We start from the raw sequence: 55,994 nt of genomic DNA, 5'->3' as shown, positions 1-55,994 counted from the left end.
AGCGTTGGCCGCCCCGCTGGAGGGCATCGTATAGCGTGTTGCGTGGCTGCCGACGAGGGCGGTCGAACGGACCGAAGCGCCGGCCTCAAACAGCGCCGATTTGATCGTATCGAGGCTGGTGTCTCCCGTGACGGACACCAGCAGCGCAGCGCCGTCGAAGGCGGTATCGGGCACGGCAACGATCTCGGCGAGCGGCGACAGCGCACGGGCGGTATCGGCATTCCAGCCGGACACGCGCACGCTCCAGGTCTCTACTTCGGTGACCCGCGCATTGTCGGCGACCCGCGAGATGACGAACACCGGCAGCGCCGCCGGGTGGTCGGCGCGCTCGATGAAGGGCAGGCGGGCGATGATTTTCGGCGCGCCGTCGGCTTCAAGCGCGAGCCACCATGGCGCGCGGCTCGAGGTCGCCGAGACCAGGGCAAGATCGCCTTTCGAATTCGCCACCGCTTCCACGGCCGCCTGCGCATTGAAATGCGGCACGAAGGGGACCGTGAAGCCAAAGTGGAAGCGTGCGGAATCCCGCATCGCGGATTCGCCGAGCGACAGATCGGCATGCAGCGAAAAAGGCGCCTGCACGTAGGTGAAGGTCGAGATGATGACGCGCCAGATGCTCTCGACGGTGTCGAGCGGCAGGATGCCGCGATGACGCTGCGCCAGACGGCGCATCATGTCGGCTTCTCGCGCCGGTCGAAATGCGGATCCGATTTCCTGGGTCTGCTTCACCGAGATCAGGCGGTCGATGATGTCGCCGCGCCGCATCAGCAGGCTGTGCACCTCCTCGTCGATGGCGTCGATCTCTTTGCGCAGTTCCTGCAGGGATGATGGCGCGGGGGGGACTTTGGTCATGGATGCAACTCGTCGGCCGGGCGAACGGGGCGGCGGCTAGAGCATGATCCCGAAAAGTGGAAACCGGTTTTCGGATAAGATCATGCTCAATCAAAAGGGTAACGCTAGATTCTGATTTAACGCAGTTGAATCAGAATCTAGCGGTCCGGTTCTGCCATTCCCATCCCGTTTCAGGGAGCGCCTTTTGCGAATGTCAGCGCAAAAGGACATTTGCGTCGGGGTCTTCGGCAAATAACGGGTCGCGAATGGTAAATTAATTCCACCAGCGGCCGCATTGATAGGAAAGTAGGCGCATGAAAGCAAAGAAAACATTGCCCGCCATGGCTTGTCTTAACGAAATGGCTTGTCTTGACGAAAACCGCCTGCGGGATTAGGTTTCGGTTATTCCGTGGTCATTTGAGCCGGCCGGCTTGCAGCCACGTTAAACAACTCGCTAAACAGGCCGGGGACAGCGAAATCCTGATCCCGGCCGAACCCATGTTCAGGCCGGTTTTTTATGGCCTGTGATCCGCGGTTTCTTCGAAGCCCCGGAGGAGGCCAGTGTCAGGATGGTAAACGTGCAATCGGTACCGACCCCGGCTCACGCCGAGTATCGAGCCCAGGAAGCAGACCATCCCACCTCGCAGGTCGCGTTGTTCAGCGGCGATCAACCGCTGTCGCTCGATTGCGGAATCGATCTCGCGCCTTTCCAGATCGCCTATCAGACCTACGGCGAACTCAACGCCGGAAAGTCCAACGCCATCCTGGTCTGCCATGCGCTGACCGGGGATCAGCATGTTGCCAACGTCCATCCGGTCACCGGCAAGCCCGGCTGGTGGGTGACCCTGGTGGGGCCTGGCAAGCCGCTCGACACCGACAGGTATTTCGTCATCTGCACCAACGTGATCGGCGGCTGCATGGGTTCGACCGGTCCCGCCTCGATCAATCCTGCGACCGGCGCGGTATGGGGGCTGGATTTTCCGGTCATCACCATTCCCGACATGGTGCGCGCGCAGGCCATGCTGATCGATCGCCTGAGCATCGACACGCTGTTTTCGGTGGTCGGCGGCTCCATGGGCGGCATGCAGGTGTTGCAGTGGTGCACGGCCTATCCGCAACGCGTGTTTTCAGCGCTGCCGATCGCATGCAGTACGCGCCACTCCGCGCAGAACATCGCGTTTCACGAGTTGGGACGGCAGGCGGTGATGGCCGACCCCGACTGGCGCGACGGCCGCTATGTCGAGCAGGGCACCCATCCGCACCGGGGTCTCGGCGTGGCGCGGATGGCCGCGCATATTACCTATCTGTCTGACGCGGCGCTGCATCGCAAGTTCGGACGACGGATGCAGGACCGCGAACTGCCGACATTTTCCTTCGATGCGGATTTTCAGGTGGAGAGCTATCTGCGCCACCAGGGATCGTCGTTCGTCGAGCGTTTTGACGCCAACTGCTATCTCTATCTGACGCGGGCGATGGATTATTTCGACATCGCGGCCGATCACAACGGCGTGCTGGCCGCCGCGTTTCGCCATACGCGGACCCGGTTCTGCGTGGTGTCGTTCACGAGTGACTGGTTGTTCCCGACCTCTGAATCGCGCGCAACCGTACATGCGCTCAATGCCGGCGGTGCGCGGGTCTCGTTCGCGGAGATCGAGACCGATCGCGGCCACGACGCCTTCCTGCTCGATGTTCCCGAATTTTTCGACATCGCGCACGCGTTCCTGGAATCGGCGGGAAAGGCCCGCGGTCTGGCAGCCGCAGGTGAGTGACATGAGCGTAGAGCAACCGACCCTGCCGCTGAATGACGTCGCGCCGCCGGCGGGTGGCCGCTATCGCAGCGATCATCTCCTGCTGGCCGAGATGATCGAGCCCAATTCGAAGGTCCTGGACGTCGGCTGCGGCGACGGTGACCTCTTGCAACTGCTCGAGACGCGCGGCATCGACGGCCGCGGCATCGAACTGTCGCGCGAGGGCGTCAATCATTGCGTCGCCAAAGGCTTAGCGGTGGTGCAGGGCGACGCCGACACCGACCTGGTCAACTATCCCGACGACGCCTTTGATTACGTGATCCTGTCGCAGACCCTGCAGGCGACGCGGCAACCGAAGGCCGTGCTGGAAAATCTGCTGCGGATCGGCCACGGCGCCATCGTATCATTCCCGAATTTCGGCTACTGGAAGATGCGGGTTCAGCTTCTGGTCGGCGGCCACATGCCGCGCACGGATAACCTGCCGGCGACTTGGTACGACACGCCGAATATCCATTTTTGCACCATCAAGGATTTCGTCCAGCTCTGCGACGAGATCAATGTCAAGATGGAGCGTGCGGTCGCGCTCGATCTTTACGGACGGCCGCTGCGATTCAACGCGCCGTGGTGGTTCTGGAACATGTTCGGGGAGCAGGGCGTGTTTCTGCTCAGCCGGGCGGAGAAGAACAAGTAGCCAACATCGATCGGGTCCCCGATCTCGAACGCCATCCGGCGGGCCGGTCGGTGGCCATAGCCGTTCGCGAAGTCGGCGCGGTCTTGGTCTTGAGATGATCGCGGATTGCGACCGCATCGTCGCGGAAGTCCTCGTAGCAGGAACTGTCCGATGCCGGACTTATCCGATGGCGTGTAACCGCGCCGGGCCTGTGATGCTGCGGTGTAAGTAGCGCATTTGCGGCTCCCGGCTTGCGCGGGCCGATATGTTGGAAGCCCGCAGAGAATTCATGCACGAACAGGATCGGCCTGCCGCTGCCGGCTTCCTCGAGAGGCGCACGTTGTCTTTGGTCGCGGCGTTACGGCATGTCGATTCCACTAAGAAGATTGTTTGCTGATGGGTTTGTCGTAGACACGAGAAGTAAAACAACGACAGACGAAAACCTGCGCGGATATGTTCTGCGTTTAGTGCCGTTCAACCATGTTTTCGTGCGTCGATATTTCTGTATCAATACAACGCGCAACTTTTGTTGACATTAAATTATCCTATAGTTGCCATGTTTTAGACATATTTAACCTTTTTAGGCGGGTGCGGTGATTCTTTGTTAAGGATTGCGCGACACCGGAGGGTGTCACAACGACTCGACACCGGAGGGTGTCACAGGGGTGCATGTATGTTTCAGTTAGTTGCGTTTCGCCGGCTGCCGCGTATCCTGGCACTGGCGGTGTGTTCGTTGGCGGTCGTCGCATTCGCGGCGCCGGCCTCGGCAAGGCCTCATCATCGTGCGGGACATCACGCGCACGTTCATCACCACAAACACCATCATCACGTTCGCCGGCACCACCGGTATCGCCATCATCAGCATAGGCGCCGTCACACGCGGGCGTTGCGCTCGAATGCGGACGAAACCGGATTTTCGGATGGGGGCTTCGTGTCGAATATCGTCGCCGAAGCACGCCGCTACATCGGTGGCAATCCCACCGGCCGCAGCCGGCTCTGGTGCGCGCGCTTCATGAATATGGTTCTGAAGCGCTCCGGGCATAAGGGAACTGGTTCTGACATGGCGAGTTCATTCGCGCATTACGGGCGGCGGGTCTCCGGCCCACAGGTCGGCGCCATCGCTGTCATGAGCCGACGCGGCGGCGGCCATGTCGGCGTCGTCAGCGGCATCGATCGGCGCGGCAACCCCATTGTCGTGTCGGGCAATCACGGCCATCGCGTCGCGGAGTCGGTCTATCCGCGCGGGCGCATCTATGCCTATGTGGTGCCGAACTGAGGTGTGTGGTGCCGTTTTCGCCCTCTCCCTTTGAGAGAGGGTACCTCGGTGAACCAGGGCGGGCGGGGCAAGTTTCGACAAGCCCCGCTTTTCCCCCATGGATGCCGTCCGTGCTTGCCTCCCGCGGAGCATGGGAGAGAAGGAAGAACCGCGGTCGCCCGTTTACGCGAGGGTTTCTCCAAGCGTTTCGACCTTGTCGTCGATCCTGATCGTGCCGCCGGTGACGACTTCCGCATAGACCCCGCAATCGCAATGCCCCAGCGTTCGCATCAGCGTGCGTGGAATGTCGAGATCGCGAACTGCTGCCTCCGGGTCGACGTTGGTGGCCGTGCATCGGACGATGCGCTTGACCACCTTGAGCCGGATGTCGCCGATCGCGAGCGTGCGCTCGAGCAGGTCGAGTTCGCTCCAGGCCGGCCAGCCACGGATGTAAAGATTGGCGCGGAAGCGTAGCGGATGAACCGGCTGCCCGACCATTGTCTCGATGGCGGCGACGCTGCCGAGGTTGATGATCGAAACCACCTTCCTTGCGACGTCCGAAAAACTGTGTCCATTGCCGACGAGAACCTGCGGCGGTCCCTTGAGTTCCTGGGTGAAGTTGGCGGCGAAGAACCGCTCGACCGTGGCGCGGCCCTCGGCCGTGCCGAGATCGGCGCGCACCGCCTCCTCGCCATTGGCGTGGATGGTGAGGGTCCGACTGGCGTCGTCGTAGCGGCTGCGGAGCGCGGCGAGCCGCTCATCGCGCATCAGCATCAGGAACCGGGACTTTGGAAAATACCGAGGCGCGGCCGGGTCGAAACCGGTGGGACCGTTTTCGATGGCATAGCTGCGGTCGCCGGGAACCGTTTTGCCGGGGCTCAGGATTGCATGGGGCAGGGCTTCGGCGGACAGGCCCTTGACGGGATAGCGGTAGAGGGCAGCGACGGCCGCATCTATCATAGCAGACATAGGGTCCTTTAAGGGATTCGGGGCGGCCATGCCATCGGCTTCGACGCGACGCCCCTTCATTTCCTGGGAGCGTATTCCTACATTTGCCACAGGCTGGATCGACGATCCGGCGTGCCGACCGCTGCCGGTTGAGGAACGTCAACGCGGCCAGCGGAAACCCAATGAAGATGTCGCTTCTGTGCCTTCGGGGCAGGAGCGGCAGGCTGAGGGAGATCTCCATGAATATTGAAAAGTATACCGAGCGGGTGCGCGGTTTCATCCAGTCCGCGCAATCGCTGGCGGCGCGCGAAAGCCACCAGCAATTTACGCCGCTTCATATCCTGAAGGTGCTGCTCGACGACAGCGAAGGTCTGGCGGGGAGCCTGATCGACCGCGCCGGCGGCAATTCGCGCGCGATCCTGAAGGCGACCGAAGCCGCACTCAACAAGATGTCGAAGGTGTCGGGCGCTGGCGCGGGCCAGATCTATCTGGCACCGGCAACGGTGCGCGCGTTCGATGCCGCCGAGCAGGCCGCCGAGAAGGCCGGCGACAGCTTTGTCACGGTGGAACGGCTGCTGCAGGCGTTGTCGCTCGACAAGGACAGCGAAGCCTCCAAGTTGCTGAAGGACGGAGGCGTCACCCCTCAGAACCTCAACGCGGCGATCAATGCGCTGCGCAAGGGGCGGACCGCGGATAGCGCCACGGCGGAAAACGCCTATGACGCGCTGAAGAAATATGCCCGCGATCTCACGCAAGCGGCGCGCGACGGCAAGCTCGATCCGGTGATCGGCCGCGACGAGGAAATCCGCCGCACGATCCAGGTGCTGTCACGTCGCACCAAAAACAATCCGGTGCTGATCGGCGAGCCCGGCGTCGGCAAGACCGCGATCGCGGAAGGCCTGGCGCTGCGCATCGTCAATGGCGACGTGCCGGAAAGCCTCAAGGACAAGAAGCTGCTCGCGCTCGATCTCGGGTCGCTGATCGCAGGCGCCAAATACCGCGGCGAGTTCGAGGAGCGGCTCAAGGCGGTGTTGCAGGAAATGACGTCGGCCGCCGGCGGCATCGTCCTGTTCATCGACGAGATGCACACGCTGATCGGCGCCGGCAAGGGCGACGGCGCCATGGATGCGTCAAATCTGTTGAAGCCGGCGCTGGCGCGCGGCGAGCTGCACTGCGTTGGCGCGACCACGCTCAATGAGTACCGCAAGCATGTCGAAAAGGATGCGGCATTGGCGCGGCGCTTCCAGCCGATCTTCGTGTCCGAGCCGACGGTCGAGGACACCGTCTCGATCCTGCGCGGGCTGAAGGACAAGTACGAACAGCATCACGGCGTCCGCATCGCCGACAGCGCGCTGGTCGCGGCCGCCACCCTGTCCAACCGTTATATCACCGACCGCTTCCTGCCCGACAAGGCCATCGATCTGGTGGACGAGGCGGCGGCGCGGCTGAAGATGCAGGTCGACTCCAAGCCGGAAGCGCTCGACTCGCTTGACCGCGAGATCGTTAGATTGAAGATTGAGCAGGAGGCGCTGAAGAAGGAGAACGATGCCGGCTCCAGGACGCGCCTTGCGAACCTCGAGAAGGAGCTGGTCGATCTGGAAAAGCAGTCGGCGGACCTGACCTCGCGCTGGAACGCGGAGAAGGGCAAGCTGTCGGACGCCGCCAAGCTCAAGAGCGAACTGGATCAGGCCCGGATCGAACTCGCCAACGCGCAGCGGCGCGGCGAATACCAGAAGGCCGGCGAACTGGCCTATGGACGGATTCCCGAACTCGAAAAGCGTCTCGCGACCATCGAGGCCGGCGAAGACAGCACGACGATGAATGAGACGGTGACGCCGGACAGCATCGCTCAGGTGGTGTCGCGCTGGACCGGCGTTCCCGTCGACAAGATGCTTGAGGGCGAGAAGGAAAAGCTGCTGCGGATGGAAGAGAGCCTTGCGGCGCGTGTCGTCGGACAGGGCGAAGCGGTGCGCGCGGTCGCCACGGCAGTGCGGCGTGCCCGCGCGGGCCTGCAGGATCCCAACCGGCCGATGGGCTCGTTCATGTTCCTGGGGCCGACTGGCGTCGGCAAGACCGAACTGACCAAGGCGCTCGCCGCCGATCTGTTCGACAACGAGACCGCGATGGTTCGCATCGACATGTCCGAATACATGGAGAAGCACTCGGTGGCGCGGCTGATCGGCGCGCCTCCCGGCTATGTCGGTTACGAGGAGGGCGGGGCGCTGACTGAGGCGGTGCGGCGGCGGCCCTATCAGGTCGTGTTGTTCGACGAGATCGAGAAGGCGCATCCGGATGTGTTCAACGTGCTGCTGCAGGTACTCGACGACGGCCGGCTGACCGACGGTCAGGGCCGCACGGTGGATTTCCGCAACACCTTGATCATCATGACCTCGAACCTCGGTTCGGAGTTTTTGGTCAACCAGCCCGAGGGCGAGGACACCGGCGCGGTGCGCGAGCAGGTGATGGAGAAGGTGCGCGCGCACTTCCGTCCTGAATTTCTCAACCGCGTCGACGAGATCATCCTGTTCCATCGGTTGCAGAAGAGCGAGATGGGCCGGATCGTGGAAATCCAGTTCGCCCGGCTGCAAAAGCTGCTGGAAGACCGCAAGATTGTGCTCGATCTCGATGCCTCCGCGCGCGACAGGCTGGCCGAGAAAGGCTGGGACCCCGCCTATGGCGCGCGCCCGCTCAAGCGCGTGATCCAGCGCAACGTGCAGGACCCGCTCGCTGAAATGATTTTGGCGGGCAAGGTCCACGACGGCGACCATGTCGCGATTTCGGTGAAAGGCGGCGCGCTCACGTTCAACGGCGAGGCACCGCAGACCGCGGACATCGAGCAACTCGAACCGCGGGTGCCGAAGCGCAAGCTGCACTGACGCCGACGCACGCGATTCAACCCTTCCTGCATCGCGGGGAGGGTTGAGCACCATTGCTATTTCGATGGTCCATTGATTCCGGCGTTCGGTTTTTCAACGATTGTTGATCGATGCGGGGTGCGAAAAACGCGAGCACTCCATTCAATCGAGTCGCTCACGCCCGATACCCACGCCGCAACGAGGGCGGCAAATCGCTGATGCCCTCATCAAGCTGAAACAATTCCCCGTTCTGCAAGACTCGCGTGGTTACTCTTTGCGGCACCGACGCAAGGTAAAACGGCCAGCGCGCCGGCGCCGATTTTGAGTGTCATGGGCACTCTCCCTCGATGCTAAAAATGAGCGTAGCAACGAAATAATCGTTTCGCTCCCGCCACGCATCGAAGGGTAATATTCTTTTTTTCAATAACGCATTGTTTTCTCTGCCAAACCAGCCCTATTCAAGAGGCCGAATTGTCGATAACGGCGGAAGATTTCCGTTTCGTTCAGCGACTCGACCCGACCTCTGAAGCGTAATCGCGGCGGCCGGCAGTTCGCTCTCCGAGGTTTGCTTGCGATGACAAAATTGGAATTTCCAGGTTCAGCGCTCACGACGGATCAGTGGACGCAGGTCAACCAGCTCGCGACGTCTCTCAGTCATGAACAGGCGACCTGGATCAGCGGCTATTTCGCCGGTCTCAGCCATCGGGCGTGGACTGGCGCAGCGGCGGCGGATGTCGCGGAGCTTGCGCCGCCTTCCGAGAGCGGCCTTCTCACCGCAGCGCCTGCGACGCGGCTCCTGACGGTCCTGTTCGGCAGCGAGACCGGAAACAGCAAGGCTCTGGCCAAAACGCTCGCTGCCAAAGCCGAGGCCAAAGGCATCAAGGCGCGTCTCGTCGATATGGCGGACTACAAGCCGCGCGGCCTCAAGGACGAGCAGGATCTGCTCGTCATCACAAGCACTCATGCTGAGGGCGATGCACCGCAGACCGCCGTCGGCTTTTTCGAATTTCTGGAAAGCCGCAAAGCGCCCAAATTGCCGCAGTTGCGCTATGCGGTGCTGGCGCTGGGCGATTCGACCTATGAAAAATACTGCGAGGCTGGCAAGCGGGTCGACCGGCGGCTCGAGGAACTGGGCGCGCAGCGTCTCGCCGATCGTGTCGATTGCGATGTCGATTACGAGGACGCTGCGGACGCCTGGATTGCAGCTGTTGTCACCAACCTTGCGCCATCAGCGTCAACGCCGGTCTCTGCCCCGGCATCGGTGGCTGCGGCGCAGAGCGGTGCGCCCGCGTCTGCGACATTCGACAAGAAGCATCCGTTTCAGGCCGCAGTTATCGACAATATTGTGCTGACCGGGCGTGGGTCCTCCAAGGAGACCCGTCATATCGAGGTGTCGCTGGCGGACTCCGGCTTGATCTATCAGCCGGGTGACGCGCTCGGCATCGTGCCGCGCAACGATCCGGCACTCGTCGATGCCGTGCTGGAGAAGCTGTCGCTGTCAGCCGATACCCCGGTAACGGTGAAGCAGGGTACGACAAGCCTTGGGGAGGCGTTGAGCGGGACGTTCGAGATCACGGCGTTGACGCCGCGTTTTATCGATCATTGGGCCGACCTCACGGGGTCTGCGGACCTGCAGGCGTTGCGCGCGCCTGATCAGAAGGAGGCCCGCGCGGCGTTCCAGCACAACCATCACATTCTCGACGTTGTCAGCCGGTTTCCGGCGTCCGGCATCGACGCCGCGCAATTCGTCGCCGGGCTGCGGCCGTTACAGCCGCGGCTCTACTCGATCGCCTCGAGCCTTGCCGCCGCTCCGGACGAGGCGCATCTCACGATCAGCACCGTGCGCTACACGCTGCACGACGTGCCGCGCACCGGCGTCGCCTCCGGATATCTTGCGGCTCGCACCGAGGCGGACGCCACGGTTCCGGTCTATATCCAGTCCAACGATCACTTCCATCTGCCGGACGACGACGTGCCGATCCTGATGATAGGCGCCGGCACCGGCGTGGCGCCATACCGCGCCTTCATGCAGGAGCGGGAGGCGCGGGGCGCGTCCGGCCGCTCCTGGCTGTTTTTCGGCGAGCGCAATTTCCGCAGCGACTTCCTGTATCAGGTCGAGTGGCAGGAGTTGGTCAAGAACGGCGTCTTGAGCCGGCTCGATCTCGCGTTCTCGCGCGACGCCGCGCCGAAGACCTACGTGCAGGATCGCCTGCGCCGGCAGGGCCGCGATGTCTATGCGTGGCTCGAGGAGGGCGCATATCTCTACGTTTGCGGGGACAGCGCGCGCATGGCGCCTGATGTTCATGCCGCGTTGACGGATATCGTTGCCGAACACGGCGGCCTCGATCGCGACGAGGCGGGCGCCTATCTCTCGGCGCTGCAGCGCGATCGCCGCTACCGGCTCGACGTGTATTGAGGCCAGTGTAATGGATGTGAAGACCGAGCCCGATCGCAGCCGCGATGTTTCCCAACCCCTCGACAAGCTCGGGCCGGACGAAACGCTGAAGGCCAACAGCGACTATCTGCGCGGCACGATCAAGCAGAGTCTGGCCGACGACATCACTGCGGCCGTGACGGCCAGCGACGCCAAGCTGATGAAGTTCTTCGGCATCTATCAGCAGGACGATCGCGACATCCGCGACGAGCGGCGGCGGCAGAAGCTCGAGGCTGCCTTCTCCTTCATGGTGCGCGTGCGCCTGCCGGGCGGCGTTTGCAGCCCGAGCCAATGGCTGAAGCTCGATGCCCTGGGGCGTGCTTATGGCGGCGATACGCTGCGGTTGACGACGCGGCAGACCTTCCAGCTTCATCGCATTATGAAGCATAACATGCGCACCGTGATCCAGGGATTGCGCGATGTCCTGCTCGACACCAAAGCGGCCTGCGGCGACGATACCCGCGGTGTGATGTGCACGGTCAACCCCGATCTGTCGAAACTGCACGCCGAAGTTTATGCGCTTGCCAAGCAGGCGAGCGACCACGCCGTTCACAGGACTGGCGCCTACAAGGAAATCTGGTACGAGGCCGAGCGTCAGGACACGGATGGTCCCGAGGAGCCGTTCTACGGGCGCACCTACATGCCCCGGAAGTTCAAGATCGGCTTCGCGATCCCGCCGAGCAACGATATCGATGTCTACGGCCAGGATCTCGGTTTCATCGCCATCGCCCGTCGCGGCAAGCTGAAAGGCTTCAACGTCGCCATAGGCGGCGGTCTCGGCCGGACCGATCAGGCGCCGAAGACCTATCCGCGCCTCGCCACCGTGATCGGCTACATCGACGCCGACAAGCTGTTTCCGACTATCGACGCGGTGATGTCGGTCCAGCGCGACTACGGTGACCGTCTCGACCGGCTGCACGCCCGGTTCAAATACACCATCGACGAAAAGGGGCTCGACTGGATCAAAGCGGAGGCCGAGCGCCGTCTCGGCGTCGCGTTCCAACCTGCGCAACCCTATACTTTCACCTCGAACGGCGATCCGCTCGGCTGGGTCAAGGGCGAGGACGGCCGCGAGCATTGCATCCTGTTCATCCAGAACGGTCGCGTCATCAATACGCCGGACCATCCGATGATGGATGGCTTGCGCGCCATTGCGCAGGTCCATAAGGGCATGTTCCGCATTACGCCGAACCAGAACCTGATTATCTCCGACATCGCTCCCGAGGATCGGCCGGCTATCGAGGCGCTGATGAAGCAATACGGCCTCGACCAGTTCGAGACTCGCAGCGGCTTGCGCCTCAACGCGATGGCCTGCGTCGCGCTTCCGACCTGCGGTCTGGCGATGGCCGAAAGCGAACGCTATCTGCCCGATCTCATTACCAAGATCGAAGCCATCCTCAACGTCCATGGACTCAAGGACGACCCGATCACGCTGCGCATGACCGGTTGTCCGAATGGCTGCGCGCGGCCCTATATCGCCGAGATCGGCCTGACCGGACGCGCTCCGGGCAAGTACAATCTTTATCTCGGCGGCGGCTTCCATGGCGAGCGCCTCAACAAGATGTATCTCGAAAATGTCGGCGAGGGCGCGATCCTCGAAGCGCTCGACAAGACGCTCGGCCATTATGCCCGCGACCGCAAGCCCGGCGAACACTTCGGCGATTTTGCCATTCGCGCCGGTTATGTCGTCGAGGTGAAGGAGGGGCGGTTTTTCAACGACTAGGCGGGATTAGGAAAAGTGTGTAGCGGTTTTCCGCCTGCATCCCGGATGTGTTGACTCCGTCAAACGAGCCTTGTTCAAAACGGAAAAGACCGCGCCGCGCCCAATGCCGCGCAAGCTCTTTGTGACTGCGCAACGCAGGTTGCGCAGGGCTTGCGGAAGCGTTTGTGTTTCGTCCGAAGTCCTTTAAATATGCCGCGCACGGCCGGCCGCGTCATCCCGGACGGGATCGTGCGGCCCTCGCATTTTCATCGAAAGTTCACGAACGTCATGTCCGAATCTATGAATCCGAGAACGGTCGCGGCTGCAAACGGCATCGCGGCGGAAGATACTTTCGGAGCGGTGACGCCGCCGATCTGTCTGTCGAGCACTTTCACCTGGCCCGGTCTTGGGCGCAGCGGCCCGCATGACTACACGCGGACAAGCAACCCGACCCGAACCTTATTGGCTGATACCCTCGCCAAGCTCGAGGGCGGCGCGGGCGCGGTGGTGGTGTCCTCGGGCATGGCCGCGATCGATCTGGTGCTGTCGCAACTGTCACGCGACGACATTGTGCTTGTGCCGCATGACTGTTATGGCGGCACCCACCGCCTGCTTGTGAACCGCCGCGACCGCGGCCACTTCAGGGTGGCCTTTGTCGATCAGAACGACCGGGCGGCGCTGATTTCGGCATTCCAGGACAAGCCCAGGCTCGTCCTGATCGAGACCCCGAGCAATCCTCTGATGCGCATCGTCGACATCCGGGCGATTGTCGTGCAGGCGAGAGCGGTCGGTGCCAAGGTCGCCGTCGACAATACGTTTCTGTCGCCCGCGCTGCAGCGACCGATCGCGCTCGGCGCGGATTTCGTCGTTCATTCGACGACGAAATATCTCAACGGTCACTCGGACATGGTCGGCGGCGCAGTGATCGCGGCCGATGCCACTGATGCCGAGGTGCTGGCGGGCTGGGCCAACATCGTTGGCGTCACGGGGGCACCGTTCGATGCCTATCTGGCCCTTCGCGGCATCCGCACGCTGTTTCCGCGCATGGAGTGGCAGCAGCGCAACGCGCAAGCGGTTGCCGAGTTTCTCGTCAAGCATCCCCTTGTTGCCGCGTGCCACTATCCGGGGCTACCCTCGCATCCGGGTCATGCCGTCGCCAAAGCCCAGCAATCCGGCTTTGGCGCGATGCTTAGCTTTGAACTGAAAGGAGACGAGGTGGAGGTTGGCCGCTTCGTCGAGGCCGTGCGGCTTTTCAGTCTCGCGGAGTCGCTTGGCGGCACCGAGAGCCTGGTGGCTCATCCCGCGACGATGACCCATGCCAGCATGTCGGAGGAAGCACGCAAGGCCGCCGGCATAACGAGCGGTCTCATACGGCTTTCAATCGGTCTGGAGGATGCCGCCGACTTGATCGCCGATCTGGAACTGGCTTTTGCCGCAACCGATGGATCGGCTCGTTCAAAAGCGAACGTCTGAAATGCCACGCTGGAGACGTGCTGGGTCGCACGTCAAAAAAAACCGCGGAGCCAACCGGCTCCGCGGCGATGGTTTGGATGTATAGGCACGATATCCGCTGCCGATGAGAGCGTTTTCGAGCGAAGTATGTCCTCGGGCTTGACTCGAGGATAGTCACCGGTTCGCGTGAAGAAAACGCGTCAAATCAAAATCATAGAGCCTCGCTTCTGATTCCATCAGAAGCGAAAAGGCTCTAGATTCCGGCGTTACGGACAGGGGTAACGGTAGCCGTCGTTGTTGAGATAAGTTCCGGACGCCGGATCGTAGGAGCGGTAGCGCCGCGAGCAATAGGCTGCGTTTTGTTGCGCCGCCGCATTGGCCTGACCGGCGGCAATCGCGCCGCCGATAATGGCGCCGGCCGCCAGGCCGCCGATCAATGCGCCGGCGCCGCCACCATGATGATGATGACCGTAGCCATAATGTCTGTGTCCGTGGCGATAATACTGCACGGTCTCGATCGAGGATGGCGCAGCCCTGCTCATATCGGATTGACCCATGAGCGGCGCTGAGGTTGCCGGCACGGAAAATGTGAACGCCACGGAACCGGCGAGCAGTGCTCCCAACAGAATCTTCGATCGCATCATTCAAGCTCCTCAATGGTGGGATTATGACCAAAAGATATTTGTTCAAGCCATCACAATTGGCGAGGCGTCAGATTGCCGCGAGCGGCCACAATACCATGTGACGACGGTCATAATGTTTAGTGCCCGATGTCCGCTTCATGGTTCAATTTTTTTAGTTCGATGACGATTGAATAGCAAGCCGGTCTGTTCTAGCGAGCCTTTCCGCGACGAACTGCTACACCACGATGCTCAGTCGCTTCGCGGCCCGGGTGATGCCGGTGTAGAGCCAGCGCGCGCGGCTGTCCTGAAACGCGAAGCTTTCGTCGAACAGCACGATGTCGTCCCATTGCGAGCCCTGCGACTTGTGCACCGTCAGGACATAGCCGTAGTCGAACTCGTCGTAGGGTTTGCGCTGCTCCCACGGAATATCCTCGATGCCGCCGGCGAAGCAGTCTTGCCGCACCGAGACTTTCGTCACCTTGTGAGCGAATTCCTCGTCGGGCGACAGTCGCATCGTGATGATTTTCGATTTCGAGGCTGCACGGGACTTCACGCGCCACAGGCCGCCGTTGAACAGCGCCTTCTTGCGGTTGTTGCGCAGGCAGACCAGCTTGTCGCCGGCCACCGGCAGCGGGTCTTCGATGTTTTGCCGTTGCCGGAATCGCATGTTGTAGGAACGGCGGGTGTTGTTGCGCCCGACCAGCACCTGATCGGCATCCATCACGCGCGACGGATCGAGTTCGCTGCGCGCCACCACCTCGCTTTCGCCATAGCGGCCGATGTCGAGATCGCGGCCCTCACGCACGTCCATCGACATCCGCACGATCGGGTCGTCCTTCGCCTGACGATGAACCTCGGTCAGCATCGCATCCGGCGCGGCATTGGTGAAGAAGCCCGCGCCTTGAATCGGCGGCAACTGCGCGGGATCGCCCAGCACCAGCAGCGGACAGTCGAACGACATCAGATCGCGACCGAGTTCCGCGTCGACCATCGAGCATTCGTCGATGACGATGAGTTTGGCCTTCGAGGCTGGTGCATCGTCCCACAACTCAAAACTCGGCTGCTCCTCGCCGGATTCGCGGGCGCGATAGATCAGCGAGTGAATGGTCGACGCGCCGTCGCAGCCTTTGTTGCGCATCACCAGCGCGGCCTTGCCGGTGAAAGCGGCGAACTTGACCTCTCCGTCGACGCCATCGGCGATATGGCGCGCCAGCGTGGTCTTGCCGGTGCCGGCATAGCCGAACAGGCGGAACAACGGCGGCGTACCGTTTTTGCCGGGCTTGGCTTTCAGCCAGTCGGCGACGGCTTTCAGCGCTGAATCCTGATGCGGCGTGAAGGAGGTCATGAGTCTCGAAGGATGACGGAGCCTGCGCAGCGATGCCGCGACTCGACCTTCGGAACCTAACCATTCGCGAGGCGAGTGCAAGCCGGGTTGCTCTCGCGGCGAACTCGGTTTGTCAGGCCGTTGCCACGAACGCGCGATGATCGCCGTTGCCCGCGGGTGTGATCGGGATACCGCCATCGGCATATTCGTTGAGCTTGTTGCGCAGCGTCCGGATCGAGATGCCGAGAATGTTGGCGGCATGGGTGCGGTTGCCGAGGCAATGTTTCAGCGTTTCGAGGATCAGGTCGCGCTCGACGTCGGCCACGGTGCGGCCGACCAGCGCACGCGTCACCTGCTCGGCGGCGAGCGTGGCATGGGCGACGGCCGGTGCCGTCTTCGCGAGATCAAGGCGGTCGCCGTCCGGCGTCAGGATCGCGTCGGCGCCGATCTCGTCGCCGCTCGCCATCAGCACCGCGCGGTGAATGGTGTTCTCAAGTTCGCGGACATTGCCTTGCCAGCGGTTGGTCGTCAGCACGCGCCGTGCGTCCGCCGAAACCGGACGCACCGGCACGCCGTTGGCGTCGGCATACTTCTTCGCGAAATGCTGCGCCAGTTCGAGGATGTCGGCCGGACGCTCGCGCAGCGGCGGAATCTTCAGGTTGACGACGTTGAGGCGGAACAGCAGGTCCTCGCGGAAGGTGCCCTCGCGCACGGCGTCCGCGAGATTGCGGTTCGAGGTGGCGATGATGCGGATATCGACGGGAACCGGCCGGGCACCGCCGACCCGGTCGATCACGCGCTCCTGGATGACGCGCAGCAGCTTCGATTGCAGCCGTACGTCCATTTCGGAAATTTCGTCGAGCAACAGCGTGCCGCCGGTGGCCTCCTCGAACTTGCCGATGCGACGCGCAACTGCCCCGGTGAAGGCGCCCTTCTCATGGCCGAACAGTTCGGATTCCAGCAGATGCTCCGGGATCGCCGCGCAGTTGATCGAGATGAACGGCCGTCTGGCACGGTTGGAGCGGGTATGCACGTAGCGCGCCAGCACCTCCTTGCCGGTGCCGGATTCGCCGGTGATCATGATCGAGGCGTCGGAGCACGCGATCTGCTGCGCCAGCTTGATGACTTTGCCCATGGCTTCGTCGCGGTAGACGAGATCGCGGGAATCGTTCGCCACGGCGGCCAGCACCGCGGCGATCAGCTCCGGATCGGGCGGCAGCGGGATGTATTCCTTGGCGCCGGCGTGGATCGCGGCGACGGCGGCGCGCGCGTCGCTGGTGATACCGCAGGCGACGATCGGGACGTGAATGTGTTCGGCCTCGAGCCGGATCACGAGGTCGCGGATGTCGAGACCGACATCCACCATTAGGAGATCGGCGCCCTTGCCGCCGCGCAGCACCGCCATGGCCTGTTCGTTGCCGGTTGCGTGGGTGACGGAGGCGCCATTGTCCATGGCGATCTTGGTGGCGGTCGTAAGCTGGCCCTTCAGTGTGCCAACGATGAGAAGCCGCATGGGTTGCTCCTGTTATGTGTTCAGCGCTCGCGGCGGCTGGTGCTGTCAGGCTTTCTCGGCCTTGATGATTTCGGTCATGGTCACGCCGAGCTTGTCCTCCACGAGAACGACCTCGCCCCGTGCCACAAGCCGGTTGTTGACGTAGATGTCGATGGCCTCACCGACGCGCCGGTCGAGTTCCAGAACGCTGCCGGGCCCGAGCTTGAGCAGCGCGCCGACGTCCATCTTGGAGCGACCGAGCACGGCCGACACCTGGACTGGAACGTCGAACACCGCTTCGAGGTCGGACGCGATCCGCGAGACCTGTTCGTCCTCGCTGTATCCAATGTCGTCGATCGCCGGCGCATCGGCGGCGTTGAGGTCGGGAAGCGGCACCTGAGTGTCGTTATCGCTCATTGTTCGTTTCCATGCCCTCAGGCGTTGCCGTTCGATTGGCGTGACGTCATGTAGCCGCGCACCAGTTCGTCGATCTTGGCGTTGGTGGCCGAGCGTTCCAGCACGATCCCTCCGTCAGCCCATTCGATCCTGCAGTCGCCGGTTTCGATATCGGGCTCCGCGAGAATGACGAGTTGTCCGGCAAACCCGCTTTGTTTGGCCAGGCGTTCGATTTGCGTGCGCGCCGCGTCATAGAGTTGATCGTTGATCCGCACCACGAGATGCGGCGCCGACACCAGATGCCGGAAGCTCTCGCAGACCAGCGCGGTGATTTCCGCCAGGGGCTCGGCCGCGATCATCTCGCTGCACAGCTTGCGCGCGACCGCGACGGCGACATCGACCGCCTCGGTCTCCATCCGCGCCTCGACGCCCGCGAAGCGTTCGGCGATCTCCCTGATGCCGACGGCGATGGCTTCGGTCGCCAGCGCCATGCGGCGGTCGCTCTGTACCCTGGCTTCGCGCTGCGCGGCGTCGAACCCGTTCTGATAGGCCTTGGCTTCCGCGGCCGCGATCTGTTGCGCGATCTCCACAGCCGTCGGCGCCCGCTCCCTGGATTTATGCGAAACCGAGAAGTCCGTGTCGAACAGGAATTTCGCCGGAGCGCCCATCAGTACACCAGCTCGTCGTCGGCGCGGTTTTTCGACAGCATGATTTCGCCCTTGGCGGCGAGGTCCTTGGCGAGATTGACCAGCAGCGCCTGCGCCTCGTCGACGTCGCGCAGCCGGACCGGTCCAAGCGCCGCCATGTCGTCCATCAGCATCTTGGCGGCGCGGGTTGACATGTTACCCATGAAGAAAGCGCGAACCTCCTCGTTGGCGCTCTTCAGCGCGATGCCGAGCTTGTCCTTGTCGACATGGCGCATCAGGGTCTGCGCCGAGCCTGCGTCGAGCTTCACCAGGTCGTCGAACGTGAACATCAGCGCCTTGATGCGCTCGGCGGATTCACGGTTGTCTTCCTCCAGCGAGGTGATGAAACGGGTCTCGGTCTGGCGGTCGAAGTTGTTGAAGATTTCCGCCATCACCTCGTGGGCGTCGCGGCGCCGGGTCTGCGACAGGTTGGACATGAATTCGCTGCGCAGCGTCTGCTCGACGCGCTCGATCACTTCCTTCTGCACTGCTTCCATCTTGAGCATGCGGCCGACCACGTCGAGCGCCATGTCTTCGGGCAGGATGGCGAGCACCCGCGCGGCATGTTCTGGCTTCAGCTTCGACAGCACGACCGCGATGGTCTGCGGATATTCGTTCTTGAGATAGTTCGCGAGAACCTCCTCCTGAACGTTGGACAGCTTTTCCCACATGTTGCGGCCGGCAGGCCCCCGGATTTCGTCCATGATTCCCGACACACGTTCGGAAGGGAGATACTGGGTCAGCAGCCGCTCGGTCGCATCGAAGTTGCCCATCAGCGCGCCGGACGCCGACATCCGCGAGACGAATTCGAGCAGCAGATCCTCGACCACATCGGCCTCGACCGTGCCGAGGGTGGACATCGCCAGCGACAGATCGCGGACCTCGTCGTCGTCCAGCATGGCCCAGACCTTGCCGCCGTACTGCTCGCCCAGCGCCAGCATCATCACAGCCGCCCGTTTCGGCCCGCTCATCGGCTTGGACTTCGGACGGTTGCTCTGACGACTCGCGAGCGAGGCGACGACGCTGGCGATGTCGTTGGCGTTTGCGGTGGTGGTTTGCGGTACGGCCATATCAGATCACGCGGGTTCGGCGAGCCATTGACGGATGATGGAAGCGGTTTCGGCAGGGTTGCGCTCGGCCAGTTCGCCGACCCGGTGCACCGACTGGGCATGGACCTGCCCCTGCACCTGGGCAACGTCGATCAGCTGCGCGGTGGCGCTGCCGCTGGGAACGAGATTTTGCCCGGTCGCGCCGGCCTGGGCGTTGGCGTCGGTCGGGGCCGGAAGCGCGGACGGTGCGGCGCCGGCCGGGGCCGGCTCCGACGCCAGGATACGGCGGACCAGCGGACGGATCACCATGAACGTCACCACGAGGCCAAGCAGCAACATGACGGCGAGATCGATGACGTACATCACGTCGTCTTTCGTGAATTGCATCATTCCCAGCAAGCCGGTCGGCTCGGCCAGCGGCACGACGGCGGGCGGCTCGGCGAATTTGAGGTTGACGACCTCGACCTGGTCGCCGCGCTTCTGGTCGAAACCGATGGCTGAGCGCACCAGCGTCGCGATGCGGTCGAGTTGTTCCTTGCTGCGCTCCGCGTAGACCATCTGGCCTTGGGCATTCTTGGTATAGGTGCCGTCGACGAGAACGGCGACCGAAATGCGGTTGACGCGGCCGGCTTCGGTTACCTCGGTCTTGGTGGTGCGGGAAATCTCGTAGTTGTTGGTCTCTTCGCTCTTCTTGCTCTGGTCGCGCGCGGGGGCTGGATTGTCCGCTTGCTGATTGCCGGGCAGTTCGTTGTTGACCGTGACCTGGCCGTTGTTGTCGGCCGTGACAGAGGATTCCTCGCGGGTCTGGCTTGATCGCAGCACCCGGCCTTCCGGATCGAACTTGTCCGAGGTCTGGGTGATCTTGTTGTAATCGAAGTCGGCGGAGAGCTCGACGCGCGCACGGCCGTTGCCAACCACCGACGACACGATTGCCTCGACCTGATTGCGCATTCGCTTTTCGAATGCGGCGCGCCGCTCGTCTCCGCTCACGCCGTCGGCATCGGTCGCCGAGCCATCGGCAAGCAATTGGCCGGTTTCGTCCACGATGGACACCCGCTGCGGCTTCAGTCCGTTGACGGCCGAGGCGACGAGATGGCGGATGGCGCGGATCTGCTGCGGTTCGAGGCTGCCGCGGACGCGCAGCACGATCGACGCCGAAGGCTGGGGCGCTTCGCGCGAAAACAGCGGCCGGTCGGGCAGCACCAGATGGACACGGGCGTCCTGGATGCGGTCGATGGACTTGATGGTGCGGGCGAGTTCGCCCTCCAGCGCGCGCAGACGATTGATGTTCTGGACGAAACTCGTCGTGCCGAGCGCGTCGGATTTGTCGAAGATCTCGTAACCGACTCCGCCGCCCTTGGGCAGTCCAGCCTCGGCGAGCTTCATCCGCAACCGCGTCACTTTGTCCTTCGGCACCATGATCACGGCGCCGTCGTTCCGCAGCTCGTAGGGGATTGCCTGACGTTCGAGGTCCTTGATGATGCCGGAGGAGTCCTCGACGCTGAGATCGGTAAAGAGCGTTGTCATCTGCGGGGCCGTCACGCGCATGATGACGAACGCGAAGAAGCCGATCAGAGCGGCAGTGACCGCGACCATCGCCATCAGCCGGGATGGACCCAGACCTTTCAGGAATGCCAGCAGACCTTGCAACGAACCAGCCCCTCGGATTCGGCCCGTGGAAAGGCCGGCTCGGCAAATATTGCCTATGGGATGGTTTCGATATGGTTAACGGCGGTTAAGACCCGTGACGAAATTGCTGAACGGCAAAAAACCGCCATCCGAAAGGATGCCGGTTTTCTGAAAATCCGAAATATCCGCGAAGATGCCTTACTGGCGGTATTGCTGAATACGGGTGGTGCGCAGCCCGGCAAGGCCATGCTGGTCGATCGAGAACTGCCACGACAGGAATTCATCGACGGTCAGCGTGTAGCGGCTGCAGGCCTCCTCGAGGGAGAGCAGGCCGCCGCGTACCGCGGCCACGACTTCGGCCTTGCGGCGGATTACCCACCGTTTGGTCCCGGGTGCCGGCAAATCCGCGATCGTTAACGGGCTGCCGTCGGGCCCGATGACGTATTTCACCCTCGGGCGGTGGGGTTCTGTCATGGCGTACTCACAAACTCTAAACCATTGAACTCACCGACGAACCTACGCGCTGCGGCTTAAAATTTGCCTAAGCCCAAGGCTTCAATACGATTCTCCTTCGAAATGCCGTTCCGGCAACGGCACCGGGCCGCCGGCTGGGCGGCTCCGGGACCGGTCATTTAAGCAGAAAGACTGGGGAGCAGCGGATTAACGGAACCGCGGCTATGGTCAGTTCACGATGCGTTTGATCTGGCTGATGGTGTAGGTCTGGCCGCCGATCGACAGCAGCGGCGGCGACTGGGTCAGATCAACCGAATTCACCTGACCCTGAATCTGCGTCGAAACCGGGACCGGATTGCCGGACGCATCGGCGGCTGTCGCCGTCAGCGTGTATTTGCCGTCGGGCCATTGCGTGCCGTCGTTGCCGAGCCCGTTCCAGGAGAAAACCTGGTTGTCGCCGGCATTGACGCCGTAGGAGCCGGAGAAGACGTTCTGGCCGGTGCTGTTGGCGATATTGACGGTGAGGGTGGAGGCCGCCGGGACGCCGAGCTGCCAGGTTGCCGCGCTGTTGGCCATGGTGGCGGTGCTGCCATCGACCACGGCGTTCTTGCCGACGAAGTCCAGAGCCTGCGTTGCCTGCGCGGTCTGCTGCAGGGAGACGAGGCTCGTGAGCTGGTCGTTGGTCTTCAACTGCTGCTCGACGCCCGCAAACTGGACGAGCTGCTGAGTGAACTGGTTGGTGTCCAGCGGATCGAGCGGGTTCTGGTTCTGCAACTGCGTCGTCAGCAGTGTCAGAAAGGTCTGGAAGTTGCCGGCCAGCGTACTGTTGCTGGTCGATGCCGACGAGCTTGAAGAGGAAGCAGCAGGCGGCGCCGTCGTGCCCGACACCACCTGCTGAACCGCGGAACCCACTGACGTCGTCATGTCCGTCTCCTTAAACCCTGATGTCGAGGCCGCGGCTCGATCCGAGGATCCGGCCATAGTTTCGTCCGGCGGCCGCCGCGGGAACGATGGCGTCTTCGGTCACGATCAGGCGCCGGGCGTTGCGGCCGGTATCGTCGCGCGCGGTCTGGCCCTGGGAGGACTGATCGCGCAGGCTGAATTGCAGGCCGCCGTCGCCGGTCTTCAGGCCCGCGTCCTGCAGCGCGCGCTGGAGTTGCGGCGCATCCTGCCGCAGCATCGCAAGCGTTTCCGGCTTGTCCACCGTCAGATGGGATGTGACCCGGCCCTGGCGATCGACGTCGAGACGGACATCAATGCGGCCGAGATCGGCGGGGTCGAGCCGGATCTCGAAGCGGCTTTTGCCGCTCAGCGCCGTGACCGCGATCTGGACCGCGAGTCCGTTCAGCGGTACCGCCGCGCCGGCTGCGGCCGCGACATTGTACTGCGGCGTCACCGGCGTCGTCGCGGCCGTGGATTGCACCTGCTGCTGCGCAAAGGCGCTGTTGAGACCCTGCGGCTGACCGCTGTCGGTTTGGCCCGGTTGCAGTTGCGGAGCAGTGGCGTCGGTCGCCTGAGCGGAATGCTGCGGCGCGGCGGCTCCCGGCTGTGTTGCGAGCGTGCCGGTATCGGACGAGGCGGTCTTTGCGCCATCGGAGGCGACGGCATCGTGCTTGTGATCGCCGACGGCGGCGTCGTGCGGCGCGACGGGATTGCCGGATGCGGCGGGCGGAGCTGTTACGTCCGGGGGCATCAGTCCGGGCTGGAGTCCAGTCATGACCGATGCTGTCGTCTTGCCCTGCTGCTTGCCCAGCTGCGCTGTGTCCGGTGTCTTTGCGGTCGCCTTCGCGGTGGCCGGTGTTGCCGCGGCGACCGCGGCCGCCAAGACATCTCCGGTCTGCATAGCCGCGGTGGAAGCCGCGGTATCGGCGGCGGCGACCGGATTGAACCCGGTGTCCGCGGGCGTGACTTGAGCTGCGGAAGCCGCCTGAGCCGGCAATGCCCCGGCGGCTCCGGTTACGGCAGGCGCGGCGGCTGCCGATAGCGTGGCCGCGACGGGTATCGCGACCGGGACGGCAACCGCAACCGGCGTTGTGACCGGTTGCGGCGGGACGGTCGGGTCTGCCGTTGTGGCGCCCGGGGCTGCCAGCATGGGGTCGGAAGCATCTCCGGTCGAGGCGCCTTCAGTGCCCTTGTGTTTGGCCCGATGGTGATGTGTGCCGTTCGATGCTTCTGTGCCCGTAGCGGGTTTCTGATTGGTGCCGGGTCCTGCCGAATTGGTCTGCGGCGGCTGGCCAGATGACGCCTGGGAGCCGCGCGTCTGTGCGTTGTCGTCGGCCGGCACGGTGCGGTCCCGACGGGAGGCGTCGGCAAGCCGTTCCGGACGCATATCGTGCCGATCGGACGAATTCGACGTCTGCGCGGTCGAAGCCTGCGAGGCTTGCGCGTTGGTGTCGACCAGGACCCCGAAAGTGTCGTCGGTCGATTGGTTGTCCCGCTCAGACCTCTGCCTTGCGTTCGGAAGCGATACGCCGGTGGTGGTTTCTGGTGTCACGCTAAGCACGGGCAACCTCTTGCGATAGTGTCGCCAAGCGAACAGCAAGGACCGGGCCATCATCGAACTGGAATAAATATCTATCACTTTCAATGAGTTAACTGGTCAGGCGGTGGCTGGCCCGACCTGTCTGGCTGCTTCCTTTCTGCCCGGCGGCAAGATTTGCCGTTAGTCGAGCGCCGTCGTCTGGCCGTCATTGCCTCGCAGGAATACGGACTATATTAATGGGTGGTCTTTCGGTCGGCCCGACGGAGCGGAATCCCGCTCCGGACCACCACGAAAGCCTCCGATCCGCAAGGTGTGTATAACCTGCGCGGTCTTAGGAATGACGGGATCGATGCTCAACAGTCTGGAACTGGAAGGCCGTCCTCAGGACACGCGGGTCGTGGTCGCCATGTCGGGCGGCGTCGATTCGTCGGTGACGGCTGCGCTGTTGAAGTCCGAGGGATACGACGTCGTCGGAATAACCTTGCAGCTTTACGATCATGGCGCGGCGACCCATCGCAAGGGTGCGTGCTGCGCCGGGCAGGACATTCATGACGCCCGTAACGTCGCCGAGCGCCTCGGCATTCCGCACTATGTGCTGGACTATGAAAACCGCTTCCGCGAAACCGTGATCGAGAATTTCGCGGATAGCTATGCGTCGGGCGAAACGCCGGTGCCCTGCATCGAGTGCAACCGTCTGGTCAAGTTCCGCGATCTTTTGGCCACCGCGCGCGAGCTTGGCGCCGCGGCGCTGGCGACCGGTCATTACGTCGCCTCCCACCGTCTGGCCGGCGGGTCGCGCGCGCTGCTCTGCGCGGCGGATGCGGATCGCGACCAGAGCTATTTCCTGTTCGCCACCACGCGCGAGCAGCTTGATTTTCTGCGCTTCCCGCTCGGCGACATGACCAAGCCGCAGACCCGCGAACTGGCGCGTCGTTTCGGATTGTCGGTTGCCGACAAGCATGACAGCCAGGATATCTGTTTCGTGCCGACCGGTCGCTACACCGATATCATTAGTCAGTTGAAGCCGAACGCGATGGAGCCAGGCGACATCGTCGATCTCGACGGGCACGTCATCGGCCACCACGAGGGCATCGTGCATTTCACCGTCGGGCAGCGCCGCGGCCTCGGCATTGCTTCCAGCGCACCGCTTTACGTCTTGAGTCTCGATGCAACGAGCCGACATGTGGTTGTGGGGCCGCGCGAAGCGTTGACGATGCATCGCATCGTCCTGCGCGACGTGAACTGGATCGGTGACGGCGCCCTCGATCGCGCTGTCGGTGCCGGACTTGAGTTGTTCGTCCGGGTCCGCTCGACGCGCAAGCCCCAACCGGCGTGGCTCCGTGCAATCGATGGCCGCTATGAGATCGAACTCGTGGCCGGCGAGGAGGGCGTGTCGCCCGGTCAGGCCTGTGTGTTCTACGATGGGCCGGAAGGGCAGGCGCGAGTGCTCGGCGGCGGGTTCATCGCGCGCGCCATGGCCAAGCGCGCAAGCGGAGACGCCGCGCAAGATGATGCGCCGGCGCAACCCCTCGCTGCCGAATTGCGCGGGTAGACGTCCGGGGGCACGCGGGGAGCATGGGCAATGACATCGACCGCGCGGGCGTCGCCAGGGCTTACGGCCGCTGGGCGCCGGTTTACGATCTCGTGTTCGGAAAGGTCTTCGATCCCGGTCGTCAGTCCACCATCGCTATCGCCGACACGATCGGCGGACGTATCCTCGATGTCGGCGTCGGCACCGGATTGTCGCTGTCGGATTATGCGTCCACCACGAAACTGTACGGCGTCGACATTTCCGAACCGATGCTGCGCAAGGCGCAGCAGCGGGTGCGTTCGCTCAATCTCGCCAATGTCGAAACGCTGGCGGTGATGGACGCCAAACATCTTGCGTTCGCGGATTCGTTTTTCGACGCAGTGGTGGCGCAATATGTCATCACCGCGGTGCCGGATCCCGAAGCGACGCTGGACGATTTCATCCGCGTGCTGAAGCCGGGCGGCGAGCTGATTCTGGTCAATCACATCGGCGCCGAGCGCGGGCCGCGCCGCCTGTTCGAACTGGCGTTTGCGCCGCTGGCGCGACGGCTCGGCTGGCGCCCGGAATTCCCGTGGGCGCGCCTCGTGAATTGGGCCGCCAAGCATGGCGGCGTCACGCTCTCCGAGCGTCGCCCGATGCCGCCGATGGGCCACTTTTCGCTGATCCGCTATCGCAAATCCTGATCGCGCCGGTTCCCGGCGGAACATCCGCTACGTCCGTTCGTTGACGTGCCATGCGGATGAAGGTCGTATCGTTATTGGTATTGGTCGCTCCGGTAGCGCTTGTTGCGCTCCCGGATATCGTTCTCGCGCAGGCGCCGCCGACCCCGGCCACGCCGCCTGGCACGACGGCGAGGCCCGCCCCTTCTCCGAACTCGGCGAGTTGCGCCAATCACGACACGGCCGCGCCGAACGGAACGACAAGGGGCGAGCGCAAGGAGCTGCTGGGCGATAAGCTGGCGAAATCCGACGGCGTGCTGTGCCCGCCTGCGGGCGTCGATCCGGAGATTCGTGCGCCGACCCCGGAAGGCGGCAATACGCCGGTTATCCCGCCGCCCGGCAGCCCCGGCGGGGATCCTACCGTGCGGCCGAAATAAGCGCGACCAAAATAAGCACTATCCCGCAATAAGCCGGCATATCGGGCGGCTTTGCTTGACAGGCCCGTGAGTGGCTTTTTATATGCCGCGCGTTCACGGCTTCTGCCGACCTTGAACGCCCGTGGCGAGGTAGCTCAGCTGGTTAGAGCACGGGAATCATAATCCTGGGGTCGGGGGTTCGAGTCCCTCCCTCGCTACCATCAAAGACATTCCGTTAGAACGGCGCATGAACTTTCGGGCGCGCATCTACGGAGGCCGATCTCATAGACGAGAGCGAGAGGCATGTGCGAACAGAGATCATCGCCATGCGCGTCAAACTCCGGCTAAAGCCCGCCGCCCGGAAGGAAGCCATATTCCGGGAGGCGCCGTTGCGCATCCGGAGACATCAGGTAAATCGCGAAGCGATATGCAGCGTCCCTGCGGTTCGTTTCCTTGATTGTCCTCAGGACGGTCAGCCCATAGTTGATGGGCATGGCGAGCGGTTGAGGCACTTCGACCCGCGTGAGCGGCAAATCCGACGGCCTTTCTGTTTCGACGCCGATTTTTGTATGCGAACTGCAGTAACCAATGAAGACATCGGCCTCATGTCGCGTGAAGTAGTAATGTATCGCGGTTTCTCCCGCGGGCAACTTAGGGCTGGTCGGTCCTCCAACCAGCTGACGTGCGTTCTTGATGAGCGCCTGCTTCGCGCCCGCGCGAACCGTCTCCGCCCGATCGAAGAATTGCCAGGCGTAATCTCCTCCCGGATCGGCACCGGGCGTCGACGTGCCGATCTTTATTGACGGCTCAAGCAATGTGTCGAGCAGATTCTCTTGAGTGAGACCAAGCTCCGCGCGGCCGGTCACGCATAGTCGATTCCTTGCGAAGATGACGGGACGCGTGCCGACGCCTTCTGCGAAAAGTCGCTGGGGGTGCGCCATATTGGCGGAAACGTAAACGTCCGCGCCGCCATCCTTCCTGATTCTGTCCAAGAGCAGACCTGCCGGGCCGAATGTGAGTTCAAATCTCTGGCCTGTCGCCTTGGTGTAATCGTCTGCAATCGCAGTGAGGACTCCGCGCGTGCTCCCGGCCGCGTAAACCTGCAGTGGCGCCGTCTGCCCCTCTGTTTCCGCGCGACAGGCTCGTGAGCCGACAATCATCGCCAGAGCGAGGGCGCTTGCACAGGCGACTGCGATAAATCGGGTCTTCACAGTTCAACCTGTAGCGAAGCACGGACAGTCCGCGGCGCGCCCAAAGTACCGGTCGCTGAACCTGTCGCATTATATCCATTCTGAGCCGCCGGCGTCACATTGGCCCAATAATGAAGATCCGTGACATTGAAAACATCGAGCCTGAACGTGACCCGCTTGTTGGCAACGAGCTGCGCATAGCGCATGCCGAGATCGAGCACAGCGTAGCCGGAAACAAATGATGTGTTCGCGTAGTCAGTGGGCCGGTTCGTCGCATAGGTGACGTTCCCGCTGAATGTCAGTCCTTGAACGGTGGGAACATGATATTCGAGCAAACAATTCGTGACGAATTGAGATAATCCCAGAATGCGTTGGCCGTCAGTTTGGGATGAACCCGTATTGTAGAGCCGAGGGTCGATGAACGTCATCCCACCGTGCACGGTCCATTCATCATTGATAGCGCCTGACGCCATCAGTTCAATTCCACGATTGATCTGTGTCCCTTTAACGGAAAAAACGTTATCCGGCCCGGTGAAAGCATAAGGTCGCTCGATTCTGTAGAGCGCGGCATTCAGGTTGAAGCGCCCGAAATCGAACTTGGCGCCGAGTTCATATTGATTGCTTCGATAGGGGGCCAGAGTCTCGCCCTGATTGAGCGTGCCGGCCGGTGCACTGTCGCCTTGCTGTAAGCTATCCGCGTAGGTGAAATAGGTCGTCATGTTTTCGCGTGGCTTGAACATAACGCTGCCGAGCGGGCTCCATCCATTGGCATTATACCCGCCCGTGACGCCGCCAACCGTATTGTAGTTGTTGGTATCGATCCAACTGTCGCTGATAGCGCCCAACACCGACCATTGATCGTTGAGAGCAATGGTGTCTCCCAGGGTAATCGATTGCTGGAAGGTGTTCACAGATCTGTAGCGGTCTTTGAAATCCGGAAAATTCGGCTCGGGAAAGGTCAACGGATTGTCGAGGCTGGCGCTGCCAGCCGTGAGTGCGCCGATCTTGAACGGCCTGTAGCGATCCCAGGAGAAACCGTTATTGGCGAGAAACAGATCGTGCTTGAGCGGCCCCGTCTCGAAACGGCCATTCAGAATGGCTTGATTGCTGGTGACCGTGTCAAGACTATAGGTCGTTGTCGCCGCGGTCGTTACGTAACGTCCAGCGTTGTTGATGAGCGTATTTGTTGGAACCGTAGAGGCGCGATCGCTTGTATTGCGCGAGACGCCGGCGGAGAAGCTCCAATTCTCGTTAAAATCATGCTTGATGCGACCGCTCAGGATCGTTGTCGTATTGTCGTCGCCTCCCCACGGCTGGCCGTAACCAACCCGAGCCGGGTCGACGGCTGCTGGAAAGAGGACGCCCTTTGCAACGGCGAAGGTTCCAGGCAATCCCTCCGTTTTGTAATGATAAATACTCGCATTTGTCTCGAGGACCGTGTCGGGACTAAAGTGAATATCGCCGCCGAAGCTGGCGAGTTGGCGTTGCAGCCGACTGTTGCCGACGTAGCTTGCGCCATCCTGATCGAGAAGGTTTAATCGATAGCCGAGGCGATGCTCCGGATCGGCGAAGCCTCCAAGATCCATGTGCGCGAGCCACTGGCCGGTGGAGAGATAGCCTCCCGTGAAACGCTGCAATGGGTCGGCGGTCGGACGCTTCATGATGTAATTGAAGGTTCCGCCCGGCTGAGCCGGGCCAAACAACGCGCCGGCGATTCCGTTCAACACGTCGAGGCGTTGAAATTCTTCGATCGGATAGTCAGTCGTTGCGGCAATATTCAAGCCATCGACGCGCGTGTTTTGCACGACGCTCGCTTGAAGACCGCGCGTCTGTGGACGGACGTTCTCGCCCTGGACTGAAGGAATGAAGCGGAACGCTTCACGCACGCTTTGAAGTTGCTGATTTTCAGCGAGCGCTTCCGAGACCGTATTGACTGAGAAGGGCGTGTCAATCAGGGGCTTCTTGCCCAGGGGCCCGAGCTCTACGCGGTTGACCTTATAATCAGGAGTCACGTCGGCAGTTTGCGCCGCGTCGCTCCGGACATCGATTGTCGGAAGCATCTCTTGAGCCGACGCGCTTCCACACAGCACTGCCAGGATAGACAATGAAGGCAGTCTGCGAAAGCGGTACCGCTTGTGGCGACGGTCAGACGGCATCTGGTCTTCCTCGGCTTCGAATATTGCTATATGTGTATGCATATAACGGTCGAGATGAATAGGGTGAAAATGGCATAGCGCCTGAATTTTGTGATGACGATCGGGGATATCGCTGATTGCTCAAGGCTGCGTTGCAAGCCGCATGTGAACCGGGCGTCCAAACGAAGACTGCCCGGCTTAATCGGATGAAGCTGCGGGAGCGCTGACGGGAGCGGTGGTGATGGGCGTTGTTCGGCTTCATGCCGGCGTTTTGCGCCGCGCGGCTCGACCCGGTGGCGCTGTCAAGTCAGTAGGAGCGAGGAACGGGGAATGATGACGCAATTTGTAACAGGGGCGGCACGTCTGGTGCTTGTCGTCGTGTTCGCCGTTCTTGCGGCTGTAGTGCCGGCACATGCGCAGCAGCAGGGAACGTCGCCGGCGGTCTCCCCCTCACCATTATCTTCGACGCCGCCGGCACCCGGAGAGACGTCGCGGTCACCCAGGCCTGATGCGGTCTCCCAGGGTGCTCCGCCCGCATCGTCGCGCTCGTCCGAAGCGACTGCCGTGGACGCACCGCCTGCTCGGTCTGCGCCGTCGGTATCGGCCTCGACATTGCCGCGCGATCTGTCGCCGTGGGGGATGTTCATGCAGGCGGACATCGTCGTGAAGGCGGTAATGATCGGGCTGGCGTTCGCCTCGCTGGTGACGTGGACGATCTGGCTGGCCAAGGGCATGGAGCTGGCGGCGGCGCGGCGGCGGGCGCAGAGCTGCGTGCGCAAGCTCGTCCGCGCCGATAGCCTTGCGGCGGCGCAGGCTGAAACCGCGGATGGCTGGACCGGTCAGGGCACGGTGGCCGAGCTGTTGGAGGCGGCGGAGGGCGAACGTAAGCGCTCGCGCGATCTTTCGGCTGACGGCATCAAGGAGCGGCTGGCGATCGCGCTGTCGCGCATCGAGGCGAGGGCGGGCCGCGAGGTCGCACGCGGCACCGGGCTGTTGGCGACGATCGGCGCCACCGCGCCCTTCGTTGGTCTGTTCGGCACGGTGTGGGGGATCATGAACGCCTTCATCGGCATCTCCCTGTCCAAGACCACCAATCTTGCCGTGGTGGCGCCGGGCATCGCCGAAGCGTTGCTCGCCACCGCGCTCGGTCTCGTCGCCGCCATTCCGGCGGTGATTATCTACAACGTGTTTGCGCGGGCGCTGGCGAGCTACCGAGCGCTGTTGTCGGATGTCTCCGGCGAAATCATCCAGCACATCTCGCGCGACCTGGAACGGCTGGAGCGGGGGCTGGTTTCGCCGGAGCGCGGCCGCGCCGCCGCGGAGTGAGCCGCCATGGCCGTATCGCTCAAGGACCCGCACGACGGCGGCATCGACGAACTCAGCGAGATCAACGTCACGCCGTTCATCGACGTGATGCTGGTGCTGCTCATCATCTTCATGGTGGCGGCGCCGCTGTCGACGGTGGACGTGGCGGTGGATTTGCCGGTGTCCAACGCCCAGCCGCAGCCGCGCCCGGACAAGCCGGTGTTCCTGACGGTGAAGTCCGACCTGACGCTGGCGCTCGGCAATGAGGATGTGCCGCGCAGCGCGCTTCAGGCGACGCTGGATCAACAGACCGACAACGACCGCGAGCAACGGGTGTTCCTGCGCGCCGACGGGTCGGTGGCCTACAACGAGTTGATGAAGGTGATGAACCTGTTGCGCGACGCCGGCTATCTCAAGATCGCGCTGGTCGGACTTGAGGACACCGGGCAGGCGGCGGCAGCGCCGGTGGCGGCGACACAGCCATGATCGACTGGCGCGACCCCGACGGCCGGACCGGCAGCGAAGTGACCTTGCTGTCCGCGTTGCGCTGGACGGTGGCCGGGCTCGCCGTGATTGGGTTGCACGCCGGCGGGATATGGCTGGCGCTGAACCGGCCGGCGGCGGCCGAGCCGCCGGGCGATCCGCCGGCCGCCATCATGATGGAACTGGCGCCGCTCGCCGTCGCCCCCGAGGTGCCGCAGCAGGATGTGGCGCCGGGACCGCAGATGGAGGAGGCCGAGGATCGGCCGGAGCCACAACCGGAGAAGCCGGTCGAGGAGAAGGTCGAGCCGCAACCTGAGTTGAAGACGCCGGTGGAAACCGAGATCAAGCCGCCGGAACCGCCGAAGATGGAGAAGGCGGAGGTGGTGTTGCCGCCGAAGGCCGAGCGGCCGAAGCCGAAGCCGAAGCCGAAACCGAAGAAGAAAAAGCAGAAGAAGGCCCCGCGCACCACCGCGCCGCCCAGTTCGCAGGCGCAGCGCGCGGACCGTGCCGCCGCGTCGGCCGAAGGGCTGTCGTCGTCGATGTCGCGGGCATCCTGGCGCGGCGCGTTGATGGCCCATCTCAACCGCCACAAGCGCTTCCCGCCCGGCGCAGGGACCGGCGTTGCGACGGTCGTATTCACGATAGACCGCTCGGGCCGCGTCCTCTCCTCGCGCCTGGTTCGTTCGTCCGGGGACGCTTCGCTCGACGCGGAATCGGTGTCCCTGCCGCGACGCGCCAGCCCAGTTCCCGCGCCGCCGCCGAATGTCGGAGGTCGTTCGATCACACTCGCCGTTCCGATCAGATTTACACGATGACGTCGGCCAACCTCGACGCCATTGAGCTGCCGGCAACGGCAAGATCGAGGGCGCCATCCTGATGCCTTTCGAACTCAATCTCGATGCTGGCGCCGTCCTCAAGCGCGACGGCAAGGATCTCGGCAAGGGGCTGCGGTTCTCCACCTGAGTGCCGCGGGCTGCCTGTTGCCGGTGAGCTTCCCGGGAAGGGCAGGGTTGTCCCGAATTTGCGCGAAAAAGCGGGCGCGCCGGGCATCGACGAAGCCGGCGGTAACCGCGTATCCTTAGCCTGAGCGTCCGGAAATCCTGCCGACTGGCTGAGGGGCATGCACGAACTTATCGGCGATATCACGCTTTCCATCCTGTTTGCCTGGGGCCTCGGGCTGGTCGCGCATTTTTCCCGACAGCCGTTGATTCTGGCCTATCTGCTGGCCGGGTTTTTCATCGGCCCGTTCGGAATGGGATGGGTCAAGTCGCAGGAATCGATCCAGACCATCTCCGAACTCGGCCTGATCTTCATGCTTTTCATGATCGGCCTGGAAATCGACCTGAAGAAGATCGTGCGCGCCGGGCGGGTGATCGTGGTCGCAGCCGGCGGCCAACTCCTCGGCGGCTGCATCCTCGGCGTGCTGTTCTTCATGGCAATCGGGCTTGGCATGGGCCACGGCGGTTTCGATGCGCTGTATCTCTGCGTCGCCTGCGCGCTGTCGAGCACGGTCATCATCGTCAAGGTCCTTTACGAGAAGCGCGAACTCGATACCCTGCCGGGCCGCATCACGCTCGGCGTGCTGGTGTTGCAGGATATCTTCGCGATCCTGTTCCTGGCGGTGCAGCCCAGTCTCGACAATCTTCAGATGTCCATCATCCTGCTCTCGATCGCGCGGGTCGGCGCGCTGGTGGCGACCGCGCTGATCCTCAGCCGCTACGTGCTGCCTTATCTGTTTCACCAGATCGCTCGCCGCCCGGAGCTGGTGCTGCTCGGCGCGCTGGCGTGGTGCTTTCTGATCGGCGAGATCGCCGAACGGTTGCACCTGTCCCGCGAAATGGGCTCGCTGGTGGCCGGTGTGTCGCTCTCGACCTTTCCTTACGCGCTCGATGTCACCGCCAAGGTGACGACGCTGCGGGACTTTTTCATCACGCTGTTCTTCGTCGCGCTGGGCATGACCATTCCGATCCCGAACGGTTCGGTGATCGGGCTCGCGCTGATGATCGCGGCCTTCACGGTGGCGAGTCGCGTTGTCACGACGTTTTTGCCGCTGTATCTGATGAAGCAGGGACTGCGCGCCAGCCTGCTGCCGGCGATCAATCTGGCGCAGATCAGCGAGTTTTCGCTGGTCGTGATCCAGACCGGCGTGGTTGCGGGGCACATCAAGACTCAGACCGCGAGCGCCGCGTCGTTCGCGTTCGTGGTGCTGGCGGTGCTGAGTACGTTCGCGATCGGGCGCAGCGATCAGCTTTCGCGGCTGGGCATCAGGTTCCTGAAGCGGCTCGGCCTTCGGGACCTCGACCGCACCGAAGCCGGGGAGGGCGGATATAGTGCGGGAGGACACGGCGAGGACGGCCATGGCGAACCGCGGCGCATCGTCATTCTTGGATTCTTCCGTGCCGCCAGCGCGCTGCTGAGCGAGATCGAACGCCGGGACGAGTCGCTGCTGGACCAGATCGCCGTGGTCGACTTCAACCCGGTGGTGTTCAGCACGCTCGTTGCCCGCGGTCTCCACGTCACCTATGGCGACATCAGCAACGTGGATACGCTGCTTCATGCCGGGGTCGGCAGCGCCGAGATCATCATTCTGAGCGTGCCGGATTCGCTGCTTAAGGGCGCCAATAACGAAAAGCTCGTTCGCCACGTCCGCTCGCTCAACCCGACCGCAAAGATCATCTCGACGGCGGACCTGCTGTCGGACGTCGGGGATCAGTATGCCGCCGGCGCGGATTACGTGACGGTGACGCGGCTGACCGACGCGCACGAGCTGTTCGCGGCGATCGAGGCCGCCGATAACGGGCTGCTGGCCGACAAGCGTGCCGAATCCGATGCGCTTCTAAGCGAGCGCCGGGAGGTGCTGCCGTAGGGCAGTGAGTCTCCGCGACGGTGGGCGAGGAGCGCGCCGCGGCTCGCCTTTCCTCACATACCCATGTGGACCGATATAGTTGCAACACTGCCCGCTCTGCGCGTATTTCCGCAAAAGTGGGTACCGGTTTTGCGATCGGAATACGCGCACATTATTGATTGAGAGCATTTTCTTACGGCTAACCGGATTCCACTTAGCCGGAAAATGCTCTAGGTCATACGAACGTCCGTCAAACGGGAAAGTGCAGGCCATGTCCCATCCAATTCCGGAAGTGCTGGAGGCTTTTGCCAACGGCGAAATCGTCGCCGTCACCGACGATGACGACCGCGAGGGCGAGGGCGATCTAATCGTCGCGGCATCGCTCTGCACCGCGGAGAAGATGGCGTTCATCATACGGCACACCTCCGGCATAGTTTGCGCACCGATCACGACGGAGGAGGCGCAACGGCTGCGGCTTGATCCGATGGTCGCGCATAACGAGTCCAATCATACCACGGCTTTCACCGTCTCGATCGATTACAAGCCCGATGGCGGCACCGGCATTTCGGCCGAAGAGCGTGCCTCCTGTTGCCGGGCGCTCGCCAATCCCAACGCCGGCGCCAGCGACTTTGCCCGGCCCGGTCACATCTTCCCGCTGATCGCGCGCAACGGCGGTGTCCTGCTGCGCGCGGGCCATACCGAGGCGGCGGTCGATCTCTGCAAGCTGGCCGGCCTGCCGCCGGTCGGTGTCATCAGCGAGTTGATGAACGACGACGGCACGGTGATGAAAGGCGAGCAGGTTGCGCGGTTCGTTGCCGCGCACAGCCTCAAGCATGTCACCATCGCCGACATCATCGCGTATCGTCAGGCGCGAGAGAAGCTGATCGAGCGGGTCTCGGAGTTTACGATCGACAGCCCGATCGGGCCGCTGCAGGGCTACGCCTACCGTTCGCCGTTCGATTCCATGGCCCATGTCGCGTTCGTCTACGCCGGCATCGGGGATGGAAAGAATGTTCTGACCCGTTTCCACAAGCCAAATATCGTGCGCGATATCTTCGCCGGGCCGCGGCGCATGGAGGTCGTGCTCGAGCATTTCAAGAAGGCCGGCAGCGGCGTGCTGGTGTATCTGCGAGACGGCGCTGCTGGGGTGCCGGTGGCGCCGCTCCCCGAACACAAATCGGCGGAAGCCGATCGCAACAGGCAGTGGCGCGAGGTCGGCGTCGGCGCGCAGATCCTGCGCGATCTCGGCGTGACGTCGATACGGCATCTGACGTCGTCGGCGTACGACTACAAGGGCCTCTCCGGTTTCGGCATCGAGATCGTTTCGAACGAGTATCTCGAGATCTGACGGTCGTTGTCATTTGCGGGCATGAGCGCTCATGCGCGGTCGCGCGCGCGTTCCGGAATGACATTGGTTCTGTCGTCGAATTATCTGTATACTGGGAGCGGTCCGATTTTGCCGATAGCGGTATCCGGGGTGGTGTGAAAGGATTGTCATGAGTGTTCGTCCGCAAAGCAAGGACCAACCCGTGCCGGTCAGTTTCCAGTGGGACGATCCGTTCGGGCTGGACGATCAGTTGACCGAAGACGAACGCATGATCCGCGACACCGCGCGCGCCTACGCGCAGGACAAGCTGCTGCCGCGCATCGTCAAGGCCTATCTGGAAGAGAAGACCGACCGCGAGATCTTCAACGAGATGGGCGAGCTTGGCCTGAACGGCATCACTCTGCCGGAGGAATATGGTTGCGCCAATGCCAGCTACGTTGCCTATGGCCTCGTCGCGCGGGAGATCGAGCGTGTGGACTCGGGCTACCGCTCGATGAATTCGGTGCAGTCGTCGCTGGTGATGTATCCGATCTATGCCTATGGCGACGAGAGCCAGCGCAAGAAATACCTGCCCAGGCTCGCGACCGGCGAATGGGTCGGCTGTTTTGGCCTGACCGAGCCGGATGCCGGTTCCGATCCCGGCGGCATGAAAACCCGTGCCGAGAAGGTGTCGGACGGCTACCGGCTGACCGGCTCGAAGACGTGGATTTCCAACGCGCCGATCGCGGACCTGTTCGTCGTATGGGCCAGGTCGGCGGCGCACGATAATCAGATCCGTGGTTTCGTGCTGGAGAAGGGCATGAAGGGCCTATCCGCCCCGAAGATCGGCGGCAAGCTCAGCTTGCGGGCGTCGTGCACCGGCGAGATCGTGATGGATGGCGTGGTGGTGCCGGAAGAGAACCTGCTGCCGAACGTGTCCGGACTGAAAGGTCCATTCGGCTGCCTGAACCGCGCGCGCTACGGCATCTCATGGGGCGTTATGGGCGCGGCGGAAGACTGTATGCATCGCGCGCGGAAATACGTGCTCGAGCGAAAGCAGTTCGGCCGTCCGCTGGCGGCGACGCAACTGGTGCAGAAGAAACTGGCGGACATGCAGACCGACATCGCGCTCGGGCTTCAGGGCAGCCTGCGTGTCGGCCGGCTGATGGACGAGGGCAAGATGGCGCCGGAGATGATCTCTATCGTCAAACGCAACAATTGCGGCAAGGCGCTCGATATCGCGCGGATGGCGCGCGATATGCACGGCGGCAACGGCATCCAGATCGATTATCACGTGATGCGCCACGCCGCCAATCTTGAGACTGTCAATACCTATGAGGGCACCCACGACGTCCATGCGCTGATCCTCGGCCGCGCCATCACCGGCATCCAGGCGTTTTCGTAAGGACGCTTTCTTCGGAAATGCGGACGTGCCGACACCTACACCTGTCATCGCCCGCGAAGGCGGACGACCCAGTATTCCAGAGCGCTTTGTTCTTTCCCGAATAGCCGGCGACCACTGGATACCCCGCTTTCGCGGGGTATACCGGGGCGAGGTGCGTCCCACGCTTGCGTGCATCCGACGCCAGTTAGGAACCGTTATGACCGACACCTCCGATAACGACGATATCCCGTTCAATCGTGACTTTCCGCTGAAACCGGGCGTCGTCGAGGAGGTCGTGCCCGGTGTCCGCCGCGTGCTGTGCGACAATCCGAGCCCCTTCACCTTCACCGGCACCGTGAGCTACATCGTTGGCCGCGGCAAGGTCGCGATCATCGATCCCGGACCGGACAGCGAGGCCCATGCGAAGGCGCTGCTCGATGCGGTGAGGGGCGAGACCGTGACGCACATCTTCGTCACCCACACCCACAAGGATCATTCACCGAATACCGCGCGCATCAAGGCGGCCACCGGCGCGCCTGTTTATGCGGAGGGGCCGCATCGCGCCTCGCGCCAGCGTTTTGAGAGCGAAAAGCACAATCCGGAATCCGGCGCCGACCGCGATTTTCGTCCGGACGTCCGGCTTCGCGACGGCGAGGTCGTGACCGGCGACGGCTGGGCGCTGCAAGCCGTGACCACACCGGGGCACACCGCGAACCACATGGTCTTTGCGTGGAAGGACCATAACGTTCTTTTCGTCGGCGACCATGTCATGGGCTGGTCGACCTCGATCGTTGCGCCGCCCGACGGGTCAATGATCGACTACATGGCCTCGCTCGAGAAGCTCTCGCACCGCGACGAGCACTTGTATTTCTCCGGTCATGGCCCCGAGATCCGGGATGGACCGCGTTTCGTTCGGTATCTCGCACGACATCGCAAAGCGCGCGAGGCGTCGATCCTGCATCGGCTCACGAAAGGCGAGGCCGATATCCCGACCCTGGTCCGCGCCATCTATATCGGCCTCGATCCGCGGTTGTCCGGCGCCGCCGGCTATTCGGTGCTCGCGCATCTGGAAGACCTGGTGGCGCGCGGCCTCGTGCTCACGGATGGCGATCCCGTCATCGGCGGACGCTACCGGCTAGATCGCGATGATTTTGGATCGAATTGATCCAAAATCACGAACGTGATCGATTCCAATATTTGAGAGCGGGATGCGGGCGGAAAACCGCACCACACTTTTCCTCATCCGGCTCAAGCGTGAGCCTTATCGCTTGGTCGTGCTCTTGGCGGGAGACTTGACCGGCACGCGTGGCTCCTTCGCCGGCTTCTCGACAACGTTTTCGGCGGCGGCGTTGATGTCGTCGATCAGGCTGCTGACGCGCGCGGCGTTGCTGCCGAGATCGTGTTCGAAATAACGCGACGACGAGCGGATATCGACGCGTGACCCGTCGCCGTCCGACGCGATGCGGATTGCGACGTCCTCGCGGAATCCCATGACGGGCGTTTTCGCCACCGCCTCGATATGGCCGGGCTGCCGCGGCGGCTGCGGCGCGCGCTCGTCGATCACCAGCCATTTGCGCCGGGCGACAAGCCGCCGGACGATGTCGAAGGCGTGTTGGGCCGAGACGTCGAGGTCGACCGGCTCGATCTGGGGATAGGCGGCGCGCTGCTGCTCGGCGGAATAAAGACCGGCATAGACAGCGGCGTTGGCGCCGTAGGCGCCGCGCAGCCGCGCCAGCGTGTCGAACCGCGGCGGATTGATCGGATCGGTGGTGATATCGTGGATCGGCGGCAGCTTGCGATACTGCACGGCGAGGTACGCGGGGTAGGCGAGGATCAGCACGTCCAGCAGCAATGCCGTCAGGATACGGCCTATGCCGCGCGAGCCGTCCCGCCAGAGTGCCACGAGGCCCGCGAACGCCGCCAGGATGGACAGTCCGGCGCAAACCAGTGCGCCGAAGAAGGTCGCCATCGCGGGTTTCATTTCGAGGAAGCCGAACCTGACCACCATAATGGATACCAGCGTCGCGACCGCCGAGAACACCGCGAGTCGCCGCGCCCAGGTGGCGAGCGCGGAGAACGGTTCGGATTGATAAGCGGCGCGGAATCTGCGGGCCATCGGAGTGTCCGGTTGCGGCGGGGACGGTAGCGCGGATCACCTACCTTATTTGCTTTCTTGGCGAAACGCCGCTGTTCGTTTCCGTCAAAGCGGCAAACTCCGCAGCCAGAAAATCCAGCAGCGCCCGCACCGAGGGCAACAGCCCGCGCCGTGACGAGAACACCGCATGGACGATGCCGGCGCGGGGACTCCATTGCGGCAGCACGTCCAATAGCGTGCCGGAGTCGAGATCGGTCTTCACCACCATGGTCGGAAACTGCCCGACGCCGATGCCGCGCAAGGCCGCGAAGCGCAGCGCCACCATGTCCTCGGTGATGAGGCGCGGCACGTAGGGGATCAGCGCGGTGGCCTCATTGGGGCCGTCGAGGCACCATTCATGACGCTGATGTGGCGGCCCCCAGCCGATGCTGGGAAGCGTGGCGAGATCGGCGGGAACCGGCGGGCGGGTCAGCCTCTTCAGCAGCGCCGGGCTTGCCACCAGCCGCTGCGTGCTTTCCGCCAGCACCCGCATCACCAGATCGTTGTCTTCCAGCGGCGGAAAACGCACGCGCAGCGCGATGTCGACGCCTTCAGCGATCACGTCGACCCGGCGCGGCGTGCTGTCCAGATGGACCTCGACGTCCGGGCACTCGGCCATGAAGCGGGCGACCATCTCGCCGACCTGAAAATACAGCAGCGGCGGCGGGCAACTCACCCGCACGATACCTTGCGGTTTGCTGCGCGAGCGTTCGATCAGTTCCTGCGCAGCGTTGGCCTCCACCAGCATGGCAACGCAATGCCGATAGTAATCCTGCCCGATTTCGGTGACGCTGAAGCGTCGGGTCGAACGCTGGATCAGCCGGACCCCGAGCCTGTCTTCCAAGACCGCGATGCGGCGGCTCAGCCGCGAGCGCGGCATCCCCAGCGCGCGGGCGGCGGCGGCGAATCCGCCGTGATCGACCACCTGGGCGAAGAAATAGAGGTCGTTGAGATCCTGTGTCATTGTCTCAATTATAGGACAGTGAGGCGTGATATTGCCAGCTACCGAACTATTTGTCTCGTCCATATCCTCCATTGCAACACAGCGGCCGATCTCGGCCGCGGCAAGGAGGTTCATCATGCGAAAGATTCTCGGTGTTTTCAGCGGCCCCCGGCAGCATTGGGTGGGAGACGGCTTTCCGGTCCGCTCGCTGTTCTCGCACGTCAGCCACGGCGACCATGTCAGCCCGTTCCTGCTGCTGGACTATGCCGGCCCGGCGGACTTTACGCCCGCGGAGCAGCCGCGTGGCGTCGGCGTCCATCCGCATCGCGGCTTCGAGACCGTCACCATCGTCTATCAGGGTGAGGTCGAGCACCGCGATTCTACCGGCAACGGCGGCCTGATCGGGCCGGGCGACGTGCAGTGGATGACGGCGGCCTCGGGCATCCTGCACGAGGAGTTCCACTCGCGCGCCTTCACCAGGAAGGGCGGTACGCTGGAGATGGTGCAACTCTGGGTCAATCTGCCGGCCAAGGCGAAGAATGCCGATCCCGGCTACCAGACCCTGCTGAACGCGGACATTCCGGTGGTCGATCTGCCGGACGGCGTCGGCAAGCTGCGGGTGATCGCGGGCGAATTCGACGGCCGCAAAGGACCGGCGAAAACCTTCACGCCGATCGACATCTACGACGTGAAGCTCAACCGCAACGGCGCTGCGACGATCAACCCGCGTGACGGCCACACCGTCGCGGTGGTGGTGCTCAAGGGCACGGTGCTGGTCAACGGCAGCGAGGTCGCGCGAGAAGCGCAGTTCGCGCTGCTCGACCGCAGCGGCGGCGAGGTGACCATCGAGGCCAACACCGAGGCTTCGGTGCTGATCCTGTCCGGCGCGCCGATCGACGAGCCGGTGGTGATGCACGGCCCGTTCGTCATGAACACGACGGACGAGATCCGGCAGGCCATGGCCGATTTCCAGAGCGGCCGCTTCGGCGCGATCCCGGCCTGATGACGACGAAGCGGGAGGCGTCCTCCGTCTCCCGCTCTCCCTTTTGTCTTTCTCAACCCCGCATCGCCGCCGCGGTCGGCAGGCTGTAATCCTTGAACTGCTCGCGCAGCGCCCTTTTCAAGATCTTTCCGGTGGCGGTGTGGGGGATGCTGTCGACGAACGCGACGTCGTCAGGCATCCACCACTTGCAGATCTTGCCATCCATGAAACCGAGAATCTCCTCGCGTGTCAGGCTCTCGCCCTGCCTGACATGGACGATCAGGAGCGGGCGTTCGCCCCACTTCGGATGGTGCACGCCGATTACGGCGGCTTCCGCCACCTTGGGATGGCCAACCGCGAGATTTTCCAGGTCGATCGACGAAATCCATTCGCCTCCCGACTTGATCACGTCCTTCGTGCGGTCCGTGATCCGCACGTAGCCGTACTCGTCAATGGTGACAACGTCGCCGGTGTCGAAGAAGCCCTGCTGGTCGAGGATGATGTCCTCGACGCGGTAGTAGGCGCCGGAGATCGCGGGACCTCGCACCTTGAGCCGGCCGGAGGTCTTGCCGTCCCACGGCAATTCCTTGCCGGTGTCGTCGGTGATCTTCATTTCGACCGTGAACGGCGCATAACCTTGCATCTGCAACAGGTCGAGCTTGGCGTCTCCCTTGAGGTGGCTGAATTGGCCCTGTAGCCCGCCGACCGTGCCGACCGGCGACATTTCCGTCATGCCCCATGCGTGACGAACCTCGACGCCCATGTCGTCGAACGCCTTGATGATCGAGCGCGGCATCGCCGAACCGCCGCAGGCCACGACCTTGAGGTCCGGCAGCTTGAGGTCGTTCTTCTCCATGTGTTGCAGCAGCATCAGCCACACGGTAGGCACGCCAGCGGTGAACGTGACCTTCTCGGTCGACAGCAGTTCGTACACCGATGCGCCGTCGAGCTTGGCGCCGGGCATCACCAGCTTGGTGCCCATGGACGGCGCGGAGAACGCGATGCCCCAGCTGTTGGCATGGAACAACGGCACCACCGGCAGCATTGTATCCCTCGATGCCGCACCAAGCGCGTCACCGTTGTTGGCCACCATGGAATGCAGCACGTTGGAGCGATGCGAATACACGACGCCCTTCGGATCGCCCGTGGTCCCCGAGGTGTAGCACATCCCCGCTGCGGTGTTTTCGTCAAACATTTTCCAGGCGAAGTCGCCGTCGGCTTCCGCGATCCAGTCTTCGTATGCGACCGCATTTTTCAGCGTGGTCTGCGGCAGGTGCGCCCTGTCGGTGAAAACGATGTAGCGCTCCACGCTCGGCAGCTTGTCGGCGATCTTTTCCAGAATCGGAATGAAAGTGATATCGGCCATCACGATGCGGTCTTCAGCATGGTTGATGATCCAGGCGATCTGGTCCGGAAACAAGCGGGGGTTGACGGTATGGCAGACGGCGCCGATGCCCATGATGCCATACCAGGCCTCGAGATGACGCCAGGTGTTCCATGCGATGGTGGCGACGCGATCACCGAGTTTAATGCCTTCGCGATCGAGCCGCTGCGCGAGTTTCAGCGCGCGGCGGCGAATTTCGGCGTAGTTTGTCCGATGAGTCGGACCCTCGACCGATCGCGTAACCACCTCGCGCTTGCCGTGAATCTTTGCCGCATGATCGATGATCCGATGACACAGCAAGGGCCAGTCTTGCATCAAGCCGCGCATTCGAACCTTCCTCCTGATCCGCGCCAGCGGGCTATCGTTGTCCCGCAGGGATTGGCATGAAGACGTTTAACGCGGTGATTGCACGTCGCAAACGACCTTGTGCAGGGTTAGGCCGCGACCGATTGGCCATGGTCACGCTCGCAGCCCTCGTCATGCCGGCGGCGGCTTTGGCAGGGACCGGGATGCCGTTGCCGCAGCCTCGCCCGGCCGCAGCAGCAGCGACCGACGGCAAGGACAGCAAGCAGGCGGGTGAGGCTGCGCCCGTGACGCCCGAGACTTCGCCGGCGCCTTCGGCCTGCCGTCTGGCGCTGACCGATGCGGTAGCCATCGCCCCGAGCATTCCCGCGATCAGGGGGCCGGGCGCGTGCGGCGGTGAGGACCTGGTCCGGCTTGAAGCCGTGGTGCTGCCCGACGGCGGCCGGGTCCCGGTCAAGCCTGCCGCCACGCTGCGCTGTACGATGGCTGCGGCGGTCGCGGACTGGATTCGCACCGACATGGCGCCGCTGGCCGAAGGGCTCGGCAGTCGCGTCAGCGAGCTCGACAATTTCGATTCGTTCGAATGCCGGGGGCGCAATCGGGTTGCCGGAGCAAAGCTGTCCGAACACGGGCGCGCCAATGCGCTCGACGTGCGTGCACTCAAGTTCGCAAACGGACGGACGATCGATCTGACGGATCGTACGGTGGAGCGTGATGTGCGCGAAAAGGTGCTGGGCTCCGTTTGCGCGCGCTTCACCACGGTGCTCGGGCCGGGATCCGATGGTTATCACGAGAATCATATTCACCTCGACCTGATCCAGCGCCGCAACGGCTACCGGATCTGTCACTGGGAGATTTACGATTCCATGGCAGCAGTCGCGCCGCCGCTGCCGGCCGAACGCCCGGCGGAAGCGCCGCGGCGCGAAATGGTGGAACAAGGAGGCAAGACGTCGGAAGCATCTCCGGAGCGTGAGACGGCGCCTTTTGCCGCCCCGCAAGCTAGACCCGCAGCGGCCATGTCGGCGGATGTGGTGCCTGAGCCCCGGAGGCGACCGCCGTCCGCCAAGGCAGCCGCCAAGGCAGCAGGCAAGCCTGTGAAGGATTCGTCGAAGCCATCGCCGTCCGCATCCGCGCCGTCATCGCGGTTTTCAGCCGCGAAACCCATGAAGCGCAAGCGCAAGCGGCACAGCGATCTGCCGCCGTTTCTCAGGGGCCTGTTCAACTGATCGCAAGCCGCGCGAGCGGAAACGGATGGCGGAGCAACACAAAAGCGCCGGAACTCCGGCGCTTCTGCAAATTGCGGAGTCGCTTCGATCAGTTAAAGCTGCCGCCGCCCCCCCGCAACGCCATCTTTGGATTGAAGGGCGAGTCGCCGTGATGCGGTTCCAGCACCACGACCACGGTGCCCATCTTCACCCGGTCGTAGAGATCGATGACGTCCTCGTTGGTCATGCGGATGCAGCCCGAGGAAATCGAGGCGCCGATGTATTCCGGCTGGTTGGTGCCGTGGATGCGGAACAGCGTGTCCTTGCCGTTGGCGTAAAGATACAGCGCCCGCGATCCCATCGGATTGTCCGGACCGGGAGGCACGAATTTCGGCACGCCAAGGCGCTGGATCTCACCGGGGGTCGGGTGCCACGGGGGCCATTCGGTCTTGCCGCCAACCTTTGCGATGCCGGACCATGCCATCGCTTCTTCGCCGACGGTGATGCCGTAACGGATCGCCTTGCCGCCGTCGAGCACGTAATAGAGATAATGGTTGTCGGAATCGACCACGATCGAGCCCGGCGCTTCCTTGCGGTGATAGTCGACGATCGCGCGGCGGAACGGCGCGGCCACCGGCGTTTTCACGTAGGAGACCTTGGACAGCAACTCCTTGTCGCGCGGCTTGAAGTTGCTGGTGTCGGTGGCCTCGTAGTGTGTGGCCTGCATGCAGCCCGACAGCATCAGGCCCGCAGCCAGGATCCCAAGCTTAACCCAAAAAGACGACATTGTTGCTTTCCAAATGCCCCGCTGAATCATGGCAATTTGCGCCCGAAAGACCAAGATTCCTCTGCGGCCTATTATTGTCGAAATTCCCTAAAATTCCAGCACTTAGAGGGTCCTGTCGCTACGCAGCACAGCGCCTGTGGCATTTCTGCCGCAAAAATGCCGTGTCCGACGTTGAATTACGGAATTGCGCCGCTTTTCTACGGACGAGGGGGACGCGGGCGGCTGCTTCTCCATGGCAAATGAATAACGGCATCCGAGCGCGGCGTCGGCCCTTTGCCGGCTTGCCAAATCGCTGGGATTGGGCGCATTCCAGATTGTGCGGTCCACGCTGAATCATGCCGTCATCCCCGGAGGTGCCATGCTCTCGATCTTCGCGCCGGCCGGTGCCGCGCTGCGGAAGACCTCTCCCGCCGATCTGACCGCGCTGCCGGACAACGCGGTGTGGATCGATCTCGAAAAGCCGACGTCGGAGGAGGATCGCGCGGTGGAGCGGCTCGCGGGGGTTGCGGTGCCGACCCGGGAGGACATGCAGGAGATCGAGATTTCCAGCCGCCTCTATGTCGAGAACGGCGCGCGCTACATGACCGCGAGCCTGATGTGCGGCAGCGAAACCGATGCGCCGCGCGTTACCCCGGTCACCTTTATCCTGTCCAACCATCGTCTCGTCACCGTGCGCTACGACGCGCCAAAACCGCTCGCGCTGGTCGAGAACAAGCTGGCGCGCGCCGCCGCACAGGGCTTGACCGGCGAGGGCGTACTGCTTGAACTGCTCGATGCCGTGATCGACCGCTGCGCCGACATTCTGGAGCGCGCTGGCGCCGACGTCGATCAGGTCAGCCACGACATCTTCGAGCCGGACGCATCCGCGCGCACCGGTCGTGCCAGGCGCTATTCCGAAATCCTGATCGCGATCGGCCGCAAGGGCGATCTCACCTCGAAGGTCCGCGAGAGTCTGGTCTCGATCGGCCGTCTCGTTACCTTCGTCGCCGCCGAATCCGACAGCATCAAATGGTCGAAGGAGATGCGCACACAGCTCAAGACCATGCAGCGCGACGTCTCATCGCTGACCGATCACGCCTCCTATCTGTCGAACAAGATCACCTTCGTGCTCGATGCGATGCTTGGTGTGGTCAATCTCGAGCAGAACAACATCATCAAACTGTTCTCGGTGATGGCGGTGGTCTTGATGCCGCCGACGCTGATCGCCTCGATCTACGGCATGAATTTCAAGCTGATGCCGGAGCTGGACTGGCCGCACGGCTATCCCTTCGCGCTCGCCATGATGGTGATCGCCGCGGTGCTGCCCTACATGGTCTTCAAGTGGAAGAAGTGGCTGTGAGCGGAGTACCGTCCGGCGCGACAGGACTCGCCACAATTTTCCGTGTAAAATTTGAGCGTTCGCCTGAACGGTTTCCAAGAAAAGTTGCTGCCATAACCCGTGCATGAAATCGCGGGAGTTACAATGGTTGAGAAAGTCGTAACTAGGGATCGCAACGTCCTCGATTTTCGCAGCTATCAACAGTTGCGCAGATCATGCGGGGACAACGCGGCCGTGCGTTTTGCGGCAGGTCTCGCGCGGACCTGCCGGCATTGCGGCGCTGCGTTGCTCGATGGCGAGAGCGACGACGATTGCTCCAGCGCGGGTCTCGCACCGCCAGCGCTGCGCACGCCACCGCGCCGGTTTTGTGCGGAGTGATCTCGATTGATGTGAATTCAGACGTCCCCGTCGTCCCCGCGTGCGCGGGAACGACAAACGCTGCACAACCTTGCTGCACGCGCCTTACACGTGCTGGCCGCCGTTGATGTGGATCTCCGCGCCGTTGACGTATGAACTCGTCTCCGTGCACAGCACGTAGATGATCTTCGCCACTTCGTCGGGCGTGCCGAGGCGACGCAGCGGGATCTGCCGCTGGACAATCTTCTCGGTGCCCGGCGACAGGATCGAGGTGTCGATCTCGCCCGGCGCAATCGCATTGACACGCACGCCGATGCGGCCGAAGTCCGCCGCCATCTCGCGGGTGAGCGAGGCCAGCGCCGCTTTTGAGGTTGAATAGGCCGCGCCCGCGAACGGGTGCACACGCGAGCCGGCGATCGAGGTGACGTTCACGACGGAACCCCTCGCGGCCTTCAGTTCCCCGATCAATCCGCGCGCCAGCATGATCGGCGCCATGAAGTTGACGCGGAACACCTTCTCCCAGGTCTCCATGTCGGTGTTCAGCGAGCCGAGCCGCGCGCCGCCCTCGCCCTTCGGCGAGATCGCGGCATTATTGACCAGCGCGTGCAGCCTGCCGCCCTCGAGCCGCGAGCGGATTTCCCGGATCGCCTGCATGGTATTGTCGGGGTCGGACAGGTCGACCTGGATGTGGTCCTCGGGCCCGGCATCCCACGGGCACTGCTCCGGGAACGGATGCCGCGAACAGGTGATGACGCGCCATCCCGCGCTGGAAAACCGGATCACGGTCGCGTGGCCGATGCCGCGGCTCGCGCCGGTCAAAAGCAGCGTGCGGCGGGGCGCGTTGGGGTCGGCCACCGCCGCCGCCGGGTCGGTTCGCGGCTTCGCCTTGTCGGGGGTCATGGATACAGCCTTGTCTTGGTCCACGGCGCATCAGGCGCCGTGCGGCGGAATTCGATGCGGTCGTGCAGGCGGAACGGACGGTCGTGCCAGAATTCGAATTGCGCGGGCGCGATCCGCCATCCGCGCCAGCCCGGCGGCCGCGGCACGCTGCCGACGATATATTTTGCGGCTTGCTTCGCGATGGCCTGCTCGAACGCGAAACGGCTTTCCAGCGGCTGCGACTGCTTGCTGGCCCAGGCGCCGATCTGCGCTTGCTTCGGCCGGGTCGCGAAATAGGCGTCGGCCTCGGCATCGGTCACCGGCGTCACCAGCCCGCGCACGCGAACCTGCCGGCGCAGCGACTTCCAGTGAAACAGCAGCGCCGCTTTGGGGTTTGCGGCGAGTTCGCGGCCCTTGGCGCTGGCAATGTGGCTGTAGAACACGAAACCCTGGGCGTCAAAGCCCTTCATCAGCACCATGCGCACGTCGGGCAAACCGTCGGCATCGGCGGTGGCAAGCGCCATGGCGTCGGGGTCGTTGGGTTCCGACGCGGCGGCTTCCGCGAACCATGCAGCGAACAGGACGAAGGGCTCGGCGGCTTCCGTGAAATCACCGGACGTTAACTGGCTTGTGTGCTTGATGTCCGTGATGTCGTTCATGCGGGGAGTCCACAGGTTGCGCCGGTCTGCCGTCGAAAGTCCGTTGCGGTCCTTATACAGGGCAAACCTGTATAGGGCATGCCCTCGCGGTATCCTATCGGCGATCAGGCCCGTCGCCGCCATTGTGACGGCGATTCTGGTCGGAGCGTCGTTGGGAGGTTGCAGTCTGGCGCGCAATGACGGGGCTTTCGCGCAGATGGGCCCCAATGATACCACCGGATCGATCGGGACGCCCGCGCGCACCGGTCCGACGGACACCGATCTCGCCTTCGCCCGCACTGCGGCGTCCGATGTGCTGACCAAAGGGAACAAGGATGCGAGCCAGCCGTGGGAAAACCCCTCGACCGGCGCGCGAGGCTCGGTGACGCCGCTGGCACAGGCCTATACGGCCGAGGGCCGCACCTGCCGGGATTTTTTGGCGAGTTACGTTAACGGAAAGTCCGAAAGCTGGCTGCAAGGCGCCGCATGCCGGTCCGGTGGCCGGTGGGAAATTCAGTCGCTCAAACCGTGGCGACGAAGCTAGCGTCGTTCCAGTTTGATGGAATCAAAGCGGCTCCAGCTTTTTGGTTTGACGCAGTTTCTTGACGCGAACCGGTGCCCATCCTCGGGTCAAGCCGGAGGACATGCTTCGCAAGACGCTATAGATTGCAGGGGCGAATGGCTCGCCAACCCGTTGCAAAAATGCCACGGATACCCCAGATGTTAGGCGCGTGGGTCCGGGGGCCCATGGTCCAGATTTCCTGAAGGAGACGACACGGATGCGGGACCCCTATGAGGTCTTGGGGGTGCAGCGGGGCGCCAACGCCGCGGCGATCAAAAGTGCTTTTCGCAAGCTCGCGAAGAAGCACCATCCCGATGCCAACAAGAACGACCCGAAGGCGGCCGAACGTTTCGCGGAGCTGAATTCGGCCAACGAGATTCTCGGCGACGAAGCCAAGCGCAAACAGTTCGACCACGGCGAGATCGGCGCCGACGGCAAGCCGCGCTTTCAGGGTTTCCCGGGCGGCGGCGGCCCGCGCGGCGCGCGGGCGGGTGGCGGCTTCCAGCAGTACGACTTCGGCGGCGGCGGTGGTCCGGGCTTTGACGGCGGGTTTGAGGACATCATCAACAGCATGTTTGGTGGCGCTGCGGGCGGCGCGCGAGGTGGACGCCGCGGCGGCGCGCAGTTCGACACCGCGGCCTTCACCGCACCTGATCTCGATCTCAACGTCGCCATGACGGTGTCGCTGGAGGACTCGGTCAAGGGCGGCGAGAAACGCGTCCGTCTGACCAGCGGCAAGGAACTCAATGTCAGAATTCCGGCCGGCGTCACCTCGGGCCAGCAGATCCGGCTGAGAGGGCAGGGCGACACCGCGCCCCGCCATCGTCCCGGCGATCTCCTGATCACGGTGACGGTGGCGCCGCATCCGTTCTTCAAGGTCGACGGCAGCGACCTGCGCGCCGATCTGCCGATCACGCTCTATGAGGCGGTGCTGGGCAGCAAGGTGCGGGTGCCGACGCTCGGCGGCGCGGTCGAACTGTCGATCCCGAAGAACACCTCGAGCGGCCGCACCTTCCGCCTCAAGGGCAAGGGCATACCGAAGGGCGACACATCCGGCGATCTGTTCGTCACCACGCGCATCATCCTGCCGGACGGCAACGACGCCGATCTCGAGGCCTTGATGCAGAAGTGGCGCGACGCGCACCCCTACAATCCCCGCGGCGATCTGGGTTAGCAGCCGAATTCCGAAAACGACCTTGAGGTTGGGGCGCGAGGCCCCGGTTTCGGAAGGAACTTCGGCCGCCCCGAGCCGTTGGTCCCGCGAAAGAATTTGCGGTGAACCGATGTCTGTGAGCGAACATCATAGCAGCGCTGGAAAACGCAACGCGAGAAAAGATCTGGCGATCACGGCCGTGATCGTCGCGGTCGGGATGGCCATGCCCGGCGTCTCCTTGATGCGACTCGCGCAGGGACGGTCGGAGAGCGCGCAGAAGACTTCTCCGCAAACCTCTCCCGTCACGCCCGCCGGCAAACAGAATGGACCTGCGGAAGCCGAGCCGGGCGGTACCCGTCCGACCACGCCTGCGCCCGAACCCGCACGCCCCGATGCCGATGCGGGCAAAGCGGGCGCTCAGCCTGCGCTTCCTCCCGCGCCAGCAGAGAAGGTCGCTCCGCCGATCAAGGAAAAGTAGTAGACGAGCACGAGTTGAGAAACGCCAAGCGCTCTATAGCACGGTGGGCGGATTGTCATGGCCGGACTTGATCCGGCCATCCGTCGCTCTTCGATAAGCTCTTTACAGAAAAGATCGATGCGCGGGTCGCCTGCGCGAAGACGCGCTTTGCGCTTTTGCCCGCGCATGACAACGTTATGAAAGGCCGCAGCCGTTACCGCACCAGCACGTTCCTGAACTGCCAGGGATCCGAGGTATCGATGTCTTCAGGAAAAAGCCCGGGGCGGTCGGCGAGCGGCGTCCAGTCGGTGTAGTAACCCTTCATCGGGCCGAGATAGGGCCGCTGGACCTCGAGGCAGCGGCGGAAGTCCACTTCGTCGGCCTCGACGATGCCGGCTTCCGGATTTTCCAGCGCCCACACCATGCCGGCCAGCACTGCCGACGATACCTGCATGCCGGTGGCATTTTGATACGGCGCAATGCGGCGGGTTTCCTCGATCGAGAGCTGCGAGCCGAACCAATAGGCGTTCTTGCTGTGGCCGTAGACCAGCACGCCGAGTTCGTCGATGCCGTCAACGATTTCGGTCTCATCCAGAATGTGCCATGTCGACTGCATCTTGCCTTCCGCGCCGAACATCTCGTGGAGCGACAGCACCGCATCGTTGGCGGGGTGGTAGGCATAGTGGCAGGTCGGACGATAAATCACGTTCTGGCCGTCGCGAACGGTAAAGTAGTCGGCAATCGAGATCGCTTCGTTGTGGGTGACGAGGAATCCGTATTGCTGGCCCGGCGTCGGGCACCATGAGCGCACGCGGGTGGTGGCGCCGGCTTGCAGCAGATAGATGGCGGCCTGACATCCCGTGTCGTGCTTGCGGGCGTTCTCCGGCATCCACTTTTCGTGGGTGCCCCAGCCGAGTTCGGCGGGCTGCAGGCCTTCCGAGACGAATCCTTCTACCGACCAGGTGTTGACGAACACGTTCATCGGCTTCGGCGTCTTTGCGCGCTGGGTATCGCGCTCGGCGATGTGGATGCCCTTGACACCGAGCTTGTGCGCGAGCTGGCCCCAGCCTTCGCGGCTTTTCGGTTCGTTGAACGGCGTGCCGGTATCGCGCGCGATGTCGAGTAACGCCTGCTTGACGAACCACGACACCATGCCGGGGTTGGCGCCGCAGGTGGAAACGGCGGTGGTGCCGCCTTCGCTCTTGCGCTTGGCGGCGAGCAGCGTTTCGCGCAGCGCGTAGTTGGAGCGCTTTTCAGGGCCGGCGCTCTTGTCGAAATAGAATCCGAGCCATGGCTCGATCACGGTGTCGATGTAGAGCGATCCGATCTCGCGGCACATGGTCATGAGATCGACGGAGCCGGTGTCGACCGACAGGTTGACGCAGAAACCCTGGCCGTCGCCTTGCGTCAGCAGCGGAACCAGGACGTCCTGATAGTTGTCGCGGGTGATGGCCTGCCTGATGAATCTGACGCCGTGCTTTTTTGCCAGCGTGTCGTCCGCATGCGGATCGATGATGACGAAGCGCGATTTATCGAACTCGAAATGCTTCTCGATCAGCGGCAGGGTGCCTTTGCCGATCGAACCGAATCCGATCATGACGATCGGGCCGGTGATGCGTGCATGCACGGACGAAGCATTGGACGGCATCATATATCTCCAGATTGTCGGGGGACTTGCGGGCCGGCAAAAGCGGCCGCTGGGCGCTTCTGAAGACGACAAAACGCCGATGAAATCAAGGCCCCCAGCTCTTTCGCGCTGTCATGCCGCGGCCATACGATCATGGATGTCACGCGATCATACGACATGGTCGGGTGCGAGCGCACAAGCGGCGTCGGCCGATGTCTCGACCTGCAGCGTGGCGTGGCCGATGCCGAAACGGCGCTGCAATTCACGGCAGGTCTCGGTCAAGAATGCATCGCCGGGATTTCCCGCCGGCATGACCAGATGCGCGGTCAGCGCCGTTTCGGTAGTGCTCATCGGCCAGATATGGAGATCATGGATCGACGCCACGCCGGGATGTCCAGCGAGGAAGGCGCGCACCGCGTCGGGGTCGATGCCGGGGGGGACGGCTGCCAGCGACATCGCGGTGCTTTCACGCAGAAGGCCCCATGTGCTCGAGACAATGACCGCGACGATGACAAAGCTCATCGTCGGATCCAGCCAAAGCCATCCCGTCGCCATGATCACGCTGGCGCCTACAACGACGCCGAGCGAGATGCCGGCGTCCGCCATCATGTGCAGATAGGCGCCGCGAATGTTGAGATCGGTCTTGCGGCCCGATGCGAACAGCCATGCGGTGATGCCGTTGACGATGATTCCGATCGCGGCGACGACGATCACGGTCAGGCTCGCGATCGGCTCGGGATGGATCAGGCGCTGGATCGCTTCGAGCAGGATCGCGCCGCATGCGATCAGCAACAGGATCGCGTTCAGCAGCGCGGCCAGGATCGAGGTATTGCGCAGGCCATAGGTCAGACGGGGCGTCGGCGGGCGCTGCGACAGCACGGCTGCGATCCACGCCACCAACAGTCCCAGCACGTCGGACAGGTTGTGTCCGGCGTCGGCGAGCAGCGCCGTGGAATTCGCGACGAAGCCGTAGCCGGCCTCGACGAGGACGAACGCCGCATTCAAGCCGATTCCGATCGCGAAGGCGCGGCCGAAATTCGCGGTGTGACCATGGCCGGCATGACTGTGCCTGCCATGACTGTGCCCGCCATGATCGCGTTCGTGGCGCGCATGATCCCGGTAGGAGTGGTCATCATGAAGGGAGCCGCGCTTCATGTGCCAAGTCTACAGCGTTTTCGAGCGAAGTGGATACCGGTTCGCGTCAGGAAAACGCGCCAAAACAAAAGCTGGAACCCGGCTTTGATGCCATCAAAGCCGGTGGTTCTGGCGACCGCTGCAAAGCACAGCCATCACGGTGATATTTTATAACGTAACGTGCTTATCGCCGCCTTCGCGAGGACAAGCACGTCGTCGCTACGATTCGCGAGTCGGCGATGCCGGCCAGGAGAGACCGACCGCGATCACTGTCAGGGAGCGCCATCCGCCGGACGGTGTTTGAAACTCGATGCTCTGTCCCGCGGACAAGCCGATAAGGGCCGCGCCGATGGGAGTGAGAATCGAGATCTTGCCGGCATCGACATCGGCGTCTTCCGGATAAACCAGAATGACCGTTCGCTTCTGGCCGCTGATGTCGTCGATGAACGTCACTTCGGATTGCATCGTCACGATATTGCGGGCGGACCGGTCGGCCGGAATGATTTCGGCGCGATCGATTTCCCGCGCGAGAAATTCCGCCGTCGCGGGATATTTTTCCATCGCGGCTTCGGCAAGGTGCCGCAGGCGATCGATATCGCGCGAACTGATGGCGATGGCGGGGAGGCGTGTTTGCAGATTGTCGAGCATGTCGTTCACCGCGAGTTGGCCGTGGCGAAATGATCGCGTGGTTGAGGACGATCACGAGCCAGGGCGGCACGACTTGCGACGACAACGCATCGCTTGATGTGCCAGGATGATGAAGTGGTCAGTTGGGAATGCAGTCGAACTCGATATATCCCGGACGGCACGGATGCGCGTCCGCCCGGGTCACCTTCCTGCTTGAAGGTGACCGGCGCGCAGCAACAACCGGTTATTGCAAACGTTCGACATCATGATTTCAAAGTAGGGTGATCCGCGCGGAAGTCAATGCTCCAGCGGCTCGGTTCCGACATTCGCATCCGTGTCCGCATGCGCGTTTGCGACGGTTAGAGTCAAACTTGCGGTGAAGTGATCGCGAATATCAATCGCTGCGACATTTTGGCGCGAGTTGTTGATGGCGAACCGGGCGGCGTCGGATGATGAGGAGAGCGGTCGTTTTCCGAACAGCGGTCATGGCGCGTCAGTTTTCACCGTCATTGCGAGGAGCGCCGTTCCTCGTTTTCGGGGAACGACAGCGACGAAGCAATCCAGCGTATGAAGTTGCCTGGATCGCTTCGCTCAGCGCAAAATTGGCAACAGCCAATTTTGTCGCGAACTCGCAATGACCGCGAGAAATTTCAGAATTCTGGAATGATAGACGCCGGCGAACCGGCGTCCGGCTTTCCTCTCCCTCCCCGCGAACGGGGAAGGAGAGGTGAAGCGATCAGATGTGATACGTCTTCAGCGGCGGAATGCCGTTAAAGGCCACCGACGAGTAGGTCGACGTATAGGCGCCGGTGCCCTCGATCAGCAGCTTGTCGCCGATCTCGAGCGTTACCGGCAGCGGATACGGCTGCTTCTCGTACAGCACGTCGGCCGAGTCGCAGGTCGGACCGGCCAGCACGCACGGCGTCATCTCGGCGCCGTCATGCGGCGTCCTGATTGCGTAGCGGATCGACTCGTCCATGGTTTCGGCAAGGCCGCCGAACTTGCCGATGTCGAGATAGACCCAGCGGTTCTCGTCGTCGTCGCTCTTCCTGGAGATCAGAACGACTTCCGCCTCGATCACGCCGGCGTTGCCGACCATGCCGCGGCCCGGCTCGATGATGGTCTCCGGGATCTGGTTGCCGAAATGCTTGCGCAGCGCGCGGAAGATCGACCGGCCGTACTGCACGACCGGAGGAACGTCCCTGAGATACCTGGTCGGGAAGCCTCCGCCCATGTTGACCATGGTCAGGTTGATCCCGCGCTCGGCGCAGTCGCGGAACACTTGCGAGGCCATCGCCAGCGCGCGGTCCCACGCCTTCACCTTGCGTTGCTGCGAGCCGACATGGAACGAGATGCCGACCGGCTCGAGGCTCAGGCGCCTGGCGAGGTCGAGCACATCGACCGCCATTTCCGGGTCGCAGCCGAACTTGCGCGACAGCGGCCATTCGGCGCCGGCGCAATCGTAGAGGATGCGGCAGAACACCTTCGCAGCCGGCGCGGCGCGCGCGATCTTCTCGACCTCGGCGGTGCAGTCCACTGCGAACAGGCGAATGCCGAGTGCATAGGCACGCGCGATGTCGCGCTCCTTCTTGATGGTGTTGCCGAAGGAGACGCGGTCCGGCGTCGCGCCGGCGGCCAGCGCCATTTCGATCTCGGCGACGGTCGCGGTGTCGAAGCACGAGCCGAGCGAGGCCAGCAGCGACAGCACTTCCGGCGCCGGGTTGGCCTTCACCGCGTAGAACACGCGCGAGTCGGGCAACGCCTTCGCGAAGGTCTGGTAGTTGTCGCGCACGACGTCGAGATCGACCACGAGGCAGGGCTCGGTATCGTTGCCTTCGCTGCGGCGGTTGCGCAGGAATTCCTGAATGCGTTCGGTCATAGCACTCTCCCAAACGGCCCAGCGACGGGATCCGTTCAAAAAATTGTTCTCGGACATGAGCGTTTCCGGCGATGCCGCGCGATGGAGGCGCGACAAAGCCTTGAGCTCAGACCGAACTGTGCTGCCGTGGATTGGTTGGGATGATCCCGCCCGCACACCTGGCAATGAAGGACAAGCCTTTTCAGTAGCCCGCGCCGGCGGTGGAAGGCCGGTAGAGACCAAAAAAGCCCGATCCGTCGTTGCTTTAAGTCGCGTCCCCCGTTGAGAGCGGGGTGCGCCGGTTCGCCTCCGGCTGCCAGTCACGGTTGCAAGGAGCGAAGTGCCTTCAACGGCATCCCTGGAGAG

Annotated in this window: 51 protein-coding genes, 1 tRNA gene and 1 riboswitch (1 of these 53 cut by a window edge); of the genes, 27 read left to right on the top strand and 25 right to left on the bottom strand. The window is 63.1% G+C overall.

Going from position 1 to position 55,994, the window contains the following annotated elements; genetic code table 11:
• A protein-coding gene (locus V4R08_RS09045) for a chorismate mutase (RefSeq protein WP_335579054.1) crosses the window boundary here: on the bottom strand, positions 1-849 show its 5' portion. It extends 3 nt beyond the left edge of the window; 849 of the gene's 852 nt are visible here — the first part of the coding sequence; it begins with the start codon at positions 847-849; the stop codon falls past the left edge of the window.
• A gap of 378 nt (positions 850-1,227) precedes the next feature.
• A riboswitch (SAM riboswitch) is annotated at positions 1,228-1,307 on the top strand.
• 90 nt (positions 1,308-1,397) lie between these two features.
• Here V4R08_RS09045 and metX point away from each other — a divergent pair.
• From metX to V4R08_RS09030, 3 genes are all read left to right on the top strand, one after another.
• Positions 1,398-2,597, top strand: a complete 1,200-nt coding sequence (gene metX, locus V4R08_RS09040) for a homoserine O-acetyltransferase MetX (RefSeq protein ID WP_335579053.1) — start codon at positions 1,398-1,400, stop codon at positions 2,595-2,597.
• A gap of 1 nt (position 2,598) precedes the next feature.
• The gene (metW, locus tag V4R08_RS09035) at positions 2,599-3,267 is read left to right on the top strand and encodes a methionine biosynthesis protein MetW (protein WP_335579052.1); all 669 of its coding nucleotides are present in this window, start codon (positions 2,599-2,601) and stop codon (positions 3,265-3,267) included.
• Between the two features lie 652 nt (positions 3,268-3,919).
• Positions 3,920-4,522 carry a TIGR02594 family protein gene (locus V4R08_RS09030; RefSeq protein ID WP_335579051.1) on the top strand — a complete coding sequence of 201 codons (603 nt, stop codon included), beginning with the start codon at positions 3,920-3,922 and terminating at the stop codon, positions 4,520-4,522.
• Positions 4,523-4,684: 162 nt separating this feature from the next.
• On the opposite strand, the gene V4R08_RS09025 is transcribed toward V4R08_RS09030, so the two are convergent.
• A complete protein-coding gene (locus V4R08_RS09025; RefSeq protein WP_335579050.1) occupies positions 4,685-5,470 on the bottom strand; it encodes an MOSC domain-containing protein in 786 nt (261 codons plus the stop codon).
• A gap of 218 nt (positions 5,471-5,688) precedes the next feature.
• Here V4R08_RS09025 and clpB point away from each other — a divergent pair, with 218 nt between their 5' ends.
• The 4 genes from clpB to metB all read left to right on the top strand — a co-directional run bounded on the left by clpB (position 5,689) and on the right by metB (position 13,913).
• On the top strand, positions 5,689-8,325 hold the full coding sequence (clpB, locus tag V4R08_RS09020) for an ATP-dependent chaperone ClpB (RefSeq protein WP_335579049.1): 2,637 nt from the start codon (positions 5,689-5,691) through the stop codon (positions 8,323-8,325).
• Between the two features lie 553 nt (positions 8,326-8,878).
• Positions 8,879-10,720: an assimilatory sulfite reductase (NADPH) flavoprotein subunit gene (locus tag V4R08_RS09015; protein WP_335579048.1), complete on the top strand. Its 1,842-nt coding sequence runs from the start codon at positions 8,879-8,881 to the stop codon at positions 10,718-10,720.
• A 10-nt stretch (positions 10,721-10,730) separates the two neighbouring features.
• Complete coding sequence (locus tag V4R08_RS09010; protein ID WP_335579047.1) at positions 10,731-12,461, top strand: NADPH-dependent assimilatory sulfite reductase hemoprotein subunit; 1,731 nt, start codon at positions 10,731-10,733, stop codon at positions 12,459-12,461.
• A 267-nt stretch (positions 12,462-12,728) separates the two neighbouring features.
• Positions 12,729-13,913 (top strand): cystathionine gamma-synthase, encoded by a 1,185-nt coding sequence (gene metB, locus V4R08_RS09005; RefSeq protein WP_335579046.1) that lies wholly within the window; start codon positions 12,729-12,731, stop codon positions 13,911-13,913.
• 245 nt (positions 13,914-14,158) lie between these two features.
• Here metB and V4R08_RS09000 read toward each other — a convergent pair whose 3' ends face one another.
• Complete coding sequence (locus tag V4R08_RS09000) at positions 14,159-14,536, bottom strand: BA14K family protein (RefSeq protein ID WP_335579045.1); 378 nt, start codon at positions 14,534-14,536, stop codon at positions 14,159-14,161.
• Between V4R08_RS09000 and V4R08_RS08995 the strand changes: the two genes are divergently transcribed.
• Positions 14,448-14,699, top strand: coding sequence for a hypothetical protein (locus tag V4R08_RS08995; RefSeq protein ID WP_335580311.1), 252 nt, complete (start codon positions 14,448-14,450; stop codon positions 14,697-14,699). The genes V4R08_RS09000 and V4R08_RS08995 overlap by 89 nt on opposite strands.
• 51 nt (positions 14,700-14,750) lie before the next feature.
• On the opposite strand, the gene V4R08_RS08990 is transcribed toward V4R08_RS08995, so the two are convergent.
• From V4R08_RS08990 to V4R08_RS08950, 9 genes are all read right to left on the bottom strand, one after another.
• Entirely contained in the window at positions 14,751-15,860 is a 1,110-nt protein-coding gene (locus V4R08_RS08990) for an ATP-dependent DNA helicase (protein WP_335579044.1), read from the bottom strand.
• Positions 15,861-15,972: 112 nt separating this feature from the next.
• Positions 15,973-17,352 (bottom strand): sigma-54-dependent transcriptional regulator FlbD, encoded by a 1,380-nt coding sequence (gene flbD / locus V4R08_RS08985; protein ID WP_335579043.1) that lies wholly within the window; start codon positions 17,350-17,352, stop codon positions 15,973-15,975.
• A gap of 45 nt (positions 17,353-17,397) precedes the next feature.
• Positions 17,398-17,748, bottom strand: coding sequence for a flagellar motor switch protein FliN (fliN, locus tag V4R08_RS08980; RefSeq protein WP_335579042.1), 351 nt, complete (start codon positions 17,746-17,748; stop codon positions 17,398-17,400).
• A gap of 17 nt (positions 17,749-17,765) precedes the next feature.
• Positions 17,766-18,395, bottom strand: coding sequence for a FliH/SctL family protein (locus V4R08_RS08975; protein WP_335579041.1), 630 nt, complete (start codon positions 18,393-18,395; stop codon positions 17,766-17,768).
• Complete coding sequence (gene fliG / locus V4R08_RS08970; RefSeq protein WP_335579040.1) at positions 18,395-19,483, bottom strand: flagellar motor switch protein FliG; 1,089 nt, start codon at positions 19,481-19,483, stop codon at positions 18,395-18,397. Before fliG ends, V4R08_RS08975 begins: the two co-directional genes overlap by 1 nt.
• 6 nt (positions 19,484-19,489) lie before the next feature.
• Entirely contained in the window at positions 19,490-21,112 is a 1,623-nt protein-coding gene (gene fliF, locus V4R08_RS08965) for a flagellar basal-body MS-ring/collar protein FliF (RefSeq protein ID WP_335579039.1), read from the bottom strand.
• Between the two features lie 177 nt (positions 21,113-21,289).
• Positions 21,290-21,565, bottom strand: coding sequence for a CtrA inhibitor SciP (gene sciP / locus V4R08_RS08960; protein ID WP_002714638.1), 276 nt, complete (start codon positions 21,563-21,565; stop codon positions 21,290-21,292).
• Between the two features lie 207 nt (positions 21,566-21,772).
• The gene (locus tag V4R08_RS08955; RefSeq protein WP_335579038.1) at positions 21,773-22,468 is read right to left on the bottom strand and encodes a flagellar hook assembly protein FlgD; all 696 of its coding nucleotides are present in this window, start codon (positions 22,466-22,468) and stop codon (positions 21,773-21,775) included.
• A gap of 10 nt (positions 22,469-22,478) precedes the next feature.
• Positions 22,479-24,047, bottom strand: coding sequence for a flagellar hook-length control protein FliK (locus V4R08_RS08950; protein ID WP_335579037.1), 1,569 nt, complete (start codon positions 24,045-24,047; stop codon positions 22,479-22,481).
• 328 nt (positions 24,048-24,375) lie between these two features.
• Here V4R08_RS08950 and mnmA point away from each other — a divergent pair, with 328 nt between their 5' ends.
• The 4 genes from mnmA to V4R08_RS08930 all read left to right on the top strand — a co-directional run bounded on the left by mnmA (position 24,376) and on the right by V4R08_RS08930 (position 26,853).
• On the top strand, positions 24,376-25,578 hold the full coding sequence (mnmA, locus tag V4R08_RS08945; RefSeq protein WP_335579036.1) for a tRNA 2-thiouridine(34) synthase MnmA: 1,203 nt from the start codon (positions 24,376-24,378) through the stop codon (positions 25,576-25,578).
• 23 nt (positions 25,579-25,601) lie between these two features.
• Positions 25,602-26,240: a class I SAM-dependent methyltransferase gene (locus V4R08_RS08940; protein WP_335579035.1), complete on the top strand. Its 639-nt coding sequence runs from the start codon at positions 25,602-25,604 to the stop codon at positions 26,238-26,240.
• A gap of 50 nt (positions 26,241-26,290) precedes the next feature.
• Positions 26,291-26,653 (top strand): hypothetical protein, encoded by a 363-nt coding sequence (locus V4R08_RS08935; RefSeq protein ID WP_335579034.1) that lies wholly within the window; start codon positions 26,291-26,293, stop codon positions 26,651-26,653.
• Between the two features lie 123 nt (positions 26,654-26,776).
• Positions 26,777-26,853, top strand: a tRNA-Met gene (locus V4R08_RS08930).
• Positions 26,854-26,976: 123 nt separating this feature from the next.
• Here V4R08_RS08930 and V4R08_RS08925 read toward each other — a convergent pair.
• Together V4R08_RS08925 and V4R08_RS08920 are read right to left on the bottom strand one after the other, a co-directional pair.
• Positions 26,977-27,843: a substrate-binding domain-containing protein gene (locus V4R08_RS08925; protein WP_335579033.1), complete on the bottom strand. Its 867-nt coding sequence runs from the start codon at positions 27,841-27,843 to the stop codon at positions 26,977-26,979.
• On the bottom strand, positions 27,840-29,927 hold the full coding sequence (locus V4R08_RS08920; protein WP_335579032.1) for a TonB-dependent receptor: 2,088 nt from the start codon (positions 29,925-29,927) through the stop codon (positions 27,840-27,842). Before V4R08_RS08920 ends, V4R08_RS08925 begins: the two co-directional genes overlap by 4 nt.
• Positions 29,928-30,290: 363 nt before the next feature.
• Between V4R08_RS08920 and exbB the strand changes: the two genes are divergently transcribed.
• From exbB to V4R08_RS08905, 3 genes are read left to right on the top strand one after another with little or no spacing between them, the layout of a single operon-like run.
• Complete coding sequence (gene exbB, locus V4R08_RS08915; RefSeq protein ID WP_335579031.1) at positions 30,291-31,283, top strand: tonB-system energizer ExbB; 993 nt, start codon at positions 30,291-30,293, stop codon at positions 31,281-31,283.
• A gap of 6 nt (positions 31,284-31,289) precedes the next feature.
• Entirely contained in the window at positions 31,290-31,748 is a 459-nt protein-coding gene (gene exbD / locus V4R08_RS08910) for a TonB system transport protein ExbD (protein WP_335579030.1), read from the top strand.
• Positions 31,745-32,560, top strand: coding sequence for an energy transducer TonB family protein (locus V4R08_RS08905; RefSeq protein ID WP_335579029.1), 816 nt, complete (start codon positions 31,745-31,747; stop codon positions 32,558-32,560). The genes exbD and V4R08_RS08905 overlap by 4 nt, the downstream gene beginning before the upstream one ends.
• Here the strand turns inward: V4R08_RS08905 and V4R08_RS08900 are convergent.
• Positions 32,550-32,795, bottom strand: a complete 246-nt coding sequence (locus tag V4R08_RS08900; RefSeq protein WP_335579028.1) for a hypothetical protein — start codon at positions 32,793-32,795, stop codon at positions 32,550-32,552. The genes V4R08_RS08905 and V4R08_RS08900 overlap by 11 nt on opposite strands.
• A gap of 70 nt (positions 32,796-32,865) precedes the next feature.
• Between V4R08_RS08900 and V4R08_RS08895 the strand changes: the two genes are divergently transcribed.
• The 4 genes from V4R08_RS08895 to V4R08_RS08880 all read left to right on the top strand — a co-directional run bounded on the left by V4R08_RS08895 (position 32,866) and on the right by V4R08_RS08880 (position 38,445).
• Positions 32,866-34,611, top strand: coding sequence for a cation:proton antiporter (locus V4R08_RS08895; RefSeq protein WP_335579027.1), 1,746 nt, complete (start codon positions 32,866-32,868; stop codon positions 34,609-34,611).
• 250 nt (positions 34,612-34,861) lie between these two features.
• The gene (gene ribB, locus V4R08_RS08890) at positions 34,862-35,938 is read left to right on the top strand and encodes a 3,4-dihydroxy-2-butanone-4-phosphate synthase (protein WP_335579026.1); all 1,077 of its coding nucleotides are present in this window, start codon (positions 34,862-34,864) and stop codon (positions 35,936-35,938) included.
• A gap of 148 nt (positions 35,939-36,086) precedes the next feature.
• The gene (locus V4R08_RS08885; RefSeq protein ID WP_335579025.1) at positions 36,087-37,301 is read left to right on the top strand and encodes an acyl-CoA dehydrogenase; all 1,215 of its coding nucleotides are present in this window, start codon (positions 36,087-36,089) and stop codon (positions 37,299-37,301) included.
• 196 nt (positions 37,302-37,497) lie between these two features.
• Positions 37,498-38,445 (top strand): MBL fold metallo-hydrolase, encoded by a 948-nt coding sequence (locus V4R08_RS08880; protein WP_335579024.1) that lies wholly within the window; start codon positions 37,498-37,500, stop codon positions 38,443-38,445.
• A gap of 96 nt (positions 38,446-38,541) precedes the next feature.
• Here the strand turns inward: V4R08_RS08880 and V4R08_RS08875 are convergent, their stop codons facing one another.
• Both V4R08_RS08875 and V4R08_RS08870 read right to left on the bottom strand, forming a co-directional pair.
• On the bottom strand, positions 38,542-39,396 hold the full coding sequence (locus tag V4R08_RS08875) for a DUF1499 domain-containing protein (protein WP_335579023.1): 855 nt from the start codon (positions 39,394-39,396) through the stop codon (positions 38,542-38,544).
• Between the two features lie 40 nt (positions 39,397-39,436).
• Positions 39,437-40,378 (bottom strand): LysR family transcriptional regulator, encoded by a 942-nt coding sequence (locus tag V4R08_RS08870; protein WP_335579022.1) that lies wholly within the window; start codon positions 40,376-40,378, stop codon positions 39,437-39,439.
• A gap of 115 nt (positions 40,379-40,493) precedes the next feature.
• Between V4R08_RS08870 and V4R08_RS08865 the strand changes: the two genes are divergently transcribed.
• The gene (locus tag V4R08_RS08865) at positions 40,494-41,360 is read left to right on the top strand and encodes a pirin family protein (protein ID WP_335579021.1); all 867 of its coding nucleotides are present in this window, start codon (positions 40,494-40,496) and stop codon (positions 41,358-41,360) included.
• A gap of 52 nt (positions 41,361-41,412) precedes the next feature.
• On the opposite strand, the gene V4R08_RS08860 is transcribed toward V4R08_RS08865, so the two are convergent.
• Positions 41,413-43,050: a fatty-acid--CoA ligase gene (locus tag V4R08_RS08860; protein ID WP_335579020.1), complete on the bottom strand. Its 1,638-nt coding sequence runs from the start codon at positions 43,048-43,050 to the stop codon at positions 41,413-41,415.
• A gap of 128 nt (positions 43,051-43,178) precedes the next feature.
• Here V4R08_RS08860 and V4R08_RS08855 point away from each other — a divergent pair, with 128 nt between their 5' ends.
• Positions 43,179-44,252, top strand: coding sequence for an extensin family protein (locus V4R08_RS08855; protein ID WP_335579019.1), 1,074 nt, complete (start codon positions 43,179-43,181; stop codon positions 44,250-44,252).
• Between the two features lie 88 nt (positions 44,253-44,340).
• Here the strand turns inward: V4R08_RS08855 and V4R08_RS08850 are convergent, their stop codons facing one another.
• Positions 44,341-45,018, bottom strand: a complete 678-nt coding sequence (locus V4R08_RS08850) for a L,D-transpeptidase (RefSeq protein WP_335579018.1) — start codon at positions 45,016-45,018, stop codon at positions 44,341-44,343.
• Between the two features lie 358 nt (positions 45,019-45,376).
• Between V4R08_RS08850 and V4R08_RS08845 the strand changes: the two genes are divergently transcribed.
• Positions 45,377-46,357, top strand: a complete 981-nt coding sequence (locus tag V4R08_RS08845; protein WP_335579017.1) for a magnesium transporter CorA family protein — start codon at positions 45,377-45,379, stop codon at positions 46,355-46,357.
• 123 nt (positions 46,358-46,480) lie between these two features.
• Entirely contained in the window at positions 46,481-46,714 is a 234-nt protein-coding gene (locus V4R08_RS08840; protein ID WP_335579016.1) for a hypothetical protein, read from the top strand.
• 84 nt (positions 46,715-46,798) lie between these two features.
• Here V4R08_RS08840 and V4R08_RS08835 read toward each other — a convergent pair whose 3' ends face one another.
• Entirely contained in the window at positions 46,799-47,593 is a 795-nt protein-coding gene (locus tag V4R08_RS08835; protein ID WP_335579015.1) for an SDR family NAD(P)-dependent oxidoreductase, read from the bottom strand.
• A complete protein-coding gene (pdxH, locus tag V4R08_RS08830) occupies positions 47,590-48,231 on the bottom strand; it encodes a pyridoxamine 5'-phosphate oxidase (protein ID WP_335579014.1) in 642 nt (213 codons plus the stop codon). The genes V4R08_RS08835 and pdxH overlap by 4 nt, the downstream gene beginning before the upstream one ends.
• Between pdxH and V4R08_RS08825 the strand changes: the two genes are divergently transcribed.
• From V4R08_RS08825 to V4R08_RS08815, 3 genes are all read left to right on the top strand, one after another.
• Positions 48,230-48,754, top strand: coding sequence for an RT0821/Lpp0805 family surface protein (locus tag V4R08_RS08825; RefSeq protein WP_442935644.1), 525 nt, complete (start codon positions 48,230-48,232; stop codon positions 48,752-48,754). The two genes, pdxH and V4R08_RS08825, sit on opposite strands and share 2 nt — an antisense overlap.
• Positions 48,755-48,989: 235 nt before the next feature.
• Positions 48,990-49,946, top strand: coding sequence for a DnaJ C-terminal domain-containing protein (locus tag V4R08_RS08820; RefSeq protein WP_335579012.1), 957 nt, complete (start codon positions 48,990-48,992; stop codon positions 49,944-49,946).
• Between the two features lie 109 nt (positions 49,947-50,055).
• Complete coding sequence (locus tag V4R08_RS08815; protein ID WP_335579011.1) at positions 50,056-50,403, top strand: hypothetical protein; 348 nt, start codon at positions 50,056-50,058, stop codon at positions 50,401-50,403.
• A 193-nt stretch (positions 50,404-50,596) separates the two neighbouring features.
• Here V4R08_RS08815 and V4R08_RS08810 read toward each other — a convergent pair whose 3' ends face one another.
• Positions 50,597-52,033: a homospermidine synthase gene (locus V4R08_RS08810; RefSeq protein WP_442935643.1), complete on the bottom strand. Its 1,437-nt coding sequence runs from the start codon at positions 52,031-52,033 to the stop codon at positions 50,597-50,599.
• A gap of 144 nt (positions 52,034-52,177) precedes the next feature.
• A complete protein-coding gene (locus V4R08_RS08805; RefSeq protein ID WP_335579009.1) occupies positions 52,178-53,164 on the bottom strand; it encodes a cation diffusion facilitator family transporter in 987 nt (328 codons plus the stop codon).
• Here V4R08_RS08805 and V4R08_RS08800 point away from each other — a divergent pair.
• Positions 53,084-53,317, top strand: a complete 234-nt coding sequence (locus tag V4R08_RS08800; protein WP_335580310.1) for a hypothetical protein — start codon at positions 53,084-53,086, stop codon at positions 53,315-53,317. The genes V4R08_RS08805 and V4R08_RS08800 overlap by 81 nt on opposite strands.
• Positions 53,318-53,362: 45 nt before the next feature.
• Here V4R08_RS08800 and rnk read toward each other — a convergent pair whose 3' ends face one another.
• Positions 53,363-53,791, bottom strand: coding sequence for a nucleoside diphosphate kinase regulator (gene rnk / locus V4R08_RS08795; protein ID WP_335579008.1), 429 nt, complete (start codon positions 53,789-53,791; stop codon positions 53,363-53,365).
• A 715-nt stretch (positions 53,792-54,506) separates the two neighbouring features.
• Entirely contained in the window at positions 54,507-55,649 is a 1,143-nt protein-coding gene (locus tag V4R08_RS08790; protein WP_335579007.1) for a type III PLP-dependent enzyme, read from the bottom strand.
• Positions 55,650-55,994 lie beyond the last annotated feature (345 nt).

Source organism: Nitrobacter sp. NHB1 (assembly GCF_036964665.1).
GTDB lineage: Bacteria > Pseudomonadota > Alphaproteobacteria > Rhizobiales > Xanthobacteraceae > Nitrobacter.
Note: the sequence above shows the minus strand (reverse complement) of the source record. Positions and strands in the feature narration are given on the sequence as shown.

What these genes read in the sequence shown, in the direction of transcription:
- V4R08_RS09010 (WP_335579047.1), top strand. Translation starts at nt 10,731, where the DNA reads ATGGATGTGAAGACCGAGCCCGATCGCAGCCGCGATGTTTCCCAACCC.
- V4R08_RS08855 (WP_335579019.1), top strand. Translation starts at nt 43,179, where the DNA reads ATGGTCACGCTCGCAGCCCTCGTCATGCCGGCGGCGGCTTTGGCAGGG.
- V4R08_RS08800 (WP_335580310.1), top strand. Translation starts at nt 53,084, where the DNA reads ATGACTGTGCCCGCCATGATCGCGTTCGTGGCGCGCATGATCCCGGTA.
- rnk (WP_335579008.1), bottom strand. Translation starts at nt 53,791, where the DNA reads ATGCTCGACAATCTGCAAACACGCCTCCCCGCCATCGCCATCAGTTCG.
- pdxH (WP_335579014.1), bottom strand. Translation starts at nt 48,231, where the DNA reads ATGAACGACATCACGGACATCAAGCACACAAGCCAGTTAACGTCCGGT.
- V4R08_RS08955 (WP_335579038.1), bottom strand. Translation starts at nt 22,468, where the DNA reads ATGACGACGTCAGTGGGTTCCGCGGTTCAGCAGGTGGTGTCGGGCACG.
- sciP (WP_002714638.1), bottom strand. Translation starts at nt 21,565, where the DNA reads ATGACAGAACCCCACCGCCCGAGGGTGAAATACGTCATCGGGCCCGAC.
- ribB (WP_335579026.1), top strand. Translation starts at nt 34,862, where the DNA reads ATGTCCCATCCAATTCCGGAAGTGCTGGAGGCTTTTGCCAACGGCGAA.
- V4R08_RS08790 (WP_335579007.1), bottom strand. Translation starts at nt 55,649, where the DNA reads ATGACCGAACGCATTCAGGAATTCCTGCGCAACCGCCGCAGCGAAGGC.
- V4R08_RS08870 (WP_335579022.1), bottom strand. Translation starts at nt 40,378, where the DNA reads ATGACACAGGATCTCAACGACCTCTATTTCTTCGCCCAGGTGGTCGAT.
- flbD (WP_335579043.1), bottom strand. Translation starts at nt 17,352, where the DNA reads ATGCGGCTTCTCATCGTTGGCACACTGAAGGGCCAGCTTACGACCGCC.
- V4R08_RS08840 (WP_335579016.1), top strand. Translation starts at nt 46,481, where the DNA reads ATGGTTGAGAAAGTCGTAACTAGGGATCGCAACGTCCTCGATTTTCGC.
- exbD (WP_335579030.1), top strand. Translation starts at nt 31,290, where the DNA reads ATGGCCGTATCGCTCAAGGACCCGCACGACGGCGGCATCGACGAACTC.
- V4R08_RS08995 (WP_335580311.1), top strand. Translation starts at nt 14,448, where the DNA reads ATGAGCGGCGCTGAGGTTGCCGGCACGGAAAATGTGAACGCCACGGAA.
- V4R08_RS08810 (WP_442935643.1), bottom strand. Translation starts at nt 52,033, where the DNA reads ATGATGCCGTCCAATGCTTCGTCCGTGCATGCACGCATCACCGGCCCG.
- V4R08_RS08885 (WP_335579025.1), top strand. Translation starts at nt 36,087, where the DNA reads ATGAGTGTTCGTCCGCAAAGCAAGGACCAACCCGTGCCGGTCAGTTTC.
- V4R08_RS08900 (WP_335579028.1), bottom strand. Translation starts at nt 32,795, where the DNA reads ATGCCCGGCGCGCCCGCTTTTTCGCGCAAATTCGGGACAACCCTGCCC.
- V4R08_RS09030 (WP_335579051.1), top strand. Translation starts at nt 3,920, where the DNA reads ATGTTTCAGTTAGTTGCGTTTCGCCGGCTGCCGCGTATCCTGGCACTG.
- V4R08_RS08820 (WP_335579012.1), top strand. Translation starts at nt 48,990, where the DNA reads ATGCGGGACCCCTATGAGGTCTTGGGGGTGCAGCGGGGCGCCAACGCC.
- V4R08_RS09025 (WP_335579050.1), bottom strand. Translation starts at nt 5,470, where the DNA reads ATGTCTGCTATGATAGATGCGGCCGTCGCTGCCCTCTACCGCTATCCC.
- V4R08_RS08835 (WP_335579015.1), bottom strand. Translation starts at nt 47,593, where the DNA reads ATGACCCCCGACAAGGCGAAGCCGCGAACCGACCCGGCGGCGGCGGTG.
- V4R08_RS08865 (WP_335579021.1), top strand. Translation starts at nt 40,494, where the DNA reads ATGCGAAAGATTCTCGGTGTTTTCAGCGGCCCCCGGCAGCATTGGGTG.
- clpB (WP_335579049.1), top strand. Translation starts at nt 5,689, where the DNA reads ATGAATATTGAAAAGTATACCGAGCGGGTGCGCGGTTTCATCCAGTCC.
- V4R08_RS08875 (WP_335579023.1), bottom strand. Translation starts at nt 39,396, where the DNA reads ATGGCCCGCAGATTCCGCGCCGCTTATCAATCCGAACCGTTCTCCGCG.
- V4R08_RS08895 (WP_335579027.1), top strand. Translation starts at nt 32,866, where the DNA reads ATGCACGAACTTATCGGCGATATCACGCTTTCCATCCTGTTTGCCTGG.
- V4R08_RS08860 (WP_335579020.1), bottom strand. Translation starts at nt 43,050, where the DNA reads ATGCGCGGCTTGATGCAAGACTGGCCCTTGCTGTGTCATCGGATCATC.
- V4R08_RS08935 (WP_335579034.1), top strand. Translation starts at nt 26,291, where the DNA reads ATGCGGATGAAGGTCGTATCGTTATTGGTATTGGTCGCTCCGGTAGCG.
- V4R08_RS08825 (WP_442935644.1), top strand. Translation starts at nt 48,230, where the DNA reads ATGCGGGGAGTCCACAGGTTGCGCCGGTCTGCCGTCGAAAGTCCGTTG.
- fliN (WP_335579042.1), bottom strand. Translation starts at nt 17,748, where the DNA reads ATGAGCGATAACGACACTCAGGTGCCGCTTCCCGACCTCAACGCCGCC.
- V4R08_RS08975 (WP_335579041.1), bottom strand. Translation starts at nt 18,395, where the DNA reads ATGGGCGCTCCGGCGAAATTCCTGTTCGACACGGACTTCTCGGTTTCG.
- metW (WP_335579052.1), top strand. Translation starts at nt 2,599, where the DNA reads ATGAGCGTAGAGCAACCGACCCTGCCGCTGAATGACGTCGCGCCGCCG.
- V4R08_RS08880 (WP_335579024.1), top strand. Translation starts at nt 37,498, where the DNA reads ATGACCGACACCTCCGATAACGACGATATCCCGTTCAATCGTGACTTT.
- V4R08_RS08905 (WP_335579029.1), top strand. Translation starts at nt 31,745, where the DNA reads ATGATCGACTGGCGCGACCCCGACGGCCGGACCGGCAGCGAAGTGACC.
- V4R08_RS08850 (WP_335579018.1), bottom strand. Translation starts at nt 45,018, where the DNA reads ATGTCGTCTTTTTGGGTTAAGCTTGGGATCCTGGCTGCGGGCCTGATG.
- V4R08_RS08805 (WP_335579009.1), bottom strand. Translation starts at nt 53,164, where the DNA reads ATGAAGCGCGGCTCCCTTCATGATGACCACTCCTACCGGGATCATGCG.
- V4R08_RS09000 (WP_335579045.1), bottom strand. Translation starts at nt 14,536, where the DNA reads ATGATGCGATCGAAGATTCTGTTGGGAGCACTGCTCGCCGGTTCCGTG.
- exbB (WP_335579031.1), top strand. Translation starts at nt 30,291, where the DNA reads ATGACGCAATTTGTAACAGGGGCGGCACGTCTGGTGCTTGTCGTCGTG.
- V4R08_RS08990 (WP_335579044.1), bottom strand. Translation starts at nt 15,860, where the DNA reads ATGACCTCCTTCACGCCGCATCAGGATTCAGCGCTGAAAGCCGTCGCC.
- V4R08_RS08940 (WP_335579035.1), top strand. Translation starts at nt 25,602, where the DNA reads ATGGGCAATGACATCGACCGCGCGGGCGTCGCCAGGGCTTACGGCCGC.
- mnmA (WP_335579036.1), top strand. Translation starts at nt 24,376, where the DNA reads ATGCTCAACAGTCTGGAACTGGAAGGCCGTCCTCAGGACACGCGGGTC.
- fliG (WP_335579040.1), bottom strand. Translation starts at nt 19,483, where the DNA reads ATGGCCGTACCGCAAACCACCACCGCAAACGCCAACGACATCGCCAGC.
- metX (WP_335579053.1), top strand. Translation starts at nt 1,398, where the DNA reads ATGGTAAACGTGCAATCGGTACCGACCCCGGCTCACGCCGAGTATCGA.
- V4R08_RS08815 (WP_335579011.1), top strand. Translation starts at nt 50,056, where the DNA reads ATGTCTGTGAGCGAACATCATAGCAGCGCTGGAAAACGCAACGCGAGA.
- V4R08_RS09015 (WP_335579048.1), top strand. Translation starts at nt 8,879, where the DNA reads ATGACAAAATTGGAATTTCCAGGTTCAGCGCTCACGACGGATCAGTGG.
- metB (WP_335579046.1), top strand. Translation starts at nt 12,729, where the DNA reads ATGTCCGAATCTATGAATCCGAGAACGGTCGCGGCTGCAAACGGCATC.
- V4R08_RS08845 (WP_335579017.1), top strand. Translation starts at nt 45,377, where the DNA reads ATGCTCTCGATCTTCGCGCCGGCCGGTGCCGCGCTGCGGAAGACCTCT.